This is a genomic window from Rugamonas sp. FW305-51 (assembly GCF_058786935.1).
On sequence record NZ_JBYSZG010000044.1, the window covers coordinates 1 to 48,961 of the forward strand.

Below are 48,961 nucleotides of genomic sequence, written 5' to 3' on the forward strand. Positions count from 1 at the left end.
ACCTTGCAAATTTCAGCAGCGTTTTTTGGACGTTTCGCCTTTAGAATCAGGCTCCGTTCAATTGTTCAGGTCCGACTCATTACATTCAACATGTTAGTGTCCGATTTGGGGCGGAAGCTGCCACTTATACAAAGATACTGCCAAGTTGGGATTGCTGAAATTTATTTCGCATTGTCATTGCTAGTTTTTCATGTGTCAGTGCAACGAATTGTTTTTTCGTTTACAAGACAGGTTTTGCGAGGTTCCTTTGAAATTGCTATTTTTATTAATGGCGTTTGCGATTAACGCAGTTGCCGCCGAGGTGCCGCCTGCCAAGGTCATGACGGATATGGCAGGCGTCTACAAGCACCGTTTCATGAATGGAATCATTGGGACCGGCAAGGCGCCGATGGAGGCTGACGAGCCCTACGAGTCCGAGGATATTGTGGAAATCGTCCCCTACAGCGACACGCACATCTACATCCGGGCCGAGCTGGCATTCTATAACGGCCATTCCTGTTCGATCTCGGGCATGGCCGGCTATGAGCAAGGGCGATTTGTTTTCCACGATCCCGAAAAAGCGTACAACGGCGGGGCACCCTGCACCTTGACGATCTCGCAATCTAAAGACGCGCTAACGATTACCGACCGCTTGAGCCCGGATGGCGAAGCGACCTGCAGCGGGTATTGCGGCGCGCGTGGAAGCCTGTCAGGGGTGTCAATGCTGAAGAAGTCGCGCCGGCCCATCCGCTATATGCCGCGCATCATCAAATCTCGGGAGTATCAAAAAGCGATTGTCGACCTTAAGACTTACGAAACGACCGTATCAACAGTGGGCGATTCGCGGGGCGCCGGCAAATGAATGGGCCAGCACAGTCTGCCGCGCCATGTCTGGCGTGGCCGGCTTCCCCGTTCCCGGCCACCATGTCGCTGGCGGTGCGCTAGCCTTCGCACGGCTGGCCATGGATCAGCTGATGGTACTGGAACGCCTCGCGTATGCTCTCGCGCATGGCCTCGTCGGTCCACGGCTTGGTGTAGAAGCGGTAGATCTCGCCGCGATTGATGGCGCCGAGCACCGATTCGAATTCCGTATAGCCCGACAGGATGATGCGCACCGTGCCCGGATAGAGCTTCTTGACGCGGCTGAGGAACTCGGTGCCGTTCATGCCCGGCATGCGCTGGTCGCTGACCACCACGTGCACCTCGTGGATGGCCAACAGCGCGAACGCTTCCTGCGCCGTGTTGGCGCACAGGATGGTGTAGCCGTCGCGCCGCAGCAGGCGCGTGAGCGCGGCCAGGATATTGGGTTCGTCGTCGAGCAGCAGCAACGTCTGGCGGCCGGCGGCGCCGCGGCTGTCGGCCGGCAGGCTGCGTTCCTGGCGCAGCAGCTCGGCCATGTCGGCGGCCGGCAGCGGACGGCTGAAGAAATAGCCTTGCATCTCGTCGCACTGGTAGCGGCGCAGGTAGGCCAGTTGGGCCGCCGTCTCGACGCCCTCGGCCACGGCCTTGAAGTCCAGGCTATGCGCCAGCCCGATGATGGAGCGTACGATGGCCGCCACTTTGGGATCGCTGAGCATGTCGCGCACGAAGGACTGGTCGATCTTCAAATAATCGACCGGGAACAGCCGCAGGTAGGCCAGGCTGGAATAGCCGGTGCCGAAATCGTCGATCGATAACGCCACGCCGATTTTTTTCAGGCGCGCCAGCACTTCCACCGCCGCGCCCACGTTGTCCATCATCAGGCTCTCGGTCAGCTCCAGTTCCAGGTATTGGGGCTTGAGGCCGCTGTCGACGAGGGCCGCAATGATGTCGTCGACCAGTCCCGGATCGTTGAACTGGCGCGAGGACAGGTTGACGGCGATACGCTGCGGCGCCAGGCCGGCGCGTTGCCAGGCCTGGTTCTGGGCGCAGGCGGTGCGCACCACCCAGCGCCCGATGGGCACGATCAGGCCAGTTTCCTCGGCCACGCCGATAAAGCGCGCCGGCGACACCATGCCCAGCGTGGGATGCTGCCAGCGCAGCAGCGCTTCCATGCCCTGGATGGCGCCCGAGCGCAGGCTGGCCTTGGGCTGGTAGTGCAGGCTCAGTTCACCGCGTTCGAGCGCGTGGCGCAGTTCGGCCTCGATCACGGTGCGCTCGGTCACACGGGTGTGCATGGCCGCTTCGTAGAACTGGACCTGGTTGCGGCCCGACTCCTTGGCGCGGTACATGGCGATGTCGGCCTGGCGCAGCAGCTGCTGCGGGTCGCCGCCATCCTGCGGCCAGATGCTGACGCCGATGCTGCAGGTGACCGTGTGCCGCCGTTCGCCCAGCATGACCGGCGCCGTCACCGCCTCGAGCACGCGCCGCAGCAGGCTGGCGGCGGCCGGCGAATGGGGCGTTTCCATCAACAGCAGCGTGAATTCGTCGCCGCCCAGCCGGGCCACGGTGTCGCTGTCGCGCACGCAGGCGCGCAGCCGGTCGGCCACCGTGCGCAGCAGCTGGTCGCCCTGCTGGTGGCCCAGGCTGTCGTTGACCAGCTTGAAGTTGTCCAGGTCGATGAAGGCGACCCACACCGCGTGCTGATAACGCTGCGCATAGCCGATGGCCTGCTCCAGCCGGTCGGCCAGCAGGTGGCGGTTGGGCAGGTCCGTCAGTGCGTCGTGGCTGGCCTGGTGCTCGAGTTGCTGCTGGTAGCGGATGGTCTCGGTCATGTCGGTCAGCACGCAGACATGGTGGTTCACCCCGTCGTCATGGGCATGCACGGGCGCCACGTGCAGCTTGGCCCAGAATGGCTGGCCTTGCTTGTCGTAGTGGCGCAGCAGGACGGTGGCGTCGTGCCGCGATTGCAGCGCCGTTTGCAGCACGGCGCGGTCGGCCGGGTCGTCGCCGCCATCGAGCAGCAGCTGCAGGCTGTGGCGCCGCACTTCCTCGGCCCCGTAGCCGGTCAGTTGGACGAAGGCCGGATTGACATACTCGATCTGGTCGCCGCCGGCCGTGCTGGCGACGATGGCGATGGCGTTGACGCTCGCGTCCAGCGCGCGCGCCTGCAGCAGCATGGCCAGCTCGGCGCGCTTGCGTTCGCTGATGTCCTCGATGGTGCCCAGCACGCCGATGATGCGGCCTGCGCGGTCGTGCAGCGGCGCCTTGTTAATCAGGAACCACTGGCGGCTGCCGTCGGGCCGGTCCAGGTATTCCTCCTGGTTGAGCAAGGCGTGGTCGGTGCGGATAATCTCACTGTCGTCGGCGCGGATGCGCACGGCGTTGTGCGACCAGTGGAATTCATCGTCCGATTTGCCCACCACGTCCTCGTTGCAGGCCAGTCCGGCCGCCTGCGCGAACACGGTGTTGCAACCGAGGTAGCGCGCCGCCAGGTCTTTCCAGAAGATCTGGTGCGGCATCTGGTTGATAATGAGCTGCATCAGTTCGCGCGAGGCGTAGAGCGCCGCCTCGGTCTCCACCTGCGCCGTCACGTCATGGCACAGCACGAAGCGCGCGGCCCGGCCGGCGATGGTGACCGAATGCGACGACACCTCGACCTGGAGCCGGCTGCCGTCCTTGCGGCAATGGGTCCAGCAGCCGGCCTGCTCGCTGCCCCGGCGCGGCGCGGCGGCCAGGTTGGCGTGCAAGCGTTCCAGGTCCTGGGGCGGGCGGATATCCTTGATCGTCATCGCCAGGAATTCCGCTTCGGTGTAGCCATAGAGCCGGATCGCGGCCAGGTTGACCACCATGAAGCGCAGGCTGGCCAGATCGTACACCCACATTGGATGCGGATGATGGTCGAACAGGCGCTTGAAGCGCAGCAGCGACTGGAAGGTGTCGTAATCGCTGAGGTCGAACGACAGGCACAGGTAGCAACCGCTGCCGACACCTTGCGCGGCCGGCCGCCATTCGACCATCTGCGACATCGCCAGCGGGCCACCGTGCGCATCGAGCATGTCGAGTTCGCCGCGCCAGCACCCGTTCGCCCTGGATAATGGCAGTGCCTGTTCGAGCAGGACGGCGGCGGCCCATGGCGCATACAGGCCGGCGGCGGCCGCGCCCGGCGTGGCGGCCGGGCCCAGCAGCTTGCGGCCATGGCGATTGACGGCCAGCACGCGGCCGTCGGGGTCCAGCAGGAAGGCCAGGTAGGCGCTGTCCGCAAACAGTTGATCGAAATGGGCGAGCGGATCGGCCAGTGGCAAGGCTGGCACGGGCGGGCGCCCGGTCATTTTCCAGTGAGGAGAAATGCCGCCACGTAGCTTGGGTCTTCGCTTGCGGTGAGCCATGGTCGACCTGTCCGAAGTGGCCCGGGGCCGCTGTTCGCGCTGCCGGGCGTCGCATTGAATGCGTGGAATCCGTTAACGAATTCATCGTATCAGAAGCCGGCCATAGGCGGTGCCGCGTAAGCTGCGGGTGTCGTCGGCAGCGTTGGAAGACGGATGTTGGCGCTACGGCGATGGGACGGGTTGCATCGCGCTAGCTGGACCGGCACGGGGCGCCCATTGCCGCCGATACTGCCTTACACCCGGCTGGCAAAGGCCAGCCGCAGCGAGAACGCGGCGGTGGCCGCGACCAGCAGCAGGGCGAGCAGCGAGCCTTCCACGCCGAATGCGCCGCCGGTCAGCATGGAATTGCCCACCAGTTCGCCGCGCAGCAAGCCATTGCTGGTCGCATGGCCCGACACGGTTGCCCCGAACACCTGGCTCACGCCATAGTTCCACGCGATGTGGGTGCCGATGCAGATCCACAGCCGGCGCGTCTTCATGTACAGCGCGGCCTGCAGTACGCCATAGGCGGCGATCACGCCCACCGCCAGCAGCGAGACGCCTTCGTTGGGCAGGTGGCCCAGGCCGAACACCAGCGCGGAGATCACGATGGCCGGCTTGCTGCCCAGCGAACGTTCGGTGACGCCGAACAGCACACCGCGGAACATCATCTCCTCGGTCATGGCGACCAGCAGCAGCTCGGCCAGCGGCATCAGCATCATGAGGTTGGGGCTGTTGATGCCGCCGAAGCGGTACGCGCCCAGCGCGGCCAGCGCGGCGAAGGTGGCTGCTACCAGGCCGGCGCCCAGCAGCAGGCCGTTGCCCAGCTCACGGGCCATGCCCGGCGTCGCCAGTTCGGCTGCTTGCCGCTTCTCGACGCGGCGCACATAAAAATGGTAGCCGCACCACACCAGCGCGGCCGCCAGCAGTTGCGGCCACATGATGCGGTAGGGCTTGGCCACCAGCCTGGAGGCGGCGATCATGGTCAGCGGCACGGGCGCGAACGTCAGCACGACGCCGAGTACGATGCGGATCAAGGGATGGTCCATCAGGCGCGATGCCAGAGACGCTTTGTGGCTTGCAATGGTCAGGGTATTTTCCATGGTCGCTTTCGTCAGTGGGTGGGTCATGCTTTCTTGCCGGCGTCGCGGATGCGCTCGCCGAAGGAACGCTGGCCGAGGACGGCGATGGCCTGCGCCAGGCAGGCCGACAGGGGCATCGCCAGCTGCGCATCGAGGCTGTCGGCCGCGTGTTTGGTCGCCTGCCAGCATGCCTGCAATTGCGGCAGCATCGCCTCGCCCTTGGCGCTCAGGCGCACCACGCGCTGCCTGCCGTCGTCGTCGCTGGCTGCCACCTGCAGCAGGCCTTCCTTCTTCATCAGGGCCACCGTTTGCGTGGCTGCCGGCTGGGTGATGCCGGCAATCTCGGCCAGCTGGCCGATGGTGGCGCTGCGCTGCTGCGCCAGCACCCGCATCACCGGCGTGTAGCGCGGCCGGTAATCGAGACCGGCTTCCGCATAGGCTTGCTGGACCGCGCCGTCGAGCAATTCGGTCAGGTGTCGTAACTGGGTGCCGAGTCCTTGTTTCATGTGGTTATAGTAGCACTATTTCCATAAGTGCTTATATATTTTGGGCGCATGTCTACCGAAACAGTTTGTCGCTGGTTGTGCTGCCCGGCTTGCCGCACGTGGCAGATCCGCATCGGCCCGGCTGCCGGGCGCCTGTCCTGTCCTGGACGCCGCCCGTTCGATCGACGGGGGCGACGGACCTGAGGCCGATGGGATGCTGCGCGCGGCTACATGAAGTTACGGGTGTGTAGCGCGGATAGCTGTTGCGCCGCATCCTTGGCAAAACCCAGCTTTTCCAGCCGCGCCTGGCGGCCCTCGGCCATATCCACCATCAGTGCCTGTACCCGCTGGTAGCCATTGGCGATGGCGGCGGGTGTGAATTCGCCGGCCGCCAGCAGGATCAGCGCGTCGAACACTTCCTCGTTCAGCCCCGAGGTGCCCGACAGCGCGTCGTTGCGCGACTGGACGGCGTTGGCCAGCCGGGTGCGGAAGGCGGGTTCCTGTTCCAGCCGCGCGGCCAGGTGCGTCATGCCGAAGGCGACGTGGCGCGCCTCGTCGCGGGCGGCCAGGCGGGCGATCTGGCGCGTGACGGGGTCGGGCGCGTAGGTGTGCAGGAACTGCAACAGACTGACGAAAGTGCCTTCACCGAGCACCGACAGCAGGAACTCGGCCACCGAAAAGTCGGCCTCGTCGAGCAGCGTTTTCAGCGAGTTCTGGCCGCCGGCCGTCGACAGCGCGGGCTCCTTGCCCTTTAGCCGCAGGCGGCGCGTGAAGACCTCGATGTGGCGCGCCTCGTCGGCGACCTGGATCGCCAGCACGGCCTGCACTTCGCGGTAGTGCGGATGCAGCTGGCCCAGGAAGCGGGCCGGCACCACCAGCGCCGCCACTTCGTTCTCGATCATGTAGGTCAGCACCTGCACCACGGCGTCTTCCACGATGTCGGGCAGCTCGAACGGGGCGTTCCAGTCGATGGCCGTTTCCGGGTCCCACTGGGCGGCGGCGGCCTGCGCGTACAGGTCGGCGGCGCGGCCGGTCCACACCTCGCTCTTCTGGTCGAGCCGGAAGTGCATGGCCGGCGAGCCCGCTTCCACCGTGGCGCCGCGCGCGGCCAGGCCCCAGCGCGGCTGCGCATGGCCGGCCACGGCGCCGTCGTGCGCGGGGTCGGCATGGCCGGTCTGCATGGCGCCGCGCCAGCGCCCGGCCTGGGCGTGGCCGCGCGTGACGCAAGCCACGGTGCGACCATCGCGTTCGCCAAGCTGGCAGGGGTGGCCCTGGCTGCGGCACCAAGCCGCCAACTGGCTGTCCCAGCCCGCGCTGGCGCCGATCACGTCCAGCTCACCGCCGGGCGGCACGTCGAGCAGGGCGTGCTTGACCAGCAGGTGGGCGCCGGCGTCGAAACCGAGCGCCTCAATATCGATAATCGGTCGCAAGGATCTTCCCTTCCTTATCGTAGAAGCGCTCGTCGTCGGTGGCGCGGATCAGGGCATCGTAGCCGCTGGTGCGGCCGGGCAGCCAGGCCTTGAGCCCTTCCAGCTCCAGCAGCGGGCGCACGTCCGGATCGTCCCAGCGCATGGCCAGCAGCAGTTCAGTGAAGCGGGCGATGGCCACCTGCGGCGCTCCGGGGCTGACGGTGAAGTTGCAGTGGTCGAAGGCGCCGGTGCGGCTCAGGATGCGGGTGGCGCCGGCCGGCAGGATGCCTTCGCGCGAGAAGGCCATGTGGTTACCGTCGATCATCCAGGCGGCGTCGATTTCGCCGGCCATCAGGGCCAGCGCGGCGTCGCGTTCGCCGCCGATATGGTCGCCGTGCTTGCCGCCCAATACGTCGAACCGCCGGGCCGTGAAGTCGCGGCCGGCCACCAGGCCGTGCTGGCGCAGGTGGTCGAGCGGGATCAGGTGGGCCTGCGGCGAGTCGATGGCGCCAAAGCCGATCACCTTGCCGGCCAGCGCGGCCAGCGTGGCGGGGGCGCTGGCGTCGTCGCGGGTGACCAGGACGGAGGTGAGGTCGCAGTCGCTGTCGCGCATGGCGACGGCGCGCACCTGCTGGCCGCGCGCGCGGGCCATGCGGTCGGCCCGCACCCAGGCCAGTGGCGAATTCCATGCCAGCGCGATGCTGCCGTCGAACTGGGCTTCAACCTGGCGTTCGTAGTTGGAGTAGAGGATGTAGTCGAATTCGAAGCCATGGCGGCGGAAGTATTCCTTGAAGCCTTCCCAGATCGTCACGACTTTCGGCGCGTAGGCGACGGCGCCCATCATCAGCGGTTTGGTCATCGCACACTCCTTAACCGAATACCGGCATGCCGCACACGGCCTTACCGATAAAGTCGAACAACACATCGGAGGTCGGTGCCATCACGGAGGCGGCACGGGCGTCGCGGAAGTAGCGTTCCACGCCCAGGTCCTTGCGGAAGGCGGCACCACCACAGACGCGCATGGCGGTATCGCTCACTTCCAGCGCCGCTTCGGCCGCCGCCGCCTTCACCTGCATCACGCGCAGCATGGCATCCGGGCGGGCATGGGCCAGCGCGGCCACGGTATCGTCGCGCAGGGTGCGCACCATGTCGGCCTGGATGCGGGCGCGGGCGATGTAGGCGCGGATGGTGGGCAGGTCGGCCAGCGCGCTGTTGAGGTGTTCGAACCGGTTGCCGCTCACGTGGGCGCAGGCCGCTTCCAGCACGGCGTCCATCAGGCCGACCGAGCACGAGGCGATCAGGGTCGCGAATACGGGCAGCACGGCGCCTATCATCACGTCGAAGCCGCCGCCGTCCGTGCCCAGCAGGGCCGCGCGCGCCACGCGCACCCCCTTGGCCGTCAGTGGCGAGGAGCGGTTGCCGCGCAGGCCCAGGCCGTCGAACTGCTTGACTTCGCTCAGGCCGGCGGCCTTGCTGTCGACCAGCCACAGGGAGCTGGCCCCTTCGGTGGCCATCGGCCCGGTGGACCAGACGTAGGAGTCGGCTTCGCCAGCCGAGGTGACCATGGTCTTGCTGCCGTCGATCACGGCCTGGTCGCCGTCGGCGCGGGCGGTGCCCACGGGGGCCCAGAAGTGGCTGCGCGAGCCGGTGTCGGACCAGGCCAGGGTGCTCAGGTGGCGGCCGGCGGCGATATCGCGCCGCACGGCGTCGCCGCCCGACTTTTCCAGCACGGTGGTGGCGCAATAGTGCATGCAGACCACCATGGCCGTCGATGGGCAGGCCTTGGCGATGCGCTCGACCACTTGCGCCGCCTCGGCCAGGCCCAGGCCCATGCCGCCGACGGTGGTGGCGCTGACCAGGCCGAGCAGGCCGGATTGGCCCAGCGCACGGATGGCGGCGCGCGGGAAGGCCGCCTCGCGGTCGGTTGTTTGCGCCGCCGGGGCGATGATGTCTTGGACGATGGCGTCGAGTTGGTGCAGGTAGGTCATGGCATCCCTTTATGAAAACGGTGGGACGCTGCCGGCTGCGGTGGCAAACAGAGAGAAGCGGCGACGGGCCGACGCCCGCGCGAACGCGGAATGGGCGGACAAAATCCGCGCATGGATGGCGCACCTCTATATGTTCTGCTCGACCTGCGTGCTGGCAGCGCTTGGAAACGGTACATGCCATCGTGTTCGTCGCTCGCACCAGCCACGCGCGGGCCGTCAGACCCGGTACAGTTCGGAGGAACGTGTACGCGGCGTTACGGCGGACCGGTTTGAGACAAACCCGATGGTGCGCGCAGTGTAGCAGAGGGATGCCGCCCGTTGCAAAGCCGATATGGCCGGCCCGGGCGTGGGACTTACACTTCGATGAAGCGCATCTTGAAGTTGCGGCCCTTGATGGCGCCGAAATCGCCGCCCAGCGGATTGTTCTTGCTCAGGCGCTCGAAGGCCTGGTAGGCGATGCGGCGGTCGAGCGCCACATAGGTCTGGAATTCGAACACGTTGATCTTGCCCACCTGTTCCTTGAGCAGGCCGGCGTCGCCGGTCAGGGCGCCCAGCAGGTCGCCCGGGCGCAGCTTGTCCTTCTTGCCGCCCTGGACCACCAGCGTCATCATGGGCGCCGCCTCGGCCACGGCGTATTCGTCTTCCTTCAGCTCGGCCAGCTTGTGCCATTCGACGGGCGCGCTCTGGTATTCCTCGATCAGCTTGACCCATTTCTTTTCGTTGGGCGCGCACAGCGACAGGGCCAGGCCTTTTTCGCCGCCGCGGCCGGTGCGGCCGATGCGGTGGATGTGCACTTCCGTGTCCTTGGACACGTCGACGTTGATGACCGCTTCCAGGTTGGGAATGTCCAGGCCGCGCGCCGCCACGTCGGTGGCCACCAGTACAGAGCAGCTACGGTTGGCAAACAGTACCAGTATCTCGTCGCGATCGCGTTGCTCCAGTTCGCCGTACAGTGCCAGTGCGGAGAAGCCCTGGGCGCGCAGCGCGTCGGCCAGTTCGCGGCACTGCACCTTGGTGTTGCAGAAGGCGATGGTGGAGACGGGCTGGAAGTGGTTGAGCAAACGGGCCACGGCGCTGTTGCGCTCATCGAAGCCGATCTCGTAGAAGCGCTGCTCGATCTGGCTGTTGTCGTGCTGGGCTTCGACCGTCACTTCCAGCGGGTCGATCAGGAACGAGGCGGTGGCGCGGCGGATGTCGTCCGGATAGGTGGCCGAGAACAGCAGCGTCTGGCGCCGGGTGGGACAGGCGCTGACGATGCCGGCGATTTCGTCGTAAAAGCCCATGTCGGTCATGCGGTCGGCCTCGTCCAGTACCAGCGTCTGCACCTTGGACAGGTCCAGCGTGGCGCGGCCCAGGTGGTCGCGGATGCGGCCCGGGGTGCCCACCACGATGTGGGCGCCGTGTTCGAGCGAGGCGATCTGGGGGCGCATCGGCGCGCCGCCCGTCAGCACCAGCACCTTGACGTTGCCCACGCTGCGCGCCAGCCGGCGCAGCTCATTGGCCACCTGGTCGGCCAGTTCGCGCGTGGGGCACAGCACCAGGGCCTGGGTGGCGAACCATGCGGGGTTGAGCTTTTGCAGGATGCCGATGCCGAATGCCGCCGTCTTGCCGCTGCCGGTCTTGGCCTGGGCGATCAGGTCGCGTCCTTCCAGCACGGCCGGCAGGCTCTGGGCCTGGATCGTCGTCATCTGGTGATAACCGAGGGTGTCGAGGTTGGCCAGGAAGGCGGGCGTCAGCGGCAGGCTGGAAAAGGAATCTTGGTTCATGGTGGCAGACCGGGTAAGGATGGCGGGGGTGGGCACAGTCTAACAGGCTAACGCAGCGTTGAGCCACTGTGCGATGCATGCATCCGCGCACGGGCGGATGCACAGGAAGGGCTAGTTTGGCGCCCAGACCGGCAGGCCGGTCAGGTCCAGGTTTTCGTCGCGAGTCCACACGGGCAGGCCGGTGGTGTCGGTCGGCTCCAGCAGTTCGAGCTGTACCTGCTGGAGCGTGTTGCGCCTGGGGCGCGGGCCGAGCGGGCGCTTGGGCTCCGGTTCGAGCGGCGCGGCGGGGGAAAAGCCGGGCAAGTCGAACGTCGCGTTGTCTTTTTTATCTCTCATTTAAAAACCTCATGCCCACCGCGCGCGCCTGCGCTGGCGGTGGAGCGGTCCTGGCTGCGGACCGCTTGAACGGTGCGGCGCGAAAAATGCGCCGCTCAAAACAAAAGCCCGGCTGTAGCAGTCGGGCTCAGTAAATAGTGCGTGCAGTGTATCACAAACCGTTTTGGCCGGGGAGGGCCAGTCCGCCGGGCCGCCCCGGCAGGCAAGGCGCGGCGGCCGGCCCGGGCCTGCCGCTGCGCCGTCCGTGCGGGGCTGGCATCAAGCGGCCGGCCATGGCGGACCGTGTAGACAGCGCCCGGCGGAAGGTCAGCGGAAGGTCAGCGGAAGCTCAGCGCCGCCGTCAGGTCGCCCGGCGGCAGGGCGCCGCGGGCGGCGAAGGCGGCATTGCGCGCGGCCAGGCCTTCCAGCAGCGGCAGGTCGTGCAGGCGTGTGATCAGGCGCAGGATGGAGGTGGTGTCGTAGAAGCTGTGATCGACCTGGCCTTTTTTCGCGTAAGGCGAGACGACGATGGCCGGCACGCGCGAGCCCGGGCCCCAGCGGTCGCCCTTGGGCGGCGCCACGTTATCCCACCAGCCGCCGTTCTCGTCGAAGGTGATGACCACCACCATGTCGTGCCACTGCGGCGACTTCTTCAGATGCTCGATCACGTTGGCGATGTGCTGGTCGCCCGACTCCACGTCCGAATAGCCGGCGTGCAGGTTCAGGTTACCTTGCGGCTTGTAGAAGGTCACGGCCGGCAGCTTGCCCGCCACCACGTCGGCCAGGAACTTGTTCGAGATGGGGCTGTCGCCCAGGCCGCCGTCGCGCAGGTGCGCGGCGCGCGCGGCCGTGCCGGGTGCGTACTGCTTGAAGTAATTGAACGGCTGGTGGTGATACTGGAAGTTCGGCTTGGCGCCGCCGCCGCGCGCGTCGAGCGCGGCCTGGAACGCGCCGCCGTACCAGGCCCAGCTCACGGCCTTGGCCGACAGCAGGTCGCCGATGGTGCGGTAGGTCTGCGGCGGCAGCGTGTTGGCGTCGGCCGGGTCGGCCAGCAGGGGATCGCCGCCGGGCGCGGGACGGATGTAGCTAGGCTGGTAGGGCGGGGCCATGGTGTTGACGGCGTAGCCGTCGGGCGTGATGGCGCCGTCGTTGACGAACTTGGGCGGACCATCGAGCGCGCCGGGGCAGTCCGGCGCCACGGCCAGGCGCGTGCCCTGCGGGCCGTCTTCCAGTACGGCGATCTTTTTCTTCGCCGCCGTCTCGGCCGCGTTGAAGTATTCCGGGGTGCGCCCGCTGATGAGGAACTGGTGGTTCAGGTAGGAGCCGCCGAAGGCCGCCATGAAGAAGTTGTCGCACAGGGTGTACTGTTCGGCGATCTTCCACAGGCCCAGGTTCTTGCTGGTCTCGCCGTAGTAGCCCATGACCAGGCCGCCGGCGTTGCCCCAGGCCGCGAAGCCGTCGTTCTTGCCGCCGTTGATCTGCATCTGGTTGTGGTAGAACAGGTGCCACAGGTCGCGCGTGATGACCGCTTCCGGCAGCGGCTTGCCTTCCGTATCCACCAGCTTGAACGGGCCGTTGGGCAGGTCCTTGATCTGGTCTTCCTTGATCGAATACTGCTTGCCGCCGATATCCTGGGTGTTGGGCACCATGCCGCCCCACACCTTGGGCAGCACCGGCAGCACGCTGCCGTTGCGGTCGCGCTGCAGGCAGGCCGCCGGCGTCACGGCCGACAGCGGCGCCTGGGTGCCGGGGAAGTTCGCGAACAGGTTGTTGAAGCTGCGGTTTTCCAGGTAGATCACCACCACGTGCTTGACGTGGGCCTTCAACTTGGCGTCCAGCGAGCCTTTTACCGTTTTGTGGGCGGGTGCCGCTTCCGTCAGTTCGGGCAGGGCGCTGGCGAGGCCGACCGCCGTCGCAGCCTGGAAGATGCGCCGGCGCGCGGGGTTGGCCGGGAGATCGTCTTCTGGATGGTGCTGGCCTTCTGGTTTGTCGTTCACGCGCTGCTCCTTGGTGATGTCGGACGGTGTCCGGGCGGTGGGTTGTGGTAGGCGCAATTGTGACAGTTTGCCTAGAAACTGGAAAGCGAGCGTCTCAGACTATTTGCGGAATCCGGGGTGATTTCGTCCGCGCGGCGGATGTGCCGGTTCGGGCAGCCAGGCTGGCGTCGCCTGGCTCGTGCGGGGCGCGGCGGTCGTTCCGGAAGGTGGACGGTGCCGGCTATGGCGGCTGGTCCTGGCGTCGCCTATCTCGTCGCCGGCGGGGAGAAGTCGAGCAGGCCACGCTGATAGGTTTCGCGCACTTCCGAAAAAGGCAGGTGCGTTCCCGTGTAGAGCACTGCGCTGTGTTCGAACAGGGCGGCTGGAATCTCGAGCGTCGAAGCTGGCACTGCGGTGGCTACGGACGCCAGGCCGGTTTCCCACTTGTCCGGTAGCGGCGACCATAGTATTTTCGTGGCGAAGGTGCGGCGGTACGGGGCCAGCGGCAGCACCGCCTTGCCGAATGGGGTGTCCGTTTCGTCGAGCAGGCGATTCATGGCGGCGCTCAAACGTTCCGGTACATACCAGTTGTCAGCCTCGGATAGCAGGTGGTCGCCACAATACAGTTGGACCCGGCGATATTTGACGGGGGTGTCGGCGCCGACCTGCAACCGTTCGCGTTGCGCCGCGGTGGCCTCCTTGACGATGCCGCGCTGCAGATGCGCCGTCACCTTGGCCTTGCTGCTCATGGCGTGGTCACCGCACCATTGTTCCAATGTCAGCGTGGCGCTGGTGCTGGCGAGGATGTTGGCGTTGACGGTCTGGAGCAGGGCCAGCGCCTGCAGCCTGGATAGGTAGTTGTCCGGCCAGGCGGCCACGTCGGCGGCATGGGCCGCGCCAACGGTGGCAAACGCCAGGGCCGCGGCCAGGCAGGCACGCAGGGAAGGGAGGTGCTTGGCGGTCAAGCGCATGGGATGCTCCATCGATGGCCAGAAAACTAAAAGCCGCTGATTCCTTTGCAAGAATCAGCGGCTTCGAATTTGGTTGCGGGGACAGGATTTGAACCTGTGACCTTCGGGTTATGAGCCCGACGAGCTGCCAGACTGCTCCACCCCGCGTCTGTGTGCCCGAATTATATAGAGCCTTGCTGCATTGCGCAAGTGCTCAAATAAGATGGGCTTATATTCCTGCGATTTCCGTAAGCGGCGCTTATATTTGCCGGGGGCGGCTGCGGCCCCCGTTGCCACTTGCGCTTCCGCGTCAGGCGGCAGCCAGCCGCCACAACGACGTCACCTCGGCGGCGCGGGCCGCGTGCAGCGGGTCGCTGGCGTCGGCCGCGCGCGGGTGCACCGGCTTGACGTCGTGGCGGCCCAGCACTTTCAGGCCGGCCGCGGCGATCCAGCCCAGCAGCTGTTCACGCGGACGCAGGCCCAGATGCTCGGCCAGGTCCGACAGGATCAGCCAGCCTTCGCCGCCGGGCGCCAGGTGGGCCGCCAGCCCGTCCAGGAAGCCGCGCAGCATGCGGCTGTCCGGATCGTAGACGGCGTATTCGATCGGCGAACTGGGGCGCGCCGGCACCCACGGCGGATTGCACACCACCAGCGGCGCGCGGCCCTCGGGGAACAGGTCGGCCTCGATCAGTTCGACCTGCTGGTCCAGGTCCAGCCGCGCCAGGTTCTCACGCGCGCAGCTCAGCGCGCGGCGGTCCTGGTCGGTGGCGACGACGCGGGTGATGCCCCGTTTGGCCAGCACCGCCGACAGTACGCCGGTGCCGGCGCCGATGTCGAAGGCCAGCTTGGCGCCGGCCGGCAGTGGCGTGTCGGCCACCAGTTGCACATATTCGCCCCGCACCGGGGAGAACACGCCGTAGTGGGGGTGGATACGCGCGCCCAGCGCCGGAATCTCGACCCCGGTGCGGCGCCATTCATGGGCGCCGATCAGGCCGAGCAGCTCGCGCAGCGAGGCGATGAACGGCTCGTCGCTGCGGCCATAGGCTTCGTTGCAGGCCAGTTTGACGTCCGGCGCGCGGCGCAGCGGAATCGTGTAGTCGGCGTCGAAGGGGATCAGCAGCATGGCCAGCGTGCGGGCCCGCTGCGACTGGGATTGGCGGTGCAGGTGGAATGCTTCAGTCGGTGTAGCGGGCAGCTTGGGTTCCTTGGCCTTCTTGCCGCTCTTGCCGTGCTTGTGGTCGGCGCGCCGTGCCAGCGCCTGCAGCAACTGGCGGGCATTCTGGAAGTCGCCGCGCCACAGCAGGGCCGTTCCTTCGCATGCCAGGCGGTAGGCCACGTCGGCGTTGGTGCGGTCGTCGGCAATGACGACGCGCTTGGGCGGGGGCATGCCCGCCTCGGAACGCCAGCGGGCGCTCTGTTCGGCGCCGTTTTCCTGCCAGTGGATGTGCTGGATCTGGGCTGTCATGGCGCCACCTGCGGGAATTGCGGGGAGCATGGAGCGGGGAAGTGAACGGGCATCTTGGGGCAATCGGTAGGGTGAATAAGGGCCGGACAGGGGCGCAAAGTGGCGCCGGCCGGCGGCCGCGCCGTGCGCGCCTGCCTGACGGCCGGGCTGCGCGGCGGCGCGAGTGTGGCCGCTATTATACGTGGCGGTGCGGTGGCGGTGCGGCGCGGTTGTGCGATGGTTGAACGGGCAAGCGCCGCGGCGGCGGTCCGGCGCGGGAGGCAGGGCGTGCCAGCCGGCGCAGGGGGGCTGAAGGGCTGAACGGCTGAAGACCGGAGGCAGGCAGCTGGCGCGGTGCTGGCCGAAGTCGGGGAACCACTGCCGTGCGGATCGAGGTCAGGCAACTCACTCGGCGCTGCCCGAGCGCAGGCAACTGACGCAGCCTTGCCCGAGCGCAGGCAACTGACGCAGCCTTGCCCGAGCGCAGGCAACTGACGCAGCCTTGCCCGAGGTCAGGCAGCCAGCGCGGTGCTGGCCGGGGAGTTCGCGTCAGCCGTTGCGGCAGAGGCGCCGGCGCCGGTGTCCCCGGCTGCCGTGGCGTCAGTCGTCGCGGCCGGCTCGTTGGCTGGCACCGCCGTGGCGGACGTCGCCGTCGTCGCCGTCGTCGGGGCAGCCGTGACAGGGCTGGCCGCCGTGGCCGACTGCGCCGGATCGGTGGCGGAGCTTGGCGTGCCATAAGCATCGGCCACCGACTTCGCGCGCGTTTCGGCACCGTTAGCAGGCGAGTATGCGTCCTTTTGCTTGCTGTCGACCAGGCTTAACAGTCGCAGCGACAGGTTGCGCAAGGTGGTACGGTCGATATTGTTGCCATTGCCCTGGTCGCCGCCGGGATTGACGGACAGGCTCGATTGCAGGTTGCGCCCGATCAGCTGGAACAGGTCGGCCAGCGTGCCGGGGAAGTCGACGTTAGGGAACTGCACCGTCGGCAGGCCGTTGCTGTTCGCACTATTGGCCTGCCCTGTACTGGCGGCGGTACCGGCACTGGCTGGCTTGCCGCTGGCGCTCTGTGCGGGAACCGGGTTGGCACTGTGCTGGCCCGCTGCGGCAGTGAACTGGTCGCTGTACTGGACTTCGATCTCGAAGTCGAACTTGCGGCCGTCAGCAGTGGTGATGGTGCCCTTGCCGAGGAAGTGGGTACTGTCGGTCAGCTGTACGGCCGCCGCATCGGTACTGCCATTGGGACCGGTACTGTGCTGCACGGCCGCGCCCAAGCTCGATTGCGCATCCAGGCTGACGGAGTCGAACGAGATGGCGGCACCCTTGCCGGCATCGCCGAACAGGGACTGGGCAAAGCTGCCCAGCAGGCTTTGGGCCAGGTCTACCGTCGCATTGCCGAGCGAGGACAGGCGTTTTTCCAGGTCGATGCCGCTGTTCGACAGTGAAATGGCGCTGTCGCTGGCCGGCGCCCCGGACGTGGGAACCCGTGGCGGCCGGGCATCGGCCTGCGGATGGGCGGCAGGGTATGCTTGCGCCGGCAACGTGCGGGCGCCGAGTGCGGAGATGTTGGACATGGCAGTTTCCTGAGGACGGTACTGAAATTAACGGCCTCGGTCCGGAAAACTTGAGGGTATTTTGACAATTAGTGGTGGTGCGACCAGCTACCGTCTGGCGATTCCAGATAGGATTGGACCGCATCCTTCTGGCCGGTGGCGTGGCGTTTGACCTCGCCGCACTGGCAAATCCCCTGGTATGGCTGGATGTGGGAGCAGGCCGACACCTTCTGCAGGAAGACCTGGACCGATTTGCCGCATTTGGCGCATTTGAACGTGAGGGTGCGTGGAGCTTTGAGCATGATATGGGCGAGCCGCGGGCAAAGGCGCGATTCTATCATCAGCGTGCCACGGTCAGGCCACCACGTCGAGGCGGGGCCGGGCCAGCGGGCCGATCTCGTAGGCGCGCCGGACCGACTCGGACGATGGCGGCGGCTGCAGCGGCGCCGCTTGCGCGCCCTCGGTCCGCCCGGCTGTGGCCCGCTGCGTCGTCGCCGCGGTCCGCCCGGCCGTGGCCTGCTGCGTCGCCGCCGCGGCCAGCTCGGCCCGGGCCTGCTGTTCCAGCTGTTGCGCCTGGGCCGCCACGGCGCGGTCGGGGCCGGACGGGTCGGCCGGCGCCAGTGCGGCGGCCTGGATGGTGCGGGCGCGGGTGATGGTTTCCTCGGGTGTGCGTCCGGGCGAGGTGTCGATATGGACTTCGCCGCCGACGGCGTAGTCGACCCCGTTCGGTCCCCGCTGGTAGGTGTAGGCGGCGCCGGAGACGGCCAGGCCGCCGGCCGCCGCCAGGTGGGCTTGTTCATGCTGGCGCACCTCGGTGTCGCGTGCCTTGAGCTTGTCGATCAGGGCCAGCGCCTGCGGCGTCAGCGTGGTGGTGCTGGAAGGGGCGGGGGCGCCAGGTGAGGCGCCGGCGCTGGCATGGTCGTCGGCGGTGCCGGCACGGACGGCGCCGCGGGTCTGGCCGCTCGCCGTGGTCTGGCCGGCGGCAGCGCCTTGGCCGGTGGCGACGGACGCAGCGGCTTGTGGCGCCGGGGGCGGGGCGCTTGCACTGGCTGGTATGGCAACTGTGCTCATGGCGGCGTGGGTGGCTCAGACTTGTCTGAATCATAGCAAATCCATGGCCGCGTCGCTGTAGCAAATGGTTGCAATTTAAGGGGCGCCGGATCGCGGCGGGCGTCAACTGAACGGATGGCGTCGCGTTGAAGGGATGTCCGGCGACGCATTGCGCGTCGCCGCCCCAGTCCCACGCCCAAGAGGTCACGCCATGGAGCAGTCCAAGCAACCGAGCAAGGAATCCGTCCGACAGTGGTTGCAAAACCAGATCACGGGACGGCGCCCGCCACCCGACCCGCAGCAGATCCGGCGCGAACTGGGATGGGAGCTGATCCGCCTGGGGCGCCGCGCCGCCGCCCAGGAGCGGTGAGCCCGCCGGTGCCGGCCCTCCTGCCGAATCCTGCCGAATCTTGCCTGTTCCCGCCTATTCCACCATCACGGCGCTTTTGCCGCCGGCCGAGGGCCGCACCAGGATCTTGGTGGCGATGCGGTCCGTCATTTCCTGTACGTGCGAGATGACGCCGACCTTGCGCCCCATCGATTGCAATCCGTCCAGCGCATCCATGGCCACCCGCAGCGTTTCCGCATCCAGGCTGCCGAAGCCCTCGTCAATAAACAGCGACTCCACCCGCACCCGGTTGGACGACAGCGATGCCAGTCCCAGAGCAAGGGCCAGCGACACGAGGAACGATTCGCCGCCCGACAGCGAGTGCACGGAGCGCATTTCGCCGCCCATGTCCTGGTCCCGCACCAGCAGGCCGAGCGAGGGATTGGCCGGATTGGCGATGCGTTCGAGCTGGTAGCGGCGCGCCAGCTGGTTCAGATGGGCGTTGGCGTAGCCCAGCAATACCTCCAGCGTGAACTGCTGCGCATAGTTGCGGAATTTTTTACCGTCGGCCGAACCGATCAACTCGGCCATGCGCGCCCAGCGCTGCTCCACGGCTTCCTGCTGCTCGATCTCCGCCAGCACGGCCTGCGCCTGGCGGCGCCTGGCGTTGTCCTGCTCCAGCGCGAGCCGCAGGGCGGCCGCTTCGTTGTCGGCTTCAGTGCGCTCGATGGCCAGGGCCTGCAGGCGCTGTTCCAACCGAACGGCTGGCGCGGCGGGAGCGTCGGTTGGGGCCGTGCCATCGGGCAGGTCCATGGTTCGTGCCGGGGCCTCCGCTGCCGCGCCGTCCATCGCGCCATTTTCCGTCGCCAGACCGGATGCCGGACTTGCCGGCCGACTTGCCGCCGGATCCGCTGTCGCCACCGGATTGTCCGCCATCACCTCGTCCGGCGCGGGCGGGTTGAGCAGGTGCTGCGCCAGCTGCTCCCTGCGCTCGCGCAGCACGGCGGCCGCGTCGCCGGCCGCGCTGTCCAGCGCCTGCAGGGCTGCGCGCTCGCGACTGATCTCGTCCGCCGTGTGATTCAGCAGCGCGTGCAGCTGGGCCGTATCGGCCAGAGGGGACTCGGGCTGGCGCTGGTTGTAGGCCAGCAGCCAGTCGTCGAAGCGGGCGGAGGCCGACCGCGCCCCCTGGTGCAGCGCGGTCAGGGCGGCCTGCGCCTGGGCCAAGGCCTCTTCCAGGCGCGCCGCGCTATGCGCCGCCTGCTGGCCGGCGGCCTGCTGCGCCGTGACGTTGCCGCGGGCGGTATCGATGGCTGCCAGCAGCGCCTGTTCGATCGCGCGCACCTCCCTGCCACCCCACAGCGCCATGCGCGCATCCTGCGCGGCGCGCAGCGCGCTGTCGGCCAGGCTGAAGGCGTGGCGTGCCGTGGCCGCATCCTGGGATGTCTTGTCTTGCGCGGCCGTCAGCGCCTGCAGCTCGACACCGGCCGTAGCCTGCGCCACAGCGCGTTGTTCGGCCGCCTCGTGGTGCGTCTGCCAGAGCCGGCTCTCGGCCTTGCGTGCCTCATAAAACCGGGCCGGCCCGCTGCGCCAGTCGTCGCGCCAGTCCTCGGCGGGAATGTCGCCGCCGCTGAAGGCCGGGTTCAGGTCGTCGAGCAGCGCCGCCAGTTGCAGTGCCACCTCGATGCGCTGCTCGTCCAGCGCCTTCAGTTCGGCGGCCATGCCGGCCAGCGTGGCCTGCCCGGTGCTGACCTGTTCCTGCAGCCGCGTGTGGTCCGCGCCGGCCTGGTCGCAGGCCAGTTGCGCCTGGTCGCGCGCGGCGGCGGCGGCCCGCATGGCGCGTTCCTGCTGTTCGATCTGCTGCAGCTCGCCGCGTGTGGCCAGCAGCTGTGTTTCGAACCATGCGCCGCGCTGGTCTTCCTCGGGCAGCGCCGGGCTGGCGCCGGCGTCGCGCACCAGCGCATGGCTGTGCCACGCCGTCCCGGCCTGCTGCAGCGCCTCATGGACGGTCCGCGTTTCGGCGGCGATGGCGCCCAGCTGCTCGATGCACGACTGGACCGCGGCACGCTGGCTGGTTTGGCGGTCGGCGTTGGCCATCATCTGGTCGCGGCAGCGCACCACTTCCGACTGCAGGCCGGCCAGCATGGCTTGCAGGGCGCCGTCGTCATGCCGGTAGGGATGCTCGTGCGCGCCGCAGACAGGGCAGGGGGTGTCGTCTTCCAGCGTGGCGCGCAGCTTTTCCACGCTTTCCCCGCAGGCTGCTTCGGCCAGCTTCAAAGACCGTTCGGCCTGCGCAAAGGCGGCCATGATGCCCACGTGTTCCTGGCGGGCCGTGGCCAGCTGCGTCTCCGCCGCGGCCTTGGCCTGGTGCAGCTGGGCCGCCTGGGCGTCCAGCTGGCGGCTGCGGCGCTGGCGCGCGTCGAGCTCCAGCCACAGTTTTTCCGCACTGGCCAGCAGGTCGCGCCGCTGCTCGAGCTGGCGGCGCTGCTCCGGCAGCTGCCCGGCCGAGCAGGCCGCCAGCGCCCGGATGGCTTGCTGGCGCCGGGTTTCCAGTTCCTGCATGGCGGCGGCCGATGCGGCCAGCCGCTGGCCGGCCTGTTCCTGCTGTTCGCGCTGCGCCTGTGCGACACGTTGCGCGCGGGTCAGCTCGCGCGCCAGTTTTTCGGCTTGCGATGCCGCCTGTCCGGCCTGCACGAACAGCACTTCCCAACGCTCCCAGGAGGTGGCCAGGGCCTGCCATTGCTGGTGCTGTTGCAGCCAGACGGCGCCGCTTTCCTGCGCCGCCTGCAGCTTGCGGCGCTGTTCCTGCTTGTCGCGCAGCGCGTCGCCGGCCTGGGTATCCGCCTGGTCGGCCTTGTCGCGCAGGGTGGCGGCCTGCCGGTAGGCCGGCATCATCGCTTCGATGCGGGCGTCCAGCGCCTTGGCCTGGTCCAGTTGCGGCGCGGCCGCGCGCTGGGCCTGTTCGGCTTCCAGCAATTGCGCCGCCGCCCGCGCCAGGGCATCCGCTGCCTGCTGCTGCGCCAGCCGGGCTTGCGCCGCTTGTTCCGTGCGGGCCGCGATGGCCGTCCCGGTGCGCGCGATGTCGCCGTCAATGCGCGCCATGTCGTCGGCCAGTGGGCGCGCGGCCTGCACCGCTTCGATACGGGCCAGCGCTGCCCGGCGCGGCGCGGCTCCCTCCGCTTCGGCCGCGCTGGCCTGCCACGACTGCAGTGCCTGCGCTTCGGCGGTGCGCAACCTGTCGGCCTGCTGGTGCCAGCGCAGCTGTTGTTCCAGCATGGCCTTGCGCCGGTCCAGCGCCGCCAGCGCCGCCTGGGCATCGGCGTATTGCTGCTCGTGGGCGGCGCGCGCATCGGCGCCGAGCGGTTTCTGGTCCGCCAGGCGCAGGTTCAGCTGTTGCAGCCTGGCCTGTTCCAGCTTGGCCCGTTCGAAGGCGCGGATCGAGATGTTGCTGTAGACGGTGCTGCCGGTCAGCGTTTCCAGCAGTTCGCCCCGTTCGTTGTCTTCCGCCTTGAGGAAGGTGGAAAACTCGTTCTGGGCCAGCAGCACGGCGCGCGTAAATTGGTCGAACGACAGGCCGATCCGCTTTTCGATCTCGGCCTTGACTTCGGTCTTGGTGCCGCCCACCGGCTGCAGGGCCGGCAGCAGCAGCAGGCTCATGGCCGTCGGCTGCAGGGCGCCTTCGGCCCGCGTGCGCGAACGGCGCACGCTCCAGCGCGCCCGGTAGCTGGCGCCGTCGTTGCCGACGAAATCGACTTCCGCATAGCCTTCGGCCGCGCCGCGGCGCAGCAGATTGCGCGGGTCCTGGGTCGAGATGGTTTCCGCACCCACGTCCGGCAGCACGCTGCGGCCCAGCGCCTTGAGCAGGCGCGGGGTGGCGTCGTACAACGCCAGGCACAGGGCGTCGAGCAGGGTGCTTTTGCCGGCCCCGGTCGGGCCGCTGATGGCGAACAGGCCGGAGGAGGCCAATGGCTCCTGCTCGAAGTCCACCTGGAATTCACCGGCCAGCGAGGCCAGGTTCTTACCGCCGATTTTCAGTATCTTCATGGTCGTGTGCTGGGTCAGGCGCCGGGGAGCATCAGTTCGGCGAAAGCGCTCAGCTGGTCGGCCGGGGCATCGCTGCCGAATTTTTGCTGATACAGGCGCTTGAAGATGTCGTCCGGCTTGAGCTGGTCCAATTGGTCCAGCGTCATGGCCGGGTGTTGCGGGTCGCGTTCGCGGGCGGCGCTGGACGTTTCGATCTTCGCCAGCCGTAGCGGCTTGCCATCGATGGCGGCCTCAATGCGCGCCCGCAGGCTTGGCTCGGGCGCGTCCAGCCGCACCCGCACTTCCAGCAGCGGCTGGGCGTGGAGCTCGGCCGGCGCCGGCGCCAGCGCGGCCAGTTCCTCCAGCACCTGCGCCAGCGGTGCCGGCTTGGCCGGTACCCGCAGCAACGCGACTGCGCGCGGCACGGGCAGCGGCGTGACGGCGCTTACCTGCTCTCCCTTCACGTCGATCAGCAGGACCTGATGCTGGTAGCCCACCTCCGCGAACGAGAGCGGGATCGGGCTGCCGCAGTAGCGGACGTGCTGCTGCTTGCCGACCGTTTGCGCCAGGTGCAGGTGGCCCAGCGCCGCGTAGGCGATGGCGGGGCCGAAGATCCCGGCCGGCAGCATTTCCGTGCCGCCGATGACGATGCGTCGTTCCGAGTCGTTCGACATCTGGCCATCGACCATGTGGCAGTGGCCCATGGCGACGATGGCCTGGCCCGGCTGGCGGCGCGCCTCGGCCAGCGCCAGCGCCTGCCGGTACAGCAGGGCGATGCCGGCCAGGTAGGGATCGCCGCCCGCCGCGCCGCCTTCGGTCGCGGCAGCTGCGCCAGCACCAGCACCCGCATCCGCTCCGGCACCGGCACCGGCACCAAGTTCGGCACCGGCACCAGATTCGGCACCGCCATCGCCAATTGGCGCCGACAGCAGCGCGGGCGCGCGCGGCACGTCGCCCGGGCGCAGGAAGGGCACGGCCAGGCACCAGGCCCGCACCGCGCCGTCGCGGCCGGTGAGCGGCAGCACCAGCTGTTCCAGGTCGATCATGCCGTCCGCGCCGCGCTGCACATTGCCCACCACCCGCGTGCGGTGCGCTTCGAGCAGCGGGCCGGGCGCCTCCAGCCGCCCCGGCGAGTCGTGATTGCCGGCGATGACCACCAGGTTCAGGTGCGGCACGCGCTCGCTGGCCTGCTGCAGGAAGCGGTACAGCTGGCGCTGGGAGGCTGCCGACGGATTGGCGTTGTCGAACACGTCGCCGGCGATCAGCAGCGCATCGACCTGCTGCGCGACGATGGTGTCGAGCAGCCAGTCCAGGAAGCACTGGTGCTCGTAGGCGCGGTCGAAATTGTGGAGCGACTGGCCCAGGTGCCAGTCGGAGGTGTGCAGCAGACGCATGGAGATAGGGAGGTGCGGGCGGTAAAGCGCACAATATAGCGCAAGATGGGCCGTTGCGGTTTGATGCAGTCGCGGTTCCCGCCTTGCCGGCGGACCGGCCGCGCCGCTGGCCCGGTGGCGGCGTGACTCAGGCCGCGTGCACCGCCGGTTGCGGCGGCCCGGCGCGGAAGGTGTTGCGGCCGGCCTGCTTGGCTTCGTACAGCAGCACGTCGGCCCGGTTGAGCAATTCGGCCGGCGTCATGTCCTCGTCGCTGTAGAAAGTGAGGCCGATGCTGGCCGAAACGGTCACCACCGTGCCATCGAGGTCGAACGGCGCCTGCATCGCACTGACGATCTTCCCGGCCAGCATGGCCGCATCCTCGGTGCGGCTGACGCGCTCCATGATGATAGTGAATTCGTCGCCGCCCAGCCGGGCGATGGTGTCACTGGCCCGCATGGCGTGGGTCAGGCGGGCCGAGAACGACTTGAGCAGGGCGTCGCCCACGCTGTGGCCGTAGGTGTCGTTGACGGGCTTGAAGCGGTCGATGTCCATGTACATGACGGCCATCATGCTGGCGTTGTCGCGGCAGCCGGCCATGGCCTCGTGCAGCTTTTGCAGGAAGCCGGCGCGGTTGGTCAGCCCGGTCAGGGCGTCGATCTGCGACAGCTTGAGCAGGCGCTGCTTCTCGCGCTTTTGCGCCGTGATGTCCTGGCGCATGACATGAAAGCCGATCACGGTGATGCCGTCCACGTCGTGCTGCGGAATGTACACCACCTCGAAGGTGCGTTCATAGTCCTGGCTGTTGTCCACCTCCTCGAACTGCAACGTCTCGCCGCGCAGCACGCGCTTGATGTAGGGGGCCAGGAAGGCGTAGCGCTCCTCGCCGACGGTCTCGCGCACGCTCTTGCCCTGCACGTGCAGGCCGCTGCGGTTGAATTCGCGTTCGTAGGCGATGTTGTGGAAGCGGTAGATTTCCTCGAAATCGATGTAGGCTATCATGGCCGGCAGCGTGTCGGCGATGGTGCGCAGGCGCGCTTCGCTTTCACGCAGCGCCATCACCGACTTGCGCATCAGCGTGATGTCGTCGAGCGTACCGACGTAGCCGTACAGCTGGCCGTCGACGGTCATGGCCGCCACCTTGAACGAGATCCAGATCACTTCGCCGTCCGGACGCAGGCAGCGCACGATGTCCTGGAACGGCTCGCGCGTTTCGGCCATGCGCTGCATTGACACCACCATTTCCTGGCGGTCGTTCGGATGCACGGCTTCGAGCCAGGCACTGCCCAGCGCCTGCTCGCGCGTCAGTCCGGTGATGGCCTCGAAGCTGCGGTTGACGTAGGTGCAGTAGCCGCCGGGATCGGCATGCATCAGCCCCAGTGGCGAAGCATCGTTGACGGCGGCCAGTTCCGCCTGGTTCTTGCGCATCGCCAGTTCGCTTTCCTTGCGGGCCGTGATGTCACGCGTGGTGACGGCCACCCCGTTGTCGATCGCGACGATCTGGTGGCGCAGCCAGCGCACCCCGCCGGGCAGGAAGTCGACCTCGTATTCCTCCTCCAGCGCCTGGCCCGTCTGCAGCACGTGCTGATATTTGTCGAGGAAGCCCCGCTCGCGCAGCTGCGGCACGACGTCGAGCACGCGCTGGCCCAGCAGCTCGTCGCGCGGACGGTCCAGCAGCTGGGCGCCCCGTTCGTTCATGTCGGCGAAGGTAAAGTCGACGATGGCGTACGGCTTTTCCTGGGCGCGGCAGGCGCGCATCAGGTAGACGGCGTCGAGGCTGGCGTTGGCCGCCGCGCGCAGCATCAGCTGGGCCTCGTTGACCTGGCGCGCGCTGCGGCGCAGGCGCCGCGCCTGCTGCATCAGCAGCCCGCAAAACAGCAGCACCAGCAACGAGGCCACCGTCACGGCGCCGTAGTACACGTTGCGCTGGCGGGCGAAACGGGCCAGCGCCGCGCGCGTGGTGATGCCGACCACCGCCGTCAGGCCGAAGCGCGGCATGTCGCGGAAGCTGTAGATGCGCTGGACGCGGTCGAACGGGCGGCGCAGCACCAGCTCGTCCGGGTTGTCGGCGCCGGTGCTGAAGTCGAGCGCGTCGCTGATCATCAGGTGTTCGTCCACGCGGCCCGTGGCCAGGCCGCCGTCGCGGCTCACCAGCATCACGGCGCCCTGGTCCTCCACGTTCAGGCGATCGTAGTCCTCGACGAAAATGGCCGGATCGATCATGACGAGGAACACCCCGGCGAAGCTGCCGTCACGTCCGTTCAGGCGGCGCGAGAGCTGGATCTGCCACTTCTTGGTGGCCGGCTCGACGACCGGGGTGGCCACCAGGGCGGTGTCCTCGGCGCTGGCGGCGTGGCTGCGGAAGAAGGCCTGGCGGCCGATGCCGGGGGCGAAATAGCCGTTCTGGCTATCGAGTACCTTGCCGTCCGCGTCGAGCAGGGCCATCGGCAACTCGAGCCGGGTCGGCAGCAGCGAGTCGAGCAGGCCGTTGCGGCGGCTGAATTCGGCCAGCCGCAGGGCGCCTCCCGTTTCCTCGAACTTGAGCTTGAACAGCTGGGTGGCATGGTCCGTCTGGCGCAGCAGGTGGTTGGCATGCTCGGCCAGCGTGCGCGCCAGCGACTGGCTGTGCTGGACGGCCTCGAAGCGCGCATTCTGCAGCTCCTGGCCGACCTGGTACAGCACCGCCGTCCACATGGCGCCCAAAAGCGCCAGCGCGAAGACCGGTAGCAGTATCAACTGATACAGACGGCGCAGTTGGCGCAGGGCAGGGTGGGCGGCGATCCGTGTCATTGAGCGTTCTGCATTCCCCGCATCGGAGGCGATATGCCGCAGCCAGGCGGACTTCAAACTTCAAGGTGAATGCGCCTATTCTGCACGGATTTGCCCGCCTTGGGGTACGCGCACGGGAAATTAATGTGTCGCATGGCATCACGCCGGTGGTACAAAAAATACAGGCAATGTTGATTTCTTTATTAGAATAGACGTTCCGCGCACCGCGCCGGGGGCCGTGCGGCCGCCGGCCCACACCAGAGGAAGCAGGATTTGACCGTACCGACTTTGACACTGGCGGCCGCCCGTGCCCTGCACCTGGCCGCCCAGGGCTTGCTGCAGCCGCGCCGCCGCAAGGCCGTCCAGCCCGACGTGCTGGACGCCATCCGCCAGATGGGCGTGCTGCAGATCGACACCATCCACGTGGTCGCGCGCAGTCCCTATCTGGTGTTGTGGAGCCGGCTGGGCGACTATCCGCAGCCGTGGCTGGAGCAGCTGCTGGCGCAGGGTGCGCTGTTCGAATACTGGGCCCACGAGGCGTGCTTTGTACCGGTAGAGGACTATGGACTGTACCGGCACAGGATGATAGACCCCGGTTCCATGGGCTGGAAGTACTCGGAGACGTGGATGCGCGAACGGCGCGCCGACGTCGACGCCGTGCTGGCGCACATCCGCACCCACGGCCCGACCCGTTCGGCCGACTTCGAGCGTACCGACGGCCAGAGCTGCGGCTGGTGGGGCTGGAAGCCGGAAAAGCGCTCGCTGGAAGTGCTGTTCACGGCCGGGGTGCTGATGATCGCCCGCCGCCACAACTTCCAGCGCGTCTACGACTTGGCCGAGCGGGTGCTGCCGGACTGGGACGACAGCCGCATGCCATCCATGGAGCAGACCCGGCGCACGCTGGTGCTGAAGGCCGTCAAGGCGCTGGGCGTGGCCCGCGCCGGCTGGATCAGCGATTATTTCCGCACCAAGCCGCCGCGCCTGGACCCGCAGGCGCTGGTGGCCGAAGGGGCGCTGCTGGAGGCGCGCGTGGCCGGCTGGGACGACCCCGTCTATGTGCATCCGGACCACGCCGCGCTGCTCGACGCGGCCGCCGCCGGCGCCCTGGCGCCCACCCTGACCACCATCCTGTCGCCGTTCGACCCGGTGGTGTGGGACCGCCGCCGCGCCCAGGAACTGTTCGGCTTCGACTACCGGCTTGAATGCTATACGCCGGCCGAACAGCGCCGCTACGGCTATTTCACGCTGCCCATCCTGCGCCGCGGCGCGCTGGTGGGGCGGGTGGACGCCAAGGCGCACCGCCGCGCCGGCACATTCGAACTGAAGTCGCTGGCGCTGGAGCCGGGCGCGCGCCTGAGCGAGCGCTTCGTGCGCGACGTGGCCGCCGCCCTGCAGCGCTGCGCGCACTGGCACGGCTGCCCCGCCGTGCAGGTGAACGACACCGTACCGTCACACTTCGCGCCGCTGTTACGGGCCCAGCTCAACCTCATCAACCAAGAACAGAAAGCCGCTTCCGCATGATATTGCCCGCCGCCCCCGCCAGCCTGCTCGGTCCCGACGGCCAACCCCTGTTTGGCCGCTACGCGGGCCAGGTCGACCGCTTCGACTGGTCCGCGCTGGCCGCGCCCCATGCCCGCGGCGCCCTGTGGCGCCGCTTCCACCACAAGCGCTGGCACTACGTGGCGCTGGGAACGGAGCACATCTTCTGCGCCGTCGCCATTGTCGACGTGGGCTGGACCAGCACCGCCTTCGCCTACGCCTTCGACCGCGACGACGGCGACATGGTGGCCAATTTCTCCCAGGACGGCCTGCCCGGCCTGTCGGCCACGCTGGCCGATAGTGCGGCCGGCGCCAGCCGCTTCAAGACGCGCCGCAGCGACATCGCCATCGACAGCCCGGAGCCGGGCCGCTACCGGCTGGCGCTGCGCTGCGATTTCCTGGAGATCGAGGCCGAGTTTGGTACCGCCCCTGGCGCCAGCACGGCGCCGCTGCTGCTGGCCTGCGGCGCCGTGGCCAACGGTTCCGTGCACGCCACCCAGAAGTCCACTGCCATGCCCGTGACGGGAACGGTGCGCACCTTCCGCGACGAGTACGACCTGGCCGGCGGCGTGGCCAGCTTCGATTATTCGAACGGCCTGCTGGCGCGCGAGACGTCCTGGCGCTGGGCCTCGGCCCACAACCTGGAGCTGGGCTTCAACCTGCAGGCCGGCTATTTCGGCGCCAACGAGAACGCCCTGTGGCTGGACGGCCAGCTGCACGGGCTGGGACCGGCCCACTTCCTGTACGATAGCAGCGACCCGCTCGCGCGCTGGCACATCTTCACCGAGGACGACCAGCTGGAACTGTTCTTCACGCCGGAAGGGGCGCGCCGCGAGAACAAGAACCTGGTGGTGGCGGCCAGCCGCTACCTGCAGCCGATCGGCACCTTCAGCGGCTGGGTGCGCACGGCGCCCGACGCGCCCAAGCGCATGGTCAACCAGCTGGTGGGCGTGACGGAAGACCACAGTTCGCGCTGGTAGCGCACACCAAGGCCAGACACAGCACAGCGCGGCGCGAGCCGGGAGAATCCAGCATGAGCATCAAACACCTCAAGCATCTGTTCGCACCGGCCTCGGTGGCCGTGATCGGCGCCTCCGACAAGCCGCAGCGCATCGGCACCCGCGTGCTGGCCAACCTGGCCGAAGGCGGCTACGGCGGCGCGCTGTGGCCCGTCAATCCCCGCCACGAGCGCTTGCACGGCCTGCCGTGCTACGGCAAGCCGGGCGCGCTGCCGGCGGCGCCGGAACTGGCCATTTTGTGCACGCCGCCGGCCACCATTGCCGGCCTGATCGCGGACCTGGGTGCGCGCGGCACGCGCGCCGCCATCGTCATGACGGCCGGCTTGGGGGCGCACCGCGCGGGCGGGCGCAGCGTGCGCCAGGCCATGCTGGAGGCGGCCCGGCCGCACCGGCTGCGCATCCTCGGTCCCGGCAGCGTGGGCCTGCAGGTGCCGGCGCTGGGCCTGAACGCCAGCTTCACCCACCTGGGCGCGGCGGCCGGCAAGCTCGCCTTCGTGTCGCAGTCGGGCGCGCTGGGGACGGCGGTGCTGGACTGGGCCAGCCTGCGCGGCATCGGCTTTTCCACCTTTGTCGCCATGGGCGAGGGCGCCGACGTCGATTTCGGCGACCTGCTCGACTATCTGGCGGCCGACAACGACACGAGTGCCATCCTGCTGTGCGTGGAGCAGATCAGCTGCGCCCGCAAGTTCATGTCGGCCGGGCGCCTGGCCGCGCGCGGCAAGCCGGTGATCGTGCTGAAGGTGGGCCGCGACCCGGAGCCGGAGGCCGACCTGGCGTTCGACGCGGCCATCCGCCGCGCCGGCATGCTGCGCGTGTATTCGACGGAAGACCTGTTCGACGCCGTCGAGACGCTGGCCCGCACCCGCCAGCAGCGCGGCGAGCGGCTGGCCGTGCTGACCAACGGCGGCGGCCTGGGCCTGATCGCGGCCGACGCCCTGCAGACGGGCGGCGCCCGGCTCGCCACGCTGTCGCCGGAAACGCTGGAGCGGCTGCGCCAGGTGCAGGCGCCGCAGGCCAACCCGGTCGACCTGCTGGCCGACGCGCCGGTGGAACGCTACAGCGGCGCCGTCGAGGCGCTGCTGCACGAGCCGCAGGCCGACGCCTTGCTGTTCCTGCATGCGCCCACGGCCATGGTGCCCAGCGCCCTGATCGCCGAGGCGCTGGCGCCGCAGCTGCAGGCGGCCAGCCGCAACGTGCTCTCGTGCTGGCTGGGCGGGCGTTCCGTGGCGGCCGCCCGCCAGCGCTTCAGCGACGCCGGCCTGCCCACTTACGACACGCCCGAGAAGGCCGTGCACGGCTTCCTGCAAAGCGTGCAGTACCGCCGCAACCAGGAGCTGCTGATGGAAGTGCCGGCCCGGGTGCCGGCCGCCGCCGCGCCCCAGCGGGCCGCGGCCCAGGCACTGGTGACGGCGGCGCTGGCGGCCGGCCACACGGCGCTCGATGCGCGCGACACTTGCGCGCTGCTGGCCGCCTACGGCATTCCCATGGCGGCCACGGAATTTGCGGCCGATGTGGAACAGGCGCTGGCGGCGGCGCGCCGCATCGGCTATCCGGTCGCGCTCAAGGCCGGCGCGCACGATATCGGCCGCAAGGCCGAGGTGGGCGGCGTGGTGCTGGACCTGGAGGACGACGCCATGCTGTCGGCGGCCGCCGGCGCCATGCGCGAGCGGGTGCGGCGGCTGCGGCCGCAGGCCGGTCCCGGCTTCGCCGTGCAGCAGATGGCGCGCCGGCCGCAGGCGCAGGAACTGGCGATCCGGGTCCGGGCCGATCCCGTGTTCGGGCCGGTGATCCTGTTCGGCCAGGGCGGCCCGGCGGCCGAGGTGGCCGACGACCGGGTGGCCGGCCTGCCGCCGTTGAACATGGTGCTGGCGCGCGACATGGTGGGCCGCACCCGGGTGGCGCGCCTGCTGGCCGGCTACGGCGACCACGCCCCGGCCGACGCCGAGGCCATCGGCCGCGCGCTGGTGCAGGTGGCCGAGATGGTGGCCGACCTGCCGGAGCTGGCCGAACTCGATATCAATCCGCTGCTGGCCGACGCCGGCGGCGTGCTGGCACTGGACGCCGACATCCGGCTGGCGCCGCCGCGCGCCACGGACAACATGGCGATCCGCCCCTATCCGCAGGAACTGGAGCAGGAACTGGCGTGGCAGGGCCGCACCATCGTGCTGCGCCCGATCCGGCCCGAGGACGCGCCCCAGCACCTGAAGTTCTTCCGCGCGCTGGCGCCGGACGACGTGCGGCTGCGCTTCTTCTCGGCCATGCGCGATTTGCCGCCGGCCCAGCTGGCGCGCCTGACCCAGATCGATTACGACCGCGCCATGGCCTTCATCGCCACCGCCGCCGGCGCCGGCGGCCAGCCCGAAACGCTGGGCGTGGTGCGGGCCGTGGTCGACGCCGACAACCAGAGCGCCGAATTTGCCATCATCGTGCGCTCCGACCTCAAGGGGCTGGGCCTGGGCCGCATCCTGTTCCAGAAGCTGGTCGACTATTTCCGCAGCCGGGGCACGGCCGAACTGAGCGGCGAGGCTTTGTCGGAAAACAACGGTGTGCAGAACCTGGTGCGCCACTTCGGCGGCGCCGTGCTGCCCCATGCGGAGGCGGGCATGGTCAACCTGCGCCTGCCGTTGCAGGGCGCGCACTGATGCGGCGCAGCATTTGATATTGCACAAGACGCCGTTGTCGGAATTCTTTACACTGGTATTCCTCGCTTGACGCTGCCGCCCCCTTTGCGGTTCCGCGAGACAATAATTCCGAGACAACAATAACCCGCGCCAGCGTCACGCGGGACCGGTCAGCCGGGGGGACACATGTTAACCGCCACTTACACTCTGGTTGCTCTATCCGTGGAGCAAGCCAAGGTGCGGGTCAGTCTGCAATCGTTCCAGCACCACGTGCGCGCCACGCTGTTGCAGCAGAATAGCCTTACCATCGGGCAACTCGAATATGCGTGCGAGATGCTCAACCGTTTGTACCAAACCTGCAACTGGCGCAAGACGGAAATGTATCTGATACCGGCCATCCGCCAGGCCACCGAGCGGGCCGACCAGTTGATCGAGGAATTGAACCGGTTGAACCAGTCGGCCCTGGGTGAGATCCGCGCCATGCAGGCCCGCATGGGCAGCCTGGCCGACGGCAACGAAGCCCAGGTGGACCAGATCTGCAACAGCATCGACACCTTCTGCGCGGCCCTGCTGGAGCGGCTGGAAAAGGAGGAACTGGAACTGTTCGCCATCGCCCGCAGCGCCATTGGCGGCGACGCCTGGTTCGCCATCGCCAACCAGTTCCTGCTGCATGACGCCAAGCTGGAGGAGGTCAGGCGCGCCCGGCCCCTGACGCTGGCCGACAGCCGGCCCGTCGTCTCCTGGGAGGGCGACGGCAGTCCCGATGACGGCATCGCCATCCCCGCCCTGACCGTGTTGCCGCTGCCCGGACTGGACGCGGAACAGGCTCTGCCACCCCTGTTGCGGCAGTTGCCGGAGCGCCGCCTGCGCCACCGCGTACGCGCCGGCTAGGCCGCCGCGCGAGCAAAATCTGTCTGCTTTGCTATGATGGTGGTTTTAGCCCCCACCAGATAGCAAAGCCCACCATGTTCGAATTCCTCTTTAAGCGCGCGGGCGACAAGCCGGACGACGCTCCGGCGGCCATGGCCGTCGCCGAGCAGGGCGCCGCCGCCGCCCAGAGCGCCGCCCGCCGTGACGAGCAGACCGAACGCGCCCGCGCCCTGAACGGCGATGAAACGGCCGCCGTCGAACTGATACTGCACAGCGAATTTGCCGGCGTACGCCTGGCCGCCGCCGAACACGTGCATTCCCAGCCCCAGCTCGAGCAAGTCTTGCACGCCATGCGCAACACGGACCGCCGGGTCGCCAAGCTGATGCAAGGCCGGCTGGACGCCATCCGCTACCAGCGGGCCGAGCAGGAGAAGGCCCAGGCCTGCATCGCCAGCGCCCAGCGACTGTTGCAAGACGACAAGCTCACGCCCAACCAGGTGGCCGAGCTGGACCGCCAGTGGGCCGTCACGGCCGCCGGTCCCGAGCTGGCCGCCGCCTTCGACGGCGTACGGGCCGCCCTGGCGCAGCGCCTGGAAGCCCAGGTGACCTTGCAGCGTACCATCATCGACGCCCTGGCCGAACTGCGCCGCCTGCCGTCGGCCGCCCTGGCGCCGGCCGACGCGCAAGCCGCGCTGGCCCGGCTGACGGCGGCCCAGGCCACCTTCCTCGCTGCGCCCGAACAGGCCGCCTTGCCCCGGCATTTGCTGAGCGATTACGGCACGGCGCTGGAACAGGCCGGCGCCGTCGTGGCCGAGCTGGAGCAGCACCAGGCCGCCGTGGCGGCCCGCCAGCAGGCATTGGCCGGCTGGCAGGCGGCCGACCCGGCCACGCTGGACGGCGAACAGATACGCCGCGACTGGCAAGCCTTGCCGCGCGTACCGGCCGGCGAACTGGCCACGGCCCTGCAGGCCGGGCTGGACGCTGTGCTGGCCACTCTGCCGGCGCCGGCCGGCAAGCCCGTGCCAGCCCGCCAAGCTGACAAGGCTGAGCAGCCGGCCCAGCCGTCGGCCCGCAAGGCGAACCCGAAAGAGGCGCCCAAGGAGGTCGGCCAGCAGTTCCTCGACACGCTGGCCGCGATGGAAGCGGCGCTCGAGCAGGGCTTGCTGCACGCCGCCTCCGAGCACGACAAATGGCTCAAGGAACACAAGGGCGGGCGCCTGACGCCGGCCCAGTCCGACCGCCTGGCCCACGTGCGGGCCGAACTGAAGCGGCTGGCCAACTGGGCCCGCTGGGGCGGCAACGTGTCGCGCGAGGAACTGGTCAAGGCGGTGGAGGAATTGCCGGCCCTGGGCCTGTCCATGAGCGAGCTGGCCAAGAAGGTGGGCAGCATGCGCGAACGGTGGAAGGGCCTGGACGCCGTGTCCGGCCACGCGCCCAAGAGCCTGTGGGAGCGCTTCGACGCCGCCTGCACGGCCGCCTACGCGCCGGCCGCGGCCCACTTCAAGCATCTGGCCGACGAGCGTCATAACAACGCCGCCAAGGCCCAGGCCCTGATCGAGGAAACCCAGTCCATGGCGGCCAGCGTGCGCGAGGGTGCCGAATGGAAGAACATCGCCGCCGCCGCGCAGCGCCTGCGCCAAGTGTGGGGCCGGCTGGGCGCCATCGACCGCAAGGATAAGAAGAAGCTCGACACCGCCTTCGACCAGGCCCTGGCCCTGCTGCTGGCGCCCCTGTCGGAGCAGCGCGAGATCGAAATGGGCCGGCGCGAACAGCTGATCGCCGACGTGGAACGGCTGCAGCCGGGCGACCGCCACACGCTGGACCAGCTGCGCCACCTGCAGGAACGGTGGCAGGAGCAGGCCAGGGCGCTGCCGCTGGAACGCAAGGCCGAACAGGCCCTGTGGCTGCGCTTCCGGGCCGCCTGCGACGCCATCTTCGCCAAGCGCAAGGAAAGCGCCCACGCGGCCGACCATGAACGCAAGGTCCACCTGCACGCGCGCGAGGACTTGTGCGCGGCGCTGGAAACGGCCACCTTCAGCGGCGAGGAGAAGGCCCAGCTGGCCGCCATGACCAAGCTGCTGCGCGAAACGGCCGCCGCCTGGCACGGCGCCGGCGCGGTGCCGCGCGCCAGCGAACAGAAGATCAGCCAGCGTTACCAGGCAGCCGTGGCGGCCGTCCAGTCGCAGGCCGACGCCATCAAGCGCCGCGCCGGCGCGGCCCAGGCCAATGCGCTGCGCGACAAGCTGCGCCTGTGCCAGGCGCTGGAACAGGCCATCGCCGGCGGCGACGCGCTGGACGGCGCCGAATGGGAAGGGCGCTGGCAAGGCTTGCCGCCGCTGGCGGCCGAGTACGACAAGACGCTGCACGGCCGCCTGGCGGCCGGCCTGGCGGCTTTGGACAGCCAGCGCGGCGCCTACACGGCCACGCTGGAGGCCAACCGCGCCCGCCTGCTGGATGAGGTGCTGCGGCTGGAAATCGTGGCCGGCGTGGACAGCGGCGCCGAGTTTGCGCGCGAGCGCCTGAAGATGCAGGTCGAGGTGCTGCAGTCGTCGCTCAAGTCCGGCCACAAGCCGCAGACCCAGGCCGCCCAGTTCCTGCAGCTGTGCGCCATGCCGGCCCTGGCCGACGCCCGCACGGCCAGCCGTATCGAAACCCTGTTCCGCCGCATCGGCGCGTCGGAGGCGGCATGACGGGCTTTCGCAGCGAAGTGCGCATCCAGCAGGCCGACTTCGACCTGACGGCCGAAGTGGCGGCCCTGCGCGCCGGCCAGGCAGGTGTGGGCGGGCTGGTGACCTTCGTCGGCACGGTGCGCGACCTGAACGAGGGCGCGGCCGTGGCCGAGATGGAGCTGGAACACTATCCGGGCATGACGGAACAGTCGATCTCGGCCATCATCGAGCAGGCCCGCCAACGCTGGCCCATCTTCGGTGCGCTGGTGATCCACCGCGTGGGGCCGCTCAAGCCGATGGAGCAGATCGTGCTGGTGGCCGTCACTTCGGCCCACCGGGGCGAGTCGTTCGCGGCCTGCGAGTTCATCATCGACTACCTGAAGACGGAAGCGCCGTTCTGGAAAAAGGAACAGACGCCGGACGGCGCGCGCTGGGTCGACGCCCGCGTGACGGACGAAACGGCGCTCGATAAATGGCGCATTCGCTAACGTTTGACCTGGATCATTGATTGTTTAAATAATTAGGAGTCTCCTTGAAAACGGACGGCCAAGCCCAACTTGGACGGTAAGTTAAATTATCTGGAGCACTCCCATGCGGCAAGACAAACTCACTACCAAGTTACAAGAAGCCCTGGCCGATGCGCAATCCCTGGCCGTCGGCAACGACAATCCCTACATCGAACCGGTGCACCTGCTGACGGCCCTGCTGAACCAGGACGACGGCGCCGCCCGTTCGATGCTGCAGCGGGCCGGCGTCAACGTCAACGGCCTGGCCAATGCCCTCAAGTCGTCCATCCAGCGCCTGCCCAAGGTGTCGGGCACGGGCGGCGACGTGCAGGTGAGCCGCGAATTCGTGGGCGTGCTCAACCTGGCCGACAAGGAATCGCAGAAGCGGGGCGACCAGTTCGTCTCGAGCGAAATGGTGCTGCTGGCGCTGACGGACGACAAGTCCGACGCCGGCAAGCTGTCGCGCGAGAATGGCCTGACCCGCAAGGCGCTGGAAGCTGCCATCGCCGCCGTCCGTGGCGGCAACAAGGTCGATTCGCAGGAAGCGGAAGGCCAGCGCGAAGCGCTGAAAAAATACACGCTGGACCTGACCGAGCGCGCCCGCGCCGGCAAGCTCGATCCCGTGATCGGGCGCGACGACGAGATCCGCCGCGCCATCCAGGTGCTGCAGCGCCGCACCAAGAACAACCCGGTGCTGATCGGCGAACCGGGCGTGGGCAAGACCGCCATCGTGGAAGGGCTGGCCCAGCGCATCGTCAACAATGAAGTGCCCGATTCGCTCAAGGGCAAGCGCGTGCTGTCGCTCGACATGGCGGCCCTGCTGGCTGGCGCCAAGTACCGCGGCGAGTTCGAGGAACGGCTTAAGGCCGTGCTGAAGGAACTGGCCATGGACGAAGGCCAGACCATCGTCTTCATCGACGAGCTGCACACCATGGTGGGCGCCGGCAAGGCGGAAGGGGCGATGGACGCGGGCAATATGCTGAAACCGGCGCTGGCGCGGGGCGAGCTGCACTGCATGGGCGCCACCACGCTCGACGAATACCGCAAGTACATCGAGAAGGATGCCGCGCTGGAGCGCCGCTTCCAGAAGATCCTGGTCGACGAGCCCACCGTGGAGGCTACCATCGCCATCCTGCGCGGCCTGCAGGACAAGTATGAGCTGCACCACCAGGTGGCCATTTCGGACGCCGCCATCATTGCGGCGGCCGAGCTGTCGCACCGCTACATTACGGACCGCTTCCTGCCCGATAAGGCGATCGACCTGATCGACGAGGCGGCCTCCAAGATCAAGATCGAGATCGACTCCAAGCCGGAGGTGATGGACAAGCTGGAACGGCGCCTGATCCAGCTCAAGATCGAGAAGGAAGCCGTCAAGAAGGAAACGGACGAAGGCTCGCGCCGCCGCCTGGGCCTGATCGAGGAGGAAATCGTCAAGCTGGGCCGCGAGCTGGCCGACTACGAGGAAATCCTGAAGGCCGAGAAGGCCGTGGTGCAGGGCAGTTCCCACATCAAGGAAGAGATCGAGCGCATCAAGCTGCAGATGGAGCAGGCCACGCGCGAGAGCAACTGGCAGCGCGTCTCCGAGCTGCAATACGGCCGCCTGCCGGAGCTGGAAGCGCAGCTCAAGCAGGCCGACAGCGGCGCGGCCGCCGGCAAGGATGGCCAGCCCAAGCTGCTGCGCACCCAGGTCGGGGCCGAGGAGATCGCCGAGGTGGTGTCGCGCGCGACGGGCATCCCCGTGTCGCGCATGATGCAGGGCGAGCGCGACAAGCTGCTGCACATCGAGGAAAAACTGCACGAACGCGTGGTGGGCCAGGACGAAGCCATTTCCGCCGTGGCCGACGCCATCCGCCGCTCGCGCGCCGGCCTGTCGGACCCCAACCGTCCATATGGTTCGTTCATGTTCCTGGGGCCCACGGGCGTGGGCAAGACGGAGCTGAGCAAGGCGCTGGCCGGCTTCCTGTTCGACACGGAAGAGTCGATGATACGGATCGACATGAGCGAGTTCATGGAGAAGCATTCCGTGGCCCGCCTGATCGGCGCGCCGCCCGGCTACGTGGGCTACGACGAGGGCGGCTACCTGACGGAAGCCGTGCGGCGCAAACCGTACAGCGTGATCCTGCTCGACGAGGTGGAGAAGGCCCACCCGGACGTGTTCAACGTGCTGCTGCAGGCGCTCGACGATGGCCGCATGACGGATGGCCAGGGCCGCACGGTGGACTTCAAGAACACGGTCATCATCATGACGTCCAACCTGGGCTCGCATAAGATCCAGTCCATGGAGGATGCCGATCCGGGCGTGATCAAGCTGTCGGTGATGGCCGAGGTACGGTCGCACTTCCGGCCCGAGTTCATTAACCGTATCGACGAGATCGTCGTGTTCCACGGCCTCGACGAGAAGAACATCGGCGCCATCGCCAAGATCCAGCTCAAGATCCTGGAAGACCGCCTGGCCAAGATGGAAATGGCGCTCACGGTCACCCCGGCCGCCCTGCAGAAGATCGCGGAAGCGGGCTACGATCCGGTGTACGGCGCCCGTCCGCTGAAACGGGCGATCCAGCAGCAGATCGAAAATCCGCTGTCCAAGTTGATTCTCCAAGGCAATTTCGGGCCCAAGGAGACGATACGGATCGACGCCCGCAACGGCGAGCTGGTGTTCGAGGCCAACCAGTAAGGCTACCGGTGTAGCGCCAGCCGCCACCCGCCACCCGCCACCCGCGCGCCGGCGCCGGTGGCGGTTTTTTTTACGGCTGCTGGTCGGCAAAGAAGGCCAATGGCGAGCAGCCAAAGGTCTTCTTGAACATGGCGGAAAACGCCGACTGGCTGGTGTAGCCCAATTCCTGGGCCACCAGCAGCAGCGGCGTGCCGCGCGCGATCATGGGCGCGGCGTGCGCCAGCCGCACCTGCTGGCGCCACTGGCCGAAACCCATGCCCAGTTCGCGCTCGAACAGGCGCGCCAGCGTGCGCTCCGAAGCGCCCACCTGGGCGGCCCAATCCTTCAGTGTCAGTTCCGTTCCCGGCGCGGCGATCAGGGCCGCGCACAGGGCCTTGAGCCGCTTGTCCTCCGGCAGCGGCACGCGGATGGGGCGGGTGGCCGAGCGGGCCAGCTCGTCGAGTATCAATTCCCCCAGCAGTGATTCGCGCCTGGACTGTTCGTCCTGGTCATGCTGTTCCAGCGCCACGATCAGTTCGCGCAGCAGGTTCGACACTTCCAGCACCTGGCACAGGTGGCCGGGGAACGGCGAGCGCTCCGCATGCACGCACAGGGGCCGCAGCCGGGTATTTTCCAGCACCGTGATGGCGTGCTCCACGTGTGGCGGTATCCAGATGGCCCGCAGCGGCGGCACGATCCAGCTGCTGGCGTTGGCCGTGACCCGCATCACGCCTTCCAGCGCATATGTCACCTGGCCCCACGGATGGGAGTGGGGCAGCAACGTGGCATCGGCCTGCAGGTTGCGGCCGGACAGGGTGACGGGCCGTTCCGGGGTGGGGAAGTTGCAATGCCAGTTGAACTGGGTGTGGGTGGCGATGGGAATGGCCATGATGGATGGTTGGCGGTTTTTCGACAAAGTTTGTCTTGCTATCTTAAATCAGACGCGCGCCGATTGCTTACACTGGCTTACTTTTTTTGTAACTGGAGCGACAACATGGCTAGCAATACCCACTCCGCCAACCCTGCCAGCCGCGAAGGCGCCGACACGCTGCGGCATGATGCGCGCGTGATCGGGCTGGTGGGCCTGGCGCACGGCACCTCCCACTTTTACCATGTGATCCTGGCCGCCCTGATCCCCTGGCTCAAGCCGGCCTTCCAGCTCAGCTATGCGGAGCTGGGTTTGCTGATGACGGTGTTCTTCACCGTATCCGGGGTAGGGCAGGCCATGGCCGGCTTCGTTGTCGACCGGCTGGGCGCGCGCAGCGTGCTGTTCGGCGGCATCAGCTTGCTGGGCCTGTCCGCGTTGCTGCTGTCGGGCGCGCACAGCTATGCCATGCTGATGCTGGGCGCCTTCGTGGCCGGTTGCGGCAACAGCGTGTTCCATCCGGCCGACTACACCATCCTCAACGAACACGTCACGCGCAGCCGGCTGGCACACGGCTTTTCCGTGCATGCCATTAGCGGCAATATCGGCTGGGCCGTGTCGCCGCTGTTCCTGACCTTTATCGCCAGCCATACCGACTGGCGCACGGCCCTGTTGTGCGCGGCGGCCGTGCCGTGCGCCGTGCTGGCGCTGCTGGTCTGGCAGCGCCACGCGCTGCGCTCCATGCCGGCCGCTGCCGCCGTGTCGGGCGCGGCGACGGAAAGCTCGTTCGCCTTCCTGCGCCTGCGTGTGGTGTGGCTGTGCTTCGCCTTCTTCCTCATTTCCGCCGTCGCACTGGCCGGCATCCAGTCGTTCGCCGTCACCAGTCTGGTGACCTTGTACGGCATGCCGCTGGCCTGGGCCGCGTCCGGCTACACGGCCTACATGGTGGCGTCGGCGTTCGGCACCTTGTATGGCGGCTTCCTGGGGGCGGGATCGGTGCGCCATGAACGGGCCATCATGCTGGCCTTCGGGCTGGCCGCGTTGCTGGCGCTGGTGCTGGCCACGGCCGCCTTGCCGGGCTGGGCGGCCTTGGTGCTGATGGGGCTGATCGGCCTGGTGACAGGGGTGGCCGGTCCCTCGCGCGACCTGATGATACGGAGCGCGGCGCCGGCCCATGCCACGGGGCGCGTGTTCGGCGTGGTCTATTCGGGCCTGGACAGCGGCCTGGCCCTGGGCCCGCTGCTGTTCGGCGCCTTGATGGACGGCGGCCATCCGGCCGGCGTGTTCGTCGGCATCGCCGTGTTCCAGGCGCTGGTGATCGTCACGGCGCTGGGCGTGGGCGGCCAGGTTCGCCCGCCGCGCTTGCAAACGGCTTAGAATGGTCGCCATCTTAACTACCCTGTGGAAATGACGATGAGTTTTGCAACCACCGATCTGTGCGACGACAATGCCGCCATGCTGGAAGACGGCCGCCTGGCCGTGCTGCCGCCCGTGTTCCGCCATTACGGCCAGCATGTGCGCTTTGCCGGACGCGCTACCACCCTCAAGGTATTCGAGGACAACGCCCTGGTGCGCAGCACGCTGGAGACGCCGGGCAACGGCAACGTGCTGGTGATCGACGGCGGGGCCAGCCTGCGCCGCGCGCTGGTGGGCGGCCAGCTGGGGCTGCTGGCCCAGGACAACGGCTGGGCCGGCATCGTGGTCGATGGCTGCATCCGCGATACGGATGAAATCAACGCCTGCGCCATCGGGGTGCGGGCGCTGGGCGCCCATCCGCAAAAGAGCAGCAAGCGGGGCGCGGGCGAGCGCGATATCCGGGTCCAGATCGCCGGCGTGACCGTTCATCCGGGCGACTGGATCTACGTGGATGCGGACGGCGTGCTTGTGGCGCAACAAAAACTGGCGTAAGGCATCCATCTTGGTCTTGCCGCCCAACAAGCCTCAACGGCTGGTGGGGCGGTAAGCTCCGTCCAGGGCTGCTGGCCCGTTGATTCCCACTATCTTTTCACTAGGCGAGAAGTGCGTTTCATATTGCGAAATGCAGTGTGGATTTGCGGCATCATCTGCTTTCATGAGAAGAAATTTCATGTCACATCCTGAAAAAATTTTATTAAGCCATTGATTTTTAGTGGATTTATTTTGCTTATGTGTCTTATATAAGAGTATTGTTGCGTGGCACAAAAGGGCCTATGATGGTTTTAACGGATTTCGTTTTAACGCTAGTACGCAAATAGGAGAACACCATGGCAACCCGTGAAGAGCAAATCGCCGCCCTGCAACACGACTGGGACACCAATCCACGCTGGCAAGGCGTGACCCGCACTTACAGCGCGGAAGACGTGGTGCGACTGCGCGGATCGCTGCAGATCGAGCACACGCTGGCCAAGCGCGGCGCCGAGAAACTGTGGCAGCTGGTGACCACCGAGCCCTTCGTCAACGCTCTCGGCGCGCTGACGGGCAACCAAGCCATGCAGCAGGTGAAAGCGGGCCTGAAAGCGATTTACCTGTCGGGCTGGCAAGTGGCGGGCGACGCCAACCTGGCCGGCGAAATGTATCCCGACCAGTCCCTGTACCCGGCCAATTCCGTGCCCATGGTGGTCAAGCGCATCAACAACACCTTCCAGCGCGCGGACCAGATCCAATGGTCCGAAGGCAAGAACGACATCGACTATTTCGCCCCTATCGTGGCCGATGCGGAAGCCGGTTTCGGCGGCGTGCTGAACGCCTATGAACTGATGAAGTCGATGATAGACGCGGGCGCGGCCGGCGTGCACTTCGAGGACCAGCTGGCGTCCGTCAAGAAATGCGGCCACATGGGCGGCAAGGTGCTGGTGCCGACCCGCGAAGCGGTGGAAAAGCTGACGGCGGCCCGCCTGGCGGCCGACGTGATGGGTACCTCCACCCTCGTGATCGCCCGCACGGACGCGGAAGCGGCCGACCTGCTGACGTCGGACGTGGACGACAACGACAAACCCTACTGCACCGGCGAGCGGACGGTGGAAGGCTTCTACAAGGTCAAGCCGGGCCTGGAGCAAGCCATCTCGCGCGCGCTGGCGTACGCGCCGTATGCCGACCTCGTGTGGTGCGAGACGGGCAAGCCGGACCTGGCCTTCGCCAAGCGCTTCGCCGAAGCCGTGCATGCCAAGTTCCCGGGCAAGATGCTGGCCTACAATTGCTCGCCCTCGTTCAACTGGAAGAAGAACCTGGACGACGCCACCATCGCCAAGTTCCAGCGCGAGCTGGGCGCCATGGGTTACAAGTTCCAGTTCATCACGCTGGCCGGCTTCCACGCGCTCAACTACGGCATGTTCAACCTGGCCCATGGTTACGCGCGGCGCCAGATGTCGGCCTTCGTCGAATTGCAGGAAGCGGAATTTGCCGCCGCCGAGCGGGGCTTCACGGCCGTCAAGCACCAGCGTGAAGTGGGCACCGGCTATTTCGACGCCGTGACCCAATGCATCCAGAACGGCCAGAGTTCGACGACGGCCCTGCATGGCTCGACGGAAGATGAGCAATTCTTCGACGCCAAGAAAGTCGCCTGACCGGCAGGCGGGTAGGGCGCAAAAAAATGGGGACGTACCCCATTTTCTAGAAAATGGGGTACGTCCCCATTTTTTTGCAAGGAAGAAGCCGCGGGGGACGCGTGGGCCTGCCGCGGCTTGGGACGGGCGCGCCGTCAAGGCTGGGGCAGGTGCTGCTTCAGACGCTGCTGGAATACGTCGGCATCGTCGATGGTGGCCATGTCGTCGTCCACTTCCACCATGTGGGTCTTGTGGCCGGGCGCGAACGTTACCGTCGCCTGTACCCCGTTCCTGGTCTCGGACAGGGCGTGGCCCTGGACGGCGCCCAGGATGTTGCCGCTGTCATCGGTCACTATCGTCATCTTCATGACATCCCCCCGCCTTGCAGATTGTGGAAGCAGCCGCCGGCGCCCAGGTTGTGGATGTCGACGAAGTAGGTGGCCACGCCATTGTTGTCCTTGCGCTTGCGTTGCTGGTCGGCCAGGTGGACCGCGCCCAGGTTGGGCGTCTTGACATCGGCCGATGCGAACTGCGTGCCGTGGTCGTCGCCGTAGCTGTAGCTCCAGAACGCGGTCTGCCCGGGCGACAGGAAGGTCAGCGGACCGACATTGTTGAATGCCATAATATCCTCCATTTAAAAAGCCTTGCTTGCGAGTGCAGCCTGGCTGTTTCATCTTAATCAACGCGGCCGGGCCCGCTTTGACGCAATCGGCATTCCCATGCGTGGCGACCGGCGGCGCGAGCGTTTTTTTGGCGTCCCCGCCGTTCTGGTGGATAATGCTGCTTATTACGCGCCGTCATGCGCGTCCCGCCCTCGCGCCGGACGCCGCCCGCGCGGCCCCCAGCCGCCGCCGCACCGCCCACCTATTTGAGGAATTACCAAGCTTATGTTGAGTTACCGCCACGCCTTCCACGCGGGGAATCACGCCGACGTGCTGAAGCACTTTGTGATGATCCAGTTGCTGCAGTATCTGAACCAGAAAGATACGGCCTACAGCTACATCGATACCCACTCCGGCGCCGGCGTGTACGCGCTCGACGGTGGCTACGCGTCCAAGAACGCCGAGTTCGAAACGGGCATCGGCCCCCTGTGGGACCGCACCGACCTGCCCGCGCCGCTGAAAGAGTATGTGGACTTGATCAAGGAAATGAACCCCAGCGGCAAGATGCGCTACTACCCCGGCTCGCCATACTGCGCCGACCAGGTGGCGCGCGAGCAGGACCGTTTGCGCCTGTTCGAGCTGCACCCGGCCGACGCCAAGATCCTGGCCGATAATTTCCGCAAGGTGGAAGCCCACGCGGCCGCCCAGGGCGTGCGTCCCACCACGCGCGGCAAGCGCGTCCTTATCACCAAGGGCGACGGCTTCCAGGGTCTGAAGGCCTTGCTGCCGCCGCCGTCGCGCCGCGGCCTGGTGCTGTGCGATCCGCCGTACGAAGACAAGATGGACTACCGCAAGGTCAAGGATATGCTGGCCGATGCGCTGGGGCGTTTCCCCACCGGCACCTATGCCGTCTGGTATCCGGTGCTGCAACGGATGGAGTCGCGCCAGTTCGCCGACAAGCTCAAGCAGCTGCCCGCGTCCGACTGGCTCAACGTCACGCTGACCATCAACACGCCCATGCCGGACGGCTTCGGCCTGCATAGCAGCGGCATGTTCATCCTCAATCCGCCCTACACGCTGGAGCCGATGCTGAAGGAAGTGATGCCCTACCTGGTCAAGGTGCTGGGCAAGGATGAGGGGGCCAAGTTCGTGCTCGAAAGCGGTACGCCGACCTCGGGCCGTGGCGCGCAGTCGGGCGCCCGCAGCGCACCGGCGGACGCGCGCGGCGCGCAGGCAGGCGGGCGCGGCGCGCAAACGGGCGCACGCGCCCAGGTAGGCAGTTTGCGCGGCGCCCAGACCGGGCCACGCGCACCCGTGGGCAGTCTGCGCGGCGCCCAGACCGGCCCGCGCGGGGCGCCATCGGATGCACGTGGCGCGCAGGGCGGTGCCCGTGGCGCGCAAGCGGCCGGACGCGGCCCGCGCGAGCAGGAAGCCGATCCGCGCGGCATTCAGACCGACGCCGGCGCGCCCAAGGCCGGCGTGCGCGGCCCGGCGACGGCTGCGCGCAACAGTGGTACCCGCAAGGGTTGAATTAATCCAATAAAATATTGTCAAGACTATACGGCTGGGTATAGTCTTATATCAACGGGTACGTTGCAATGACGTACCCGCCGGGCTTTGCCGCGGTCCCGCCGCGGCCTCCAGTGCTGATCTGAGGTATGTCCATGACCTTGTTGCAGCCAGCCGCCGCCGTATCGCCGATCGCCAACAATTTCTTCCTGGCGCGCCAACCCATCCTCAACCGGCAACAACGCCTGGTTGCCTACGAATTACTGTTCCGTACGGCGGCCGGACGCAACGATGCCTGTTTCACCGACCACACGGAAGCGACCGCCACCGTGATCGCCCACGCCTCCGAACTGGGCATGGGCAGGGTGGTGGGCGACCAGATGGCTTACGTGAACGTCGATACGGTGGGCCTGATGAGCGACTTCATCAACTTCCTGCCCACCGACAAGGTGATCCTGGAAATCCTCGAGTCCGTCAAGGCCACGCCGGAAGTGCTGGAGCGGGTGCAGGAGCTCAAGCAGGCCGGCTTCAAGTTCGCGCTCGACGATGTGGTGGCCGAGTCGGACGACGTGCGCAAGCTGCAACCGCTGTGCGACGTGATCAAGATCGACATCAAGGATGTGCGGCCGGGCGCGTTGGCGGCCCTCACGCGGGGGCTGCGCCACCCCAGGCAGAAGCTGCTGGCCGAAAAAGTGGAGACGATGGCGGAGTTCCAGCAATGCCTGGCGCTCGGTTTCGAGTACTTCCAGGGTTATTACTTCGCCCGCCCCGTCATCCTCAGCGGCAAGAAGATCGCGCCGTCCCAGCTGACTATCCTGCACTTGCTGGACCTGCTCAGCCAGGATGCGGACACCCAGGTCATCGAACGCAGCGTCAAGCATGACGCGCTCATCACCCTCAACCTGCTGCGGCTGGTGAACACGCCGGCCGTGGGCGCCCGCTACCGCATCAATTCCGTCGGCCACGCGCTGATCGTGCTGGGGCGGCGCCAGTTGCAGCGCTGGCTGCAGATTCTGCTGTACGTGAAATCGAGCCAGCAGCAGGAATTCACGTCGCCGCTGCTGCAGCTGGCCACCACGCGTGGCAAGACCATTGAACTGCTGATGGAAAAGCTGCGCCCCGGCCAGCGCGTGTGCGCCGACATCGGCTTCACGGTGGGCGTCATGTCGCTGATGGATACGCTGTTCTCGATCCACATGAACGATGTGCTCAACAGCGTCAACGTGCTGGACGACGTGCGCGCCGCCTTGCTGCACCACAGCGGCGACTATGGCAGCATGCTGAGCCTGATCGAGCACCTGGAGACGGACAGCGACGGCAAGCAGCTGAGCCGCATGCTGCACGCGTTGAATCTGTCGCCATCGGAGCTGTATGCGATCCAGCTGGCCGCCTTCGACTGGGTCAACGACTACGCCCACGGCATGCAATAGGGACAGGGCCGAGTAAGCCCACAGCGATGCGCGCCCACCGCCGGCCGATGCCGGTATTCCACTTATCGTCCTGATAAGTCACTTGCATCATGGCATGGATGATGCTTATCCCTCCTGTGCCAAAAGCTGTTTCCGCGCTAACTTCCAGCCCCTTGCCATCAGCATCGGGGACTGATCAGACCAGCAGAGCATCTCTTTCGTTCTACATGCTTGCCTGTGGTGCATAAGCTGCACACTTCGGTGCACGTGATACTCGATAGAGCCCTGGTTCGCATGTCCAGGCTCAGTCGCGATTCGATGAAGACATGCCACTTTCAGGAGTCTGCTTTTGGATAGTCCCATGACATATGTGGCCGCCAGTGCGGGTTTCGATTTCCGAATTTCACTAGAGGGCACGCCTATGGATATGTATCCTGCTTTTCCGGTCGACCGCTTCCTGCCGTACATGCCCGACGTGGGCAAGTGCGAGCGCTCGCTCCATGAGCTCAATCTGATGTGGCGCATGATCGAAGCTTCTGCCAAGATGAACTGTCCGGCCGAAGCGCGGATGATCTTGCCCACCATGACGGCCACGCGCGCCGGCATCAGCCAGCTGGAGCAGGACCTGATCACCAGCCTGGCACGGGAAAAGACCAACACGGTGCTGGCGGAATTGGCGACCAAGTCGCGCTACATCATCGAGATCGTGGTGCGCAACCTGTATGAGCGCACGGCCGATGTCGGCTTCCTGGCGACCGACCACGAACTGTGTTCCTTCGTCGCCGGATTGAGCGGCGACGCCGCGGCGATCCGGCAGCGCCTGCGTTCCTATCGCAGCAAATATACCGTGTACGATGAAGTCATGTTGCTGGCGCCCGATGGCACGGTGCTGGCGCAGATCGACGACGCCGGGCCGCTGGCGCGCAGCCAGGACCCGTTGATCGCCGCCACCCTCGCCAGCGACGGCTATATCGAGACCTTCCGCGCCAGCGACCTGCGCCCCGGACAGCGCGAGGCCCTGATTTATTCGCGCCGCATGCATCACCCGGCGACAGGTGAAATCATCGGCGTGCTGTGTCTGTGTTTCCGGTTCGAAGAGGAGATGGGGCGCATTTTCCGGACCCACCGCGACCACTCGGGGCGCTCCATCATGCTGCTGCTGGATGCCGACGACCGGGTGATCGCCAGCGCCGATCCGCTCTGGGTGCCACTGGGCGTCCAGGTGCCGGTCAACCGGCACGCGACGCCAGCCCTGATGAAGTACGCGGGCCGTGATTATCTGCTGCGCACGGCGGACTCGGCCGGCTATCAGGGGTATCCGGGGCCTGCTGGCTGGCAAGGCCAGGTGATGATACCGGTCGACGTCGCTTTCGGCCGCGCGGACAGCGAAGTGCTGGCCGGCCTGGCGCCGGAATGGGCGGATGGCCTGTTGTCCCATGCGCACACGTTTTGTCCGCCGTTGCACGAGATTGTCGGCGCGGCCGACATGATACGGCGGGTGGTATGGAACGGGCAGGTCATGAGTGCCGGCCAGGACGGCGACCTGGCCCGGCTGCAGAGCGTGCTGGAGCAAATCAGCGAGACTGGCGCGCTCAGCGATGCCTTGTTCTCCCGTTCGATCGGCGAGCTGTTCGAGACGGTGCTGGCGTCGGGGTTGCGCGATGCGGAATTCGCGTCGCACCTGATGGTCGATCTGCTGGACCGCAACCTGTACGAACGGGCCAACGATTGCCGCTGGTGGGCGCTGTCGCCAGAACTGGCGGCGCTATTGGCGGGCGAGCTGCCGGACCGCGGCGCGCGCATGGCGCGCATACTGGCGTACATTCATGGCCTGTACACCGTCTATTCCTCGTTGCTGGTGTACGACCACGAGGGGCGCATCATCGCCAGTTCCGGCCCCTGCGACGCGGCCATGATCGATGCCGAGGCGCTGGCGGCCGTCAAGCGGCTGCGCACGGAGCAGGAATACCACGTGACGCCATTTGTGGCGTCGGCCCTGTACGACGGCAAGCCGACTTATGTCTATCATGCCGCGCTGCGCGCGCCCGGCGGCGCCCGGCCGGTGATAGGCGGCATTGCGATCGTGTTCGACGCGGCCACTGAATTTGACGCCATGTTGCGCGGCACCCTGGGGGAGCAGGCCGGCTTGCATGGCTACTTCCTCGACCGTTCGGGCGCCATCATCGCCAGCACCGACCCGGCCCGGCCGGTCGGCGCCCGTTTCGAGATCGCACCGCATCTGGCGGCGATGGAAAATGGCCATAGCGGTTCCTGCTTGCTGACGCACGATGGGCATTACGCGCTGATGGGTTGCACGGTTTCGCATGGTTATCGCGAATTCAAGGTGACGGACGGCTATCCAGCCGACGTCGTGGCCGTGGTGGTGGAATCATTTGGTGTCGTCAAGGATGGCTTGCCGGCCCGCCTGGTCCCGGCGCCTGCGCGCAAGGTGGCGGTGGGGGCGGGGAAG

Annotated in this window: 37 protein-coding genes and 1 tRNA gene; 16 read left to right on the forward strand and 22 right to left on the reverse strand. The window is 67.4% G+C overall.

The genetic code is table 11. From position 1 onward, the window contains the following. Nucleotides 1-285 (forward strand): hypothetical protein (locus AC3WOS_RS23020; protein ID WP_492718895.1); only part of this gene is annotated, 285 nt, incomplete at its 5' end. Continuing rightward, a complete protein-coding gene (locus AC3WOS_RS23025) occupies nt 248-841 on the forward strand; it encodes a hypothetical protein (protein ID WP_492718896.1) in 594 nt (197 codons plus the stop codon). The genes AC3WOS_RS23020 and AC3WOS_RS23025, both read left to right, overlap by 38 nt. A gap of 79 nt (nt 842-920) precedes the next feature. On the opposite strand, the gene AC3WOS_RS23030 is transcribed toward AC3WOS_RS23025, so the two are convergent. From AC3WOS_RS23030 to AC3WOS_RS23100, 15 genes are all read right to left on the reverse strand, one after another. After that, nucleotides 921-4,151 (reverse strand): EAL domain-containing protein, encoded by a 3,231-nt coding sequence (locus AC3WOS_RS23030; protein ID WP_492718898.1) that lies wholly within the window; start codon nt 4,149-4,151, stop codon nt 921-923. A 308-nt stretch (nt 4,152-4,459) separates the two neighbouring features. Beyond that, nucleotides 4,460-5,308, reverse strand: a complete 849-nt coding sequence (locus AC3WOS_RS23035) for a CPBP family intramembrane glutamic endopeptidase (protein ID WP_492718899.1) — start codon at nt 5,306-5,308, stop codon at nt 4,460-4,462. Nucleotides 5,309-5,331: 23 nt separating this feature from the next. Further along, nucleotides 5,332-5,793: a MarR family winged helix-turn-helix transcriptional regulator gene (locus AC3WOS_RS23040; protein WP_492718901.1), complete on the reverse strand. Its 462-nt coding sequence runs from the start codon at nt 5,791-5,793 to the stop codon at nt 5,332-5,334. A 206-nt stretch (nt 5,794-5,999) separates the two neighbouring features. After that, entirely contained in the window at nt 6,000-7,202 is a 1,203-nt protein-coding gene (locus AC3WOS_RS23045; protein WP_492718903.1) for a ferritin-like domain-containing protein, read from the reverse strand. Further along, nucleotides 7,180-8,040, reverse strand: coding sequence for a phosphate/phosphite/phosphonate ABC transporter substrate-binding protein (locus tag AC3WOS_RS23050; RefSeq protein WP_492718905.1), 861 nt, complete (start codon nt 8,038-8,040; stop codon nt 7,180-7,182). The genes AC3WOS_RS23045 and AC3WOS_RS23050 overlap by 23 nt, the downstream gene beginning before the upstream one ends. Before the next feature lie 10 nt (nt 8,041-8,050). Then, the gene (locus tag AC3WOS_RS23055) at nt 8,051-9,169 is read right to left on the reverse strand and encodes an acyl-CoA dehydrogenase family protein (RefSeq protein WP_492718907.1); all 1,119 of its coding nucleotides are present in this window, start codon (nt 9,167-9,169) and stop codon (nt 8,051-8,053) included. A 353-nt stretch (nt 9,170-9,522) separates the two neighbouring features. Next, complete coding sequence (gene dbpA, locus AC3WOS_RS23060; RefSeq protein ID WP_492718909.1) at nt 9,523-10,935, reverse strand: ATP-dependent RNA helicase DbpA; 1,413 nt, start codon at nt 10,933-10,935, stop codon at nt 9,523-9,525. Nucleotides 10,936-11,046: 111 nt separating this feature from the next. Continuing rightward, on the reverse strand, nt 11,047-11,271 hold the full coding sequence (locus tag AC3WOS_RS23065; protein WP_492718911.1) for a hypothetical protein: 225 nt from the start codon (nt 11,269-11,271) through the stop codon (nt 11,047-11,049). Between the two features lie 317 nt (nt 11,272-11,588). After that, nucleotides 11,589-13,247 carry an acid phosphatase gene (locus tag AC3WOS_RS23070; protein ID WP_492718913.1) on the reverse strand — a complete coding sequence of 553 codons (1,659 nt, stop codon included), beginning with the start codon at nt 13,245-13,247 and terminating at the stop codon, nt 11,589-11,591. Nucleotides 13,248-13,492: 245 nt separating this feature from the next. Beyond that, a complete protein-coding gene (locus tag AC3WOS_RS23075; RefSeq protein WP_492718915.1) occupies nt 13,493-14,197 on the reverse strand; it encodes a hypothetical protein in 705 nt (234 codons plus the stop codon). A gap of 70 nt (nt 14,198-14,267) precedes the next feature. Continuing rightward, nucleotides 14,268-14,344 (reverse strand) — tRNA-Met (locus AC3WOS_RS23080). A 142-nt stretch (nt 14,345-14,486) separates the two neighbouring features. Then, nucleotides 14,487-15,641 carry a methyltransferase gene (locus AC3WOS_RS23085; protein ID WP_492718917.1) on the reverse strand — a complete coding sequence of 385 codons (1,155 nt, stop codon included), beginning with the start codon at nt 15,639-15,641 and terminating at the stop codon, nt 14,487-14,489. A gap of 491 nt (nt 15,642-16,132) precedes the next feature. Then, the gene (locus tag AC3WOS_RS23090) at nt 16,133-17,191 is read right to left on the reverse strand and encodes a hypothetical protein (protein ID WP_492718919.1); all 1,059 of its coding nucleotides are present in this window, start codon (nt 17,189-17,191) and stop codon (nt 16,133-16,135) included. Between the two features lie 68 nt (nt 17,192-17,259). After that, nucleotides 17,260-17,472 (reverse strand): hypothetical protein, encoded by a 213-nt coding sequence (locus AC3WOS_RS23095; RefSeq protein ID WP_492718921.1) that lies wholly within the window; start codon nt 17,470-17,472, stop codon nt 17,260-17,262. Nucleotides 17,473-17,524: 52 nt separating this feature from the next. Next, entirely contained in the window at nt 17,525-18,241 is a 717-nt protein-coding gene (locus AC3WOS_RS23100; protein WP_492718923.1) for a putative metalloprotease CJM1_0395 family protein, read from the reverse strand. Between the two features lie 190 nt (nt 18,242-18,431). Between AC3WOS_RS23100 and AC3WOS_RS23105 the strand changes: the two genes are divergently transcribed. Beyond that, the gene (locus AC3WOS_RS23105) at nt 18,432-18,590 is read left to right on the forward strand and encodes a hypothetical protein (RefSeq protein ID WP_492718925.1); all 159 of its coding nucleotides are present in this window, start codon (nt 18,432-18,434) and stop codon (nt 18,588-18,590) included. 54 nt (nt 18,591-18,644) lie between these two features. Here AC3WOS_RS23105 and AC3WOS_RS23110 read toward each other — a convergent pair whose 3' ends face one another. The 3 genes from AC3WOS_RS23110 to AC3WOS_RS23120 form a co-directional block, all read right to left on the reverse strand. Then, on the reverse strand, nt 18,645-22,589 hold the full coding sequence (locus tag AC3WOS_RS23110) for an AAA family ATPase (protein ID WP_492718927.1): 3,945 nt from the start codon (nt 22,587-22,589) through the stop codon (nt 18,645-18,647). A 14-nt stretch (nt 22,590-22,603) separates the two neighbouring features. After that, nucleotides 22,604-23,962, reverse strand: a complete 1,359-nt coding sequence (locus AC3WOS_RS23115; RefSeq protein WP_492718929.1) for an exonuclease SbcCD subunit D C-terminal domain-containing protein — start codon at nt 23,960-23,962, stop codon at nt 22,604-22,606. Nucleotides 23,963-24,089: 127 nt separating this feature from the next. After that, the gene (locus tag AC3WOS_RS23120) at nt 24,090-26,729 is read right to left on the reverse strand and encodes a sensor domain-containing diguanylate cyclase (RefSeq protein ID WP_492718931.1); all 2,640 of its coding nucleotides are present in this window, start codon (nt 26,727-26,729) and stop codon (nt 24,090-24,092) included. A 252-nt stretch (nt 26,730-26,981) separates the two neighbouring features. On the opposite strand from AC3WOS_RS23120, the gene AC3WOS_RS23125 reads away from it, so the two are divergent. The 7 genes from AC3WOS_RS23125 (at nt 26,982) to clpB (ending at nt 38,606) form a co-directional block, all read left to right on the forward strand. Further along, nucleotides 26,982-28,229: a winged helix-turn-helix domain-containing protein gene (locus AC3WOS_RS23125; protein WP_492718933.1), complete on the forward strand. Its 1,248-nt coding sequence runs from the start codon at nt 26,982-26,984 to the stop codon at nt 28,227-28,229. Continuing rightward, nucleotides 28,226-29,227 (forward strand): DUF2804 domain-containing protein, encoded by a 1,002-nt coding sequence (locus AC3WOS_RS23130; protein ID WP_492718935.1) that lies wholly within the window; start codon nt 28,226-28,228, stop codon nt 29,225-29,227. Before AC3WOS_RS23125 ends, AC3WOS_RS23130 begins: the two co-directional genes overlap by 4 nt. A gap of 53 nt (nt 29,228-29,280) precedes the next feature. After that, entirely contained in the window at nt 29,281-31,908 is a 2,628-nt protein-coding gene (locus AC3WOS_RS23135) for a bifunctional acetate--CoA ligase family protein/GNAT family N-acetyltransferase (RefSeq protein WP_492718937.1), read from the forward strand. A 165-nt stretch (nt 31,909-32,073) separates the two neighbouring features. Beyond that, a complete protein-coding gene (locus AC3WOS_RS23140; RefSeq protein WP_492718939.1) occupies nt 32,074-32,778 on the forward strand; it encodes a hypothetical protein in 705 nt (234 codons plus the stop codon). Nucleotides 32,779-32,852: 74 nt separating this feature from the next. Beyond that, nucleotides 32,853-35,447, forward strand: coding sequence for a DUF349 domain-containing protein (locus AC3WOS_RS23145; RefSeq protein ID WP_492718941.1), 2,595 nt, complete (start codon nt 32,853-32,855; stop codon nt 35,445-35,447). Continuing rightward, nucleotides 35,444-35,914 carry a molybdenum cofactor biosynthesis protein MoaE gene (locus AC3WOS_RS23150; RefSeq protein ID WP_492718942.1) on the forward strand — a complete coding sequence of 157 codons (471 nt, stop codon included), beginning with the start codon at nt 35,444-35,446 and terminating at the stop codon, nt 35,912-35,914. The genes AC3WOS_RS23145 and AC3WOS_RS23150 overlap by 4 nt, the downstream gene beginning before the upstream one ends. 103 nt (nt 35,915-36,017) lie before the next feature. Continuing rightward, the gene (gene clpB / locus AC3WOS_RS23155; protein WP_492718944.1) at nt 36,018-38,606 is read left to right on the forward strand and encodes an ATP-dependent chaperone ClpB; all 2,589 of its coding nucleotides are present in this window, start codon (nt 36,018-36,020) and stop codon (nt 38,604-38,606) included. A gap of 70 nt (nt 38,607-38,676) precedes the next feature. On the opposite strand, the gene AC3WOS_RS23160 is transcribed toward clpB, so the two are convergent. Continuing rightward, nucleotides 38,677-39,474: an AraC family transcriptional regulator gene (locus tag AC3WOS_RS23160; protein ID WP_492718946.1), complete on the reverse strand. Its 798-nt coding sequence runs from the start codon at nt 39,472-39,474 to the stop codon at nt 38,677-38,679. Between the two features lie 105 nt (nt 39,475-39,579). Between AC3WOS_RS23160 and AC3WOS_RS23165 the strand changes: the two genes are divergently transcribed. Both AC3WOS_RS23165 and rraA read left to right on the forward strand, forming a co-directional pair. Then, a complete protein-coding gene (locus AC3WOS_RS23165; protein ID WP_492718947.1) occupies nt 39,580-40,827 on the forward strand; it encodes an MFS transporter in 1,248 nt (415 codons plus the stop codon). A gap of 36 nt (nt 40,828-40,863) precedes the next feature. Beyond that, entirely contained in the window at nt 40,864-41,358 is a 495-nt protein-coding gene (gene rraA, locus AC3WOS_RS23170; RefSeq protein WP_492718948.1) for a ribonuclease E activity regulator RraA, read from the forward strand. A 33-nt stretch (nt 41,359-41,391) separates the two neighbouring features. Here rraA and AC3WOS_RS23175 read toward each other — a convergent pair whose 3' ends face one another. Continuing rightward, nucleotides 41,392-41,538 (reverse strand): hypothetical protein, encoded by a 147-nt coding sequence (locus AC3WOS_RS23175; RefSeq protein ID WP_492718950.1) that lies wholly within the window; start codon nt 41,536-41,538, stop codon nt 41,392-41,394. Nucleotides 41,539-41,693: 155 nt separating this feature from the next. Here AC3WOS_RS23175 and aceA point away from each other — a divergent pair, with 155 nt between their 5' ends. Next, a complete protein-coding gene (gene aceA, locus AC3WOS_RS23180; RefSeq protein ID WP_492718951.1) occupies nt 41,694-42,992 on the forward strand; it encodes an isocitrate lyase in 1,299 nt (432 codons plus the stop codon). A 134-nt stretch (nt 42,993-43,126) separates the two neighbouring features. Here aceA and AC3WOS_RS23185 read toward each other — a convergent pair whose 3' ends face one another. Together AC3WOS_RS23185 and AC3WOS_RS23190 are read right to left on the reverse strand one after the other, a co-directional pair. Beyond that, a complete protein-coding gene (locus tag AC3WOS_RS23185) occupies nt 43,127-43,339 on the reverse strand; it encodes a hypothetical protein (RefSeq protein WP_492718953.1) in 213 nt (70 codons plus the stop codon). Next, the gene (locus tag AC3WOS_RS23190) at nt 43,336-43,593 is read right to left on the reverse strand and encodes a hypothetical protein (protein WP_492718955.1); all 258 of its coding nucleotides are present in this window, start codon (nt 43,591-43,593) and stop codon (nt 43,336-43,338) included. The genes AC3WOS_RS23185 and AC3WOS_RS23190 overlap by 4 nt, the downstream gene beginning before the upstream one ends. Before the next feature lie 265 nt (nt 43,594-43,858). On the opposite strand from AC3WOS_RS23190, the gene AC3WOS_RS23195 reads away from it, so the two are divergent. The 3 genes from AC3WOS_RS23195 to AC3WOS_RS23205 form a co-directional block, all read left to right on the forward strand. After that, complete coding sequence (locus AC3WOS_RS23195) at nt 43,859-45,103, forward strand: 23S rRNA (adenine(2030)-N(6))-methyltransferase RlmJ (RefSeq protein WP_492718956.1); 1,245 nt, start codon at nt 43,859-43,861, stop codon at nt 45,101-45,103. Between the two features lie 134 nt (nt 45,104-45,237). After that, the gene (locus tag AC3WOS_RS23200) at nt 45,238-46,512 is read left to right on the forward strand and encodes an EAL and HDOD domain-containing protein (protein ID WP_492718957.1); all 1,275 of its coding nucleotides are present in this window, start codon (nt 45,238-45,240) and stop codon (nt 46,510-46,512) included. A gap of 400 nt (nt 46,513-46,912) precedes the next feature. Continuing rightward, nucleotides 46,913-48,961, forward strand: a 2,049-nt coding sequence (locus AC3WOS_RS23205) for a cache domain-containing protein (RefSeq protein ID WP_492718958.1), incomplete at its 3' end; no start/stop codon positions are given.

Coding starts and splice junctions, on each gene's coding strand:
- clpB (WP_492718944.1), top strand. CDS start 36,018: ATGCGGCAAGACAAACTCACTACCAAGTTACAAGAAGCCCTGGCCGAT.
- AC3WOS_RS23065 (WP_492718911.1), bottom strand. CDS start 11,271: ATGAGAGATAAAAAAGACAACGCGACGTTCGACTTGCCCGGCTTTTCC.
- AC3WOS_RS23100 (WP_492718923.1), bottom strand. CDS start 18,241: ATGAGCACAGTTGCCATACCAGCCAGTGCAAGCGCCCCGCCCCCGGCG.
- AC3WOS_RS23200 (WP_492718957.1), top strand. CDS start 45,238: ATGACCTTGTTGCAGCCAGCCGCCGCCGTATCGCCGATCGCCAACAAT.
- AC3WOS_RS23035 (WP_492718899.1), bottom strand. CDS start 5,308: ATGGAAAATACCCTGACCATTGCAAGCCACAAAGCGTCTCTGGCATCG.
- dbpA (WP_492718909.1), bottom strand. CDS start 10,935: ATGAACCAAGATTCCTTTTCCAGCCTGCCGCTGACGCCCGCCTTCCTG.
- AC3WOS_RS23050 (WP_492718905.1), bottom strand. CDS start 8,040: ATGACCAAACCGCTGATGATGGGCGCCGTCGCCTACGCGCCGAAAGTC.
- AC3WOS_RS23150 (WP_492718942.1), top strand. CDS start 35,444: ATGACGGGCTTTCGCAGCGAAGTGCGCATCCAGCAGGCCGACTTCGAC.
- AC3WOS_RS23110 (WP_492718927.1), bottom strand. CDS start 22,589: ATGAAGATACTGAAAATCGGCGGTAAGAACCTGGCCTCGCTGGCCGGT.
- aceA (WP_492718951.1), top strand. CDS start 41,694: ATGGCAACCCGTGAAGAGCAAATCGCCGCCCTGCAACACGACTGGGAC.
- AC3WOS_RS23185 (WP_492718953.1), bottom strand. CDS start 43,339: ATGAAGATGACGATAGTGACCGATGACAGCGGCAACATCCTGGGCGCC.
- AC3WOS_RS23165 (WP_492718947.1), top strand. CDS start 39,580: ATGGCTAGCAATACCCACTCCGCCAACCCTGCCAGCCGCGAAGGCGCC.
- AC3WOS_RS23195 (WP_492718956.1), top strand. CDS start 43,859: ATGTTGAGTTACCGCCACGCCTTCCACGCGGGGAATCACGCCGACGTG.
- rraA (WP_492718948.1), top strand. CDS start 40,864: ATGAGTTTTGCAACCACCGATCTGTGCGACGACAATGCCGCCATGCTG.
- AC3WOS_RS23130 (WP_492718935.1), top strand. CDS start 28,226: ATGATATTGCCCGCCGCCCCCGCCAGCCTGCTCGGTCCCGACGGCCAA.
- AC3WOS_RS23175 (WP_492718950.1), bottom strand. CDS start 41,538: ATGAAATTTCTTCTCATGAAAGCAGATGATGCCGCAAATCCACACTGC.
- AC3WOS_RS23085 (WP_492718917.1), bottom strand. CDS start 15,641: ATGACAGCCCAGATCCAGCACATCCACTGGCAGGAAAACGGCGCCGAA.
- AC3WOS_RS23135 (WP_492718937.1), top strand. CDS start 29,281: ATGAGCATCAAACACCTCAAGCATCTGTTCGCACCGGCCTCGGTGGCC.
- AC3WOS_RS23040 (WP_492718901.1), bottom strand. CDS start 5,793: ATGAAACAAGGACTCGGCACCCAGTTACGACACCTGACCGAATTGCTC.
- AC3WOS_RS23115 (WP_492718929.1), bottom strand. CDS start 23,962: ATGCGTCTGCTGCACACCTCCGACTGGCACCTGGGCCAGTCGCTCCAC.
- AC3WOS_RS23090 (WP_492718919.1), bottom strand. CDS start 17,191: ATGTCCAACATCTCCGCACTCGGCGCCCGCACGTTGCCGGCGCAAGCA.
- AC3WOS_RS23095 (WP_492718921.1), bottom strand. CDS start 17,472: ATGCTCAAAGCTCCACGCACCCTCACGTTCAAATGCGCCAAATGCGGC.
- AC3WOS_RS23190 (WP_492718955.1), bottom strand. CDS start 43,593: ATGGCATTCAACAATGTCGGTCCGCTGACCTTCCTGTCGCCCGGGCAG.
- AC3WOS_RS23120 (WP_492718931.1), bottom strand. CDS start 26,729: ATGACACGGATCGCCGCCCACCCTGCCCTGCGCCAACTGCGCCGTCTG.
- AC3WOS_RS23105 (WP_492718925.1), top strand. CDS start 18,432: ATGGAGCAGTCCAAGCAACCGAGCAAGGAATCCGTCCGACAGTGGTTG.
- AC3WOS_RS23145 (WP_492718941.1), top strand. CDS start 32,853: ATGTTCGAATTCCTCTTTAAGCGCGCGGGCGACAAGCCGGACGACGCT.
- AC3WOS_RS23160 (WP_492718946.1), bottom strand. CDS start 39,474: ATGGCCATTCCCATCGCCACCCACACCCAGTTCAACTGGCATTGCAAC.
- AC3WOS_RS23140 (WP_492718939.1), top strand. CDS start 32,074: ATGTTAACCGCCACTTACACTCTGGTTGCTCTATCCGTGGAGCAAGCC.
- AC3WOS_RS23055 (WP_492718907.1), bottom strand. CDS start 9,169: ATGACCTACCTGCACCAACTCGACGCCATCGTCCAAGACATCATCGCC.
- AC3WOS_RS23075 (WP_492718915.1), bottom strand. CDS start 14,197: ATGCGCTTGACCGCCAAGCACCTCCCTTCCCTGCGTGCCTGCCTGGCC.